The following is a 42,470-nucleotide window of genomic DNA, read 5'->3' as shown; positions in this document are numbered from 1 at the left end:
CCGGGCACGGCGAAATCTTCTCGGGAGCGCGCCTGACGGCAGATGCCGTCATGGCCTCGGCCTGCCTGCCGCTGGTGTTCAAGGCGGTGGAGATCGGCGGCGACGCTTACTGGGATGGCTGCTATTCAGGCAACCCGCCGCTATACCCGCTGATTTACGCCGCACAAAGCAGCGATATTTTGCTGGTGCAGATCAACCCGGTCGAGCACCTGCGGGTGCCTGCCACCGTTGCCGAAATCACCGACCGCGTCAACGAAATCACCTTCAACGCTGGCTTGCTGGCCGAGCTGCGCTCCATCGAGTTTGTGCGCCGCCTGCGCGATGAAGGCAAGATAGAAATGGACCACTACAAAGAGGTGCGCATGCACCGCATTGATGGTGGCGCAGCGCTGGCAGATTTTGGCGCTGCCAGCAAAACCCGTACCGACCTGGCTTTCATGCGACAGTTGTTTGCGCTGGGCCGTACGGTAGGCCAGCAATGGCTGCAAGCGCACCGCCAGGATGTGGGCGTGCGCTCCAGTTTTAACCTTGCGCACTGCGGTGCGTGAACTTGCGTTCTCACCATGCACGACCCCCACTGCCTTTTCTGCAAAATCATTGCCGGCCAGATTCCGTCCCGCAAAGTCTATGAAGACGACGAGATTTTTGCCTTCCATGACATCCACCCGTGGGCACCAGTCCACTTTCTGATGGTGCCGCGCCTGCACCTGCCATCGCTGGCCCATGCCCAGTCCGAGCATGCGGCCCTGCTGGGGCGCATGATGGCGCTGGCACCGCGCCTGGCGCTGGAGCAAGGCTGCAAGCCCTACCCTGAAGGGGGTTTCCGCGTCGTGGTAAACACCGGGCTTGAAGGTGGCCAGGAAATCCACCACCTGCATGTTCACGTCATGGGCGGGCCGCGCCCCTGGCTCAAGGGCTGACGCTGCGGCCAGCAAGGGGATATGCCCTTGGGGTTGTCATACCCCCCGTCTAAAATCCACCGTATTCCTTAGGAGATATTCATGGGCTCGTTTTCCATTTGGCACTGGCTGATTGTGCTGTTGATCGTTGTCATGGTGTTTGGCACCAAAAAGCTCAAGAACATGGGCTCTGACCTCGGTGGCGCCGTCAAAGGCTTCAAAGACGGCATGAAAGACGGCAGCACGTCCGACAGCGCGGCCACGCCGCCCAATGGCCAGGTGGCCAGCCCCGCCGTGGCCGACAAGACCACCATCGACGTCGAAGCCAAGCACAAAAGCTAAGGCAGCGTGAGCGCGTGCAGGCATGATTGACATTGGTTTTTCCAAACTGGCGCTGATCGGCGCGGTGGCGCTCATCGTCATCGGCCCCGAAAAGCTGCCGCGCGTGGCGCGCACCGTGGGCACTTTGTTGGGCAAGGCACAGCGCTATGTGGCCGATGTCAAATCGGAGGTCAACCGCTCCATGGAGCTCGACGAGCTCAAGAAAATGAAGGAGACCATGGAGGGCGCTGCCCGCGACGTGGAGCAGTCCATACAGACCAGCGCCAGCGAGTTCGAAAAAGACTGGGCGCAGGCCACCGATTTCAACACCACCCCGGCGCTGGACACACCGGCCAGCAGCACAGTGGTGCCTGCCTACCGCCATCCGGGCAAGAACTGGCGCCTCAAGCGCGGAGCCATGCCGCAGTGGTACAAGTCACGCAATGGCGTGCGCACCAAGGCCCAGTCGGGCGCTGCACGCATGGCGCGCCACCGGCCTCCCAAATTCCATTGATGCCGCAGCGCACTGCGCGGCATTGGCGGGCGTAAAACCCGCAGCACTTCACCATGTCCGACAAATCCTCCCAAGACGACGAGCTCGCCGGCACCGAGCAGCCCTTTGTGCAGCACCTGATGGAGCTGCGCGACCGCCTGGTCAAAGCGCTGATTGCCGTGGGCATTGCGGCGGCGTTGCTGTTCTTTTTTCCGGGGCCGGGCACGCTCTACGACTGGCTGGCCGCGCCGCTGGTGGCGCACCTGCCCAAGGGCGCCACGCTGATTGCCACTTCGGTGATCTCGCCCTTCATGGTGCCGCTGAAGATTTTGCTGATGTCCGCCTTTTTGCTGGCCCTGCCGTTTGTGCTCTGGCAGGTGTGGGCCTTTGTGGCGCCAGGCCTGTATTCGCACGAGAAAAAACTGGTGCTGCCGCTGGTGGTGTCCAGCACGCTGCTGTTTTTTGTCGGCGTGTGTTTTTGTTATTTCTTCGTGTTTGGCCAGGTGTTCAGCTTTATCCAGAGCTTTGCGCCCAAAAGCATCACGGCGGCACCTGACATCGAGGCTTACCTGGGCTTTGTGCTGACCATGTTCCTGGCGTTTGGCCTGGCCTTTGAGGTACCGATTGTGGTCATCGTGCTGGCGCGCATGGGCATCGTCAGCGTGGCCAAACTGCGCGAGTTTCGCGGCTATTTCATCGTGCTGGCGTTTGTGATTGCCGCCATCGTCACGCCGCCCGATGTGGTGTCGCAACTGGCGCTGGCCATTCCCATGTGCCTGCTGTATGAGCTGGGCATCTGGGCGGCGCAGATTTTCATCAAGCACACCCAGGCTCCGGAAGAGGCCGATCAGACCGCATCGTCTTCCTGATTTCCCATTATTTTGAGTAAAAACAGTCTCCAGCCCAATAGGGGTGCGCGCTGGTAGCTATTATTTTGATAGTATTCTTCGGCTGACCGGCTGACCGGCTGACCGGCTGACCGGCTGACCGGCTGACCGGCTGACCGGCTGACCGGCTGACCGGCTGACCGGCTGACCGGCTGATCGCTACCGCGCTCAGCGGCGCAGTGCCCGCCCGGGCCGGGGGCGCAGGCCCGGGGTCACGCCCAGCTCCAGCATCCGGTCGCCGCGCTGCACATGGAAGTTGGCCTGTACGCCGGGCTTGAGCGAGGCTACCGTGGCCAGCAGTGTGGGCACGCTGGCAATCGCTTTGTCGCCCACACGCACGATCACATCGCCGGGGCGCAGACCCGCCAGCGCACCGGGGCCGTCTTGCAGCACGCCGGTGATGATCACGCCCTCGGTGGCCTTGACGCCAAACGTCTCGGCCAGCTCGGGTGAGAGCTCGCTGGGCTCCACGCCAATCCAGCCGCGCGTGACCTGGCCTTCCTTGACTATCCCGTCCAGCACCATCTTGGCCGTGCTCACCGGAATGGCAAAGCCAATGCCCATGCTGCCGCCCGAGCGCGAGTAAATGGCGGTGTTGATGCCCAGCAGGTTGCCGTTGATATCCACCAGCGCGCCGCCCGAGTTGCCGGGGTTGATGGCCGCATCGGTCTGGATGAAGTTTTCAAAGGTGTTGATGCCCAGCTGGCTGCGCCCCAGTGCGCTGACGATGCCGCTGGTCACGGTCTGGCCCACGCCAAAGGGGTTGCCAATGGCCAGCACCTGGTCGCCCACGGCGAGTTGGTCGGAATTGCCCAACACAATCACCGGCAGCTTGTCGAGTTCGATTTTCAGGATGGCCAAGTCAGTTTCGGGGTCGGTGCCGATCACGCGGGCGCGGGCGCGGCGGCTGTCGGTCAGGGTCACGTCGATTTCATCGGCGCCTTCAACGACGTGGTTGTTGGTCAGGATGTAGCCGTCGGGGCTGATGATGACGCCGCTGCCCAGGCCGGTTTGCGGCTGGTTGCCCTGGTCGCCAAAGAAGAACTGGAACCAGGGGTCGCTGCTGCGCGGGTCGCGCACGGGCGCTTTGCTGGTGTTGATGCTCACCACCGCTGGCGCGGCCTTGCGCGCGGCCGGGCTGAAGCTGCCGGGGGCGGGCTGGGTGGGGTCGGCGGCAGGGGCTTCGATGAGCGCGATACCCGCGCCCGAGCGCGTGGCGCCGCGCTGCAACCAGTCGGGTTGCAGCGTAGCCACCACAAAGTACCCCGCGACGAAGACCGTCACGGCCTGGGAAAAAAGCAGCCAGATGCGTTTCATGGAAAGTGGGCAAAAAATGGGCCTGACGGCGGGCTGCCATTGTCCCTCAGGTGTTTGCGCCATGCCGGGCTGCGCGCCTGCCTGGCCATGCCGTCGGCACGACAATAGCGCGCATGAGCATTTCCAGAGACACCCTGCTGCAGTCGTTGGACGCACTGCTGCAACCCGAGCGCTTCAAGGATTACGGCCCCAACGGCTTGCAGGTGGAGGGCAAGGCGCAGATTGCGCGCATCGTCAGCGGCGTGACCGCCAGCCGGGCGCTGATCGATGCGGCCATTGCCCAGCAGGCCGATGCCATTTTTGTCCACCACGGCCTGTTCTGGCGCGGGCAGGACGGACGCATTACCGGCTGGATGAAGCAGCGCCTGCAACGCCTGTTGGCGCACGACATCAGCCTGTTTGCCTACCACCTGCCGCTGGATGCGCATCCCCAATGGGGCAACAACGCCTGCTTGGGACAAGCGCTGGGCTGGGCTGCTGATGCGCGTTTTGGCGAGCAGGAACTGGGCTGCGTGGCCAGTGTGGACTACCCCAGCGCCCAGGCCCTGGCAGCGCACATCGAGCGCGTACTGGGCCGCAGCGCCACGCTGGTGGTGCCACCCGGCGCAGCGCCCATCCGGCGCGTGGCCTGGTGCAGCGGCGGTGCGCAAGGCTACTTTGAGGCCGCCATCGCCGCCGGTGCCGATGCCTTTGTGACTGGCGAAATCTCCGAGCCCCAGGCGCACCTGGCGCGTGAAATGGGCGTGGCCTTCATCGCAGCAGGCCACCACGCCACCGAGCGCTACGGCGCCCCCGCCGTGGCTGCGCATGTGGCGGCCCTGCACGGCCTGGAGCATGTGTTCATCGATATCGACAACCCGGCCTGAACGCCCAGCCGATCCATGGCGCCATCAACAGCTAATTTGCTCCTTTTTGTATAGCTGTTAGCGCAATACTGGTGAGCCTTGGAGCCAAATTTTGCTTGAAATTAATCACCCATGACTGTCCCCTCCCTGCCGAAACTCTTGGCCATCACCCAAGGCGATCCTGCCGGTATCGGCCCCGAAACCATCGCCAAGGCCTTCCGCGATGCGCCCGATGATCTGCGCGGCTGCTTCGTGGTGGGTGACTTGGCCACGTTGCGCCGCGCTGCGCAGTGCGTGCAGCGGCCCGGAGAGCCATCGCTGCCCGTGGCCTTGCTGACCGAGCCTGCGCAGGCTTTGTCGGTGCCGCCGCGCTGCCTGCCGGTGTGGCAGCTGCCGGGTGTACCGGGGCCGCAGCCGTTTGGCCAGATCAGCGCAGAGGCGGGCCGCGCCGCCGCCGATTGTGTGGTGTGGGCGGCGCGTTCGGCGCTGCGCGGCGACATCGCCGGGCTGGTCACGGCGCCACTGCACAAAGAGGCGCTGCACGCCGCAGGCGTTGATTACCCTGGCCACACCGAGCTGCTACAGGCCGAGGCGGCAGCACATACCGGTGTGGCGCTGGCCGACATGCCCGTGCGCATGATGCTGGCCAGCGATGAGCTGCGCACCGTGCTGGTGAGCATCCACGTGTCGTTGCGCCAGGCGCTGGACGCGGTGACGTTCGATAACGTGCTGCAAACGCTACGCATCACCCATGCGGCGCTTTTGCGCAGCCTGGGCCGTGCGCCGCACATTGCTGTAGCGGGCCTCAATCCCCATGCAGGCGAGGGCGGGCTGTTCGGGCGCGAGGAGATTGAGTACATCGCCCCGGCCATTGCTGCGGCCCGTGCGCAGGGCTTGCAGGTCAGTGGCCCGCTGGCGCCCGATACGGTGTTCATGCGCGCGCGCCATGCGCCAGGGCACCCCGGCGAGTTCGATGTGGTGGTGGCCATGTACCACGACCAGGGGCTGATTCCGGTCAAGTACCTGGGCGTGGACAAAGGCGTGAACGTGACGCTGGGCCTGCCGCTGGTGCGCACCAGCCCCGACCACGGCACCGCATTTGACATCGCAGGCCAGGGCGTGGCCGATGCCTCCAGCCTGATCGAGGCTGTACGCATGGCCCAAAAATTGGCATAAAAAATGCCTGTAAGGCAGGTGTAGCAAGCGCGAATAGCTACCAAAAAAGTAGCATTCGTGCGCGCTTCAGTGCTTGAGGCTGTCGCGGATCTCGCGCAGCAGCACGATGTCTTCAGGGGTGGCCACCGGGGCGGGCGGCGCGACCGGGGTTTCGCGCTTGAGCCGGTTGATCTGCTTGATCATCAAAAAGATGATGAACGCCAGAATGAAAAAATTCACCGCCACCGTGATGAAGCTGCCGTAAGCAAACACCGGCACGCCCGCCTTTTTGAGTGCATCCAGCGTCATGGCCGTGCCCTCTGGGGCGCTGCCCAGCACCAGAAAGAGGTTGGAAAAATCGAGCTTGCCAAATACCAAGCCCACCACCGGCATGATGAGGTCGCTGACGACCGAGTCCACGATCTTGCCGAAGGCACCGCCAATGATCACGCCCACCGCCAGATCAATCACGTTGCCCTTGATAGCAAACTCTCTGAATTCCTGCACCATTCCCATAAAAAACTCCTTGCTGGGATCAAAGCGTGCAGTATCACCGGCCCCCAAGCGCTGTCAACGCAGGCAAACGGGTGTTGGGGCCCTTTTTCACTCCGCTACAATTTGAGGCTAACCCCCAATATAGCGATGTTCATCGAGGATTCCCATGAGTGACACTCCAATCGACTCCAGCAAGCGGACGTGGCTGATTGCGTCCGGCTGTGCGGGTGCGGTGGGCGGCGTGGCAACCGCCGTTCCTTTCGTGAGTACTTTCCAGCCCTCCGAAAAAGCCAAAGCTGCCGGCGCTGCCGTCGAGGTGGACATCTCCGCCCTCAAGCCCGGTGAAAAAATGACCGCCGAATGGCGTGGCAAGCCGGTCTGGATCGTCAGACGCACCCCCGAGCAGCTGGCCGACTTGTCCGGGCTCAATGACCAGCTGGCCGATCCCAAATCCGAGCGCAAGCCCGACGAGTTCACGCCCGCGTACGCCCGCAACGAGGGCCGTTCCATCAAGCCTGAAATTTTCGTCGCTGTGGGCATTTGCACCCACCTGGGTTGCTCGCCTTCCGACAAGTTCACGCCTGGCGCACAGCCTTCGTTGCCCGCTGACTGGAAGGGCGGCTTCTTGTGCCCCTGCCACGGTTCGACGTTCGATATGGCTGGCCGCGTTTTCAAGAACAAGCCTGCACCCGATAACCTCGAAGTGCCACCCCACATGTACCTCTCAGAGACCAAGCTCCTGATTGGTGACGACAAGAAGGCCTGAGGGAGAAAAAAATGGCTCACGAATTCAAGGAAATCTCTCCCAACGCCTCGGGCGGTGCCAAACTCACCAACTGGTTTGAGAACCGCTTCCCGACTGCGTTTGACGCCTACCGCGTCCACATGTCCGAATACTACGCGCCGAAGAACTTCAACTTCTGGTACATCTTCGGTTCGCTGTCCCTGCTGGTGCTGGTGATCCAGATCGTCACCGGTATCTTCCTGGTGATGCACTACAAGCCCGATGCGGCCAAGGCTTTCGAGTCGGTCGAGTACATCATGCGCGATGTGCCTTGGGGCTGGTTGATCCGCTACATGCACTCCACGGGAGCCTCGGCCTTCTTTGTCGTGGTGTACCTGCACATGTTCCGTGGTCTGATTTACGGCAGCTACCGCAAGCCCCGCGAGCTGGTCTGGATTTTTGGCTGCGCCATCTTCCTGGCACTCATGGCCGAGGCTTTCATGGGCTACCTGCTGCCCTGGGGCCAGATGTCGTATTGGGGCGCCCAGGTGATCGTGAACCTGTTTGCCGCTGTGCCTTTTGTCGGCCCTGACCTGGCGCTGTTGATCCGTGGTGACTATGTGGTGTCGGACGCCACGCTCAACCGCTTCTTCAGCTTCCACGTGATTGCTGTACCGCTGGTGCTGCTGGGCTTGGTGGTAGCGCACTTGCTGGCGTTGCACGATGTGGGCTCGAACAACCCCGACGGTATCGAAATCAAGGGCCCCAAGGCCCCCAAGGATGCCAAGGGCAATCCGCTGGATGGCATTCCCTTTCATCCTTTCTACACCGTCCATGACATTCTGGGTGTCTGCTTGTTCCTGATGGCTTTCACGGCGGTGATCTTCTTTGCCCCCGAGTTTGGTGGCTACTTCCTGGAATACAACAACTTCATCCCGGCGGATCCGCTGCAAACACCTCTGCACATTGCACCGGTGTGGTATTTCACGCCCTTCTATTCCATGCTGCGTGCCATTACCAGCGAGATGATGTACGTGCTGATTGCCTGCGTTTTGCTGGGTGCCGTGCTGGCGGTGGTCAAGATCAAGCTGCCCGCTTTCATCAAGGCTGGTGTGGTCGGTGCTGCGGTGGTGGTTTCGGTGTTGATGCTGTCGATTGACGCCAAGTTCTGGGGCGTTGTGGTGATGGGTGGCGCTGTGGTCATCCTGTTCGGCCTGCCTTGGTTTGACCAAAGCCCGGTCAAGTCGATCCGCTACCGTCCGAGCTGGCACAAGTATGTGTACGCCGTCTTCGTGGTCAACTTTGTGGTGCTGGCTTACCTGGGTGTGCAGCCACCATCGCCTGTTGGCGAGCGTGTGTCGCAGGTTGGTACGCTGTTTTATTTCGGATTTTTCCTGTTGATGCCATGGTGGAGTCGCCTGGGTGAGCCCAAGCCAGTGCCCGACCGTGTGACCTTTGCTGCGCATTGAGCTGGAGACGAACACCATGAAAAAAATCATTCTCTCGTTCATTGCTGCGCTCGGCCTGCTGGCGGGTACAGCGCACGCCGCAGGTGGCGGCATGCCCTTGGACAAGGCGCCCAATAAGGTCAATGACCTGGGTGCGTTGCAAAACGGGGCCAAGCTGTTCGTCAACTATTGCGTGGGTTGCCATTCGGCCGCTTTCATGCGCTACAACCGTTTGACCGATATTGGCCTGACCAATGAGCAGATCAAGGACAACCTCTTGTTCACCACCGACAAGATCGGTGAAACCATGAAGGCCACCATTGATCCCAAGCAGGCCAAAGAGTGGTTTGGGGCCAACCCACCCGACCTGACCGTGATTGCACGTTCGCGTGCAGGTGCTGGTGGTACCGGTGCAGACTACCTGTACACGTTCTTGCGCACCTTCTACCGCGATGAGGCCAAGGCTACCGGTTGGAACAACCTGGTCTTCCCGAACGTGGGTATGCCCCATGCACTGTGGCAGTTGCAAGGCCAGCGCCATGCTATTTTTGAAGAGCAGCAAAGCCACGGGCAAATCACCCATGTCTTCAAGGGCTGGGAAGCTATCAGTCCTGGCGCCATGACAGAGCAGCAGTACGACGAGGCCATTGGTGACTTGGTCGGCTACCTGCAATGGATGGGCGAGCCTGCACAAAATACCCGCGTGCGTTTGGGCATTTTTGTGCTGATCTTCCTGGCGTTTGCGACGGCGATTGCCTGGAAGCTCAATGCTGCGTACTGGAAAGACGTGAAGTAAGCTTTGATTCGCTCAGCCGCGCTGAATGCGCGGCCGAATCTTTTTTAGAGTGGGCGCTGCGTGCGTTCCACTCTTTTGGTTTTTAGGAGTCTCTTGCCATGATGGTGCTTTATTCGGGTACGACCTGCCCCTTTTCCCACCGCTGCCGTTTCGTGTTGTTCGAAAAGGGAATGGATTTTGAAATCCGCGATGTGGACTTGTACAACAAGCCTGAAGACATCAGCGTGATGAATCCTTATGGTCAAGTTCCCATTCTGGTTGAACGTGACCTGATTTTGTATGAGTCGAACATCATCAATGAATACATTGATGAACGTTTCCCGCACCCGCAACTCATGCCTGGCGATCCGGTAGATCGCGCGCGCGTGCGTCTGTTCTTGCTGAACTTCGAAAAAGAGTTGTTCGTGCATGTGAACATCCTGGAGTCGCGTGCTACCAAGGGCAACGAAAAGGCTCTGGAAAAAGCACGTGCACACATCCGTGATCGCCTCACGCAATTGGCCCCAGTGTTTCTCAAGAACAAATACATGCTGGGCGAGAGCTTCTCTATGCTGGACGTGGCCATTGCGCCGCTGCTGTGGCGCCTGGACTACTACGGCATTGATCTGAGCAAGAACGCTGCTCCGCTGCTGAAATATGCCGAGCGTATTTTTTCGCGCCCTGCTTACATCGAGGCGCTCACGCCCTCTGAGAAAGTCATGCGCAAGTAAGCTGCGCAACACTTGTCCATACTTCGCACACAGGCACCATGAACGCACAGGAATCCACCACTACGCGCCCCTACCTCATCCGGGCATTGCACGAATGGTGTACAGACAACGGGTTTACGCCGTACTTGGCGGTGCGTGTGGACGACTCCGTGCAGGTGCCGCGTGAATACGTGAAAGATGGTGAGATTGTCCTCAACGTTGGCCTGGATGCCACCAGTGGACTTTTGCTGGGCAATGATTTCATCGAATTCAAAGCGCGGTTCGGTGGCAAGGCGCGTGACATCATGGTTCCCGTGAGTCGCGTGTTGGCGATTTATGCGCGTGAAAATGGTCAAGGTATGGCCTTTCCTCCACCCGCAGATCTGCTCTCTCCTTTGGATGAGTCCAGTCGCGGGCGCGCACCGTCGGTGGTCGCAGACGCTTTGGGTACGACAGAGCGATCAGTGGATGAAGAGCGCATCGTGCAGTTGGTGCCCACCGATCCAGCGCCCGATGATGGTGGCGATACACCCCGCACGCCACCAACGGCCGGTGCTGTCAGACCAACATTGAAGCGGGTGAAGTAAATTTTGGCGTTGCTCGGCTGATTTTTACCCGCAGAATGCACTCAAATCTGATTTTTTGCTAGCGGCACGTATTTTCGGTATTATAATGCCAGCTTCGCCGGTTTAGCTCAGTTGGTAGAGCACCCGCCTTGTAAGCGGTAGGTCGTCAGTTCGATTCCGACAACCGGCACCATCAATGAAAGCCCGTCAACTGTTTGCAGTTGGCGGGCTTTTTCAATCTGGAAGCATCAGGCCTGCACTTTCAGGCGAATGGATGTGACGTCCCAGCCTTTGCTGCGCAAGTGGGATTGCAGTGCAGGTATTAGTTGCCGCATTTTGGCTGCAGCAGCGTTGCTTTTCACCAAAATGCACCATGTTTGTCCGTCGATCGGGCCAGCTTGTACGCTGGCACGCAGCGGTGCAGGAATCAGCGGTGCCACGCAGCGCAAACGGTCGCTGGAGTCACGGGTCAGCGCCGCCAGTTTGGCGAGCATGGGCGACTCTTCGGAGGCTTGCTGTAGTGATACGGCGTAGTGGCGGCGGTGCATTGGCGCGGTGCTGGTGCAATCCATGAAGTGTGTTGGATTATCGAGCAAGTCCGTGCAGGTGTTGTGCGACGGTGGTGTCCATGGATATCGATGGTAGCGGCCCCACTACGGTGTCCATCCATATCCGACCAAGTGGTCACCATGTGGGCGGGTAAAATTCGGCGTCCGGGGTCAGTGGGGCATCTGTTGCCATGACGGCAAGGGGTCTGCTGGTTCCATCTGAATTCATTTCTTCACAGGGATTTCGGACACTCTGCCAGTTTTGCGCTGGTAGCGTGTTTCTGCTCGCATGGCCACCAACTTCCTTACCAAACTTTTCGGCAGCCGCAATGATCGGCTTCTCAAGCAATACCGCAAGACGGTGGCGCGCATCAATGCGATGGAGCCCGAATTTGAAAAGCTGGATGATCAGGCGCTGCGTGCCAAGACGCAAGAATTCAAAGAGCGCGTAGCCAAGGGTGAAACCCTCGATGCCCTTTTGCCTGAGGCATTTTGCGTAGTGCGCGAAGGCTCCAAGCGCATCATGAAAATGCGGCATTTTGATGTGCAATTGCTCGGTGGCATGGCCCTGCACTACGGGAAAATTGCCGAAATGCGCACCGGTGAGGGCAAAACCCTGACGGCCACGCTGCCCGTGTACCTCAACGCACTTTCCGGCAAAGGGGTACATGTGGTCACGGTGAACGATTATTTGGCCAGTCGTGATGCCAAATGGATGGGGCGGCTCTACAACTTTCTGGGTCTGACGGTGGGCATCAATTTGCCCAACATGCCGCGCGAAGAAAAACAGGCCGCTTACGCCGCTGACATCACCTACGGCACCAACAACGAGTACGGCTTTGACTACCTGCGCGACAACATGGTCTATGAGGCCCGTGATCGCGTGCAAGGCCAGCTCAATTACGCCATCGTTGATGAGGTGGACTCCATCCTGATCGACGAAGCCCGCACCCCATTGATCATCAGTGGCCAGGCCGAAGACCACACCGCCATGTACATCGCGATGCACAAGGTGGTGCCCTTGCTGGTGCGCCAGGAAGGCGAGGCCGATCCGCGCACCGGCGAGGGCGTAACCAAGCCCGGGGACTTCACGCTGGACGAGAAAACGCACCAGATTTTCCTGACCGAGCAAGGCCACGAAACCGCTGAGCGCGTGCTGGCGGCCCAAGGCTTGATTGCCGAGGGCGCCTCCCTGTACGACCCCGCCAACATCACGCTGATGCACCACCTGTATGCAGCACTGCGGGCCAACCACCTCTATCACCGCGACCAGCACTACGTGGTGCAAAACGGCGAGATCGTTATCGTCGATGAGTTCACGGGGCGCTTGATGTCGGGCCGCCGCTGGAGCGAAGGTTTGCACCAGGCCGTCGAGGCCAAAGAAGGCGTGCAAATCCAGGCTGAAAACCAGACGCTGGCGTCCATCACCTTCCAGAACTATTTCCGCCTGTACGGCAAACTCTCGGGCATGACTGGCACCGCCGATACCGAAGCCTACGAGTTCCAGGAAATTTACGGCCTCGAAACCGTGGTCATTCCGCCCAACCGCCCCAGTAAGCGCGACGACCAGCTCGACCGCATCTACAAAACCACCAAAGAAAAATACGACGCGGCCATCCAGGATATCCGCGAGTGCCATGAACGCGGTCAGCCGGTGCTGGTGGGCACCACGTCGATCGAGAACTCCGAAATCATCGACCAGTTGCTCAACCAGGCAGGCCTGCCTCACCAGGTGCTCAATGCCAAGCAGCATGCCCGCGAAGCCGACATCGTTGCGCAGGCCGGGCGCACCGGCATGATCACCATTGCCACCAATATGGCCGGTCGTGGTACTGACATTGTGCTGGGCGGCAATATCGAAAAAGACATTGCCCAGATCGAGGCCGACGAGTCCCTGGATGACGCTACCCGCCAGGCCCGCATTGAGGCTTTGCGCGCGGCCTGGGCGCAGGAAAATGAAAAGATCAAAGCCCTGGGTGGCCTGCGCATCATCGCCACCGAGCGCCATGAGTCGCGCCGCATTGACAACCAGTTGCGGGGCCGCTCGGGCCGCCAGGGCGACCCGGGCTCGTCGCGCTTTTACCTCAGCCTGGACGACTCGCTGATGCGTATTTTTGCGGGCGACCGGGTGCGCGCCATCATGGATCGCCTGAAGATGCCCGAAGGCGAGGCCATTGAGGCCGGCATTGTTACGCGCAGCATTGAATCGGCGCAGCGCAAAGTGGAAGCGCGCAACTTCGATATCCGCAAGCAACTGCTCGAATACGACGATGTGGCCAACGACCAGCGCAAGGTGATCTACCAGCAGCGCAACGAAATCCTCGATGCACAAGCCCTACACGACGTGATCCATGCCATGCGCGAGGATTGCTTTACCGACCTGGTACGCCAGCATGTGCCCGTCGAGTCGGTGGAGGAGCAGTGGAACCTGCCTGCCCTGGAGAAAGCCCTGGCCGAAGAATGGCAGCTGCCCCTGGCACTGCGCGCCGAAGTGGAAGGCGCCCAGTCCATCACCGATGACGAGGTGCTGGAGAAAGTCCTTACCGCCGCCCACGCTGCCTTCCAGGCCAAGGTGGAGCTGGTGGGCGAGGAGAACTTCACGCAGTTCGAGCGTGTGGTATTGCTGCAAAGTTTCGACTCCAACTGGCGCGATCACCTGAGTGCGCTGGACTACCTGCGCCAGGGTATCCACCTGCGCGGTTATGCGCAGAAGCAGCCCAAGCAGGAGTACAAGCGCGAGGCTTTCGAGCTGTTCCGCCAGCTCATCGACATGGTGAAAAACGAAGTCACCAAAACGCTGATGACCGTGCAGGTGCAGTCGCCCACGCAGCTGGGCCAGGCCGCTGAGGACATGGAGCAGCGCGCCGAGAGCATTGCCAACGTGACCTACAGCGCGCCCACCGAAACCGGCGATGTCGAGGTCACGGTGGACGAGCGCACCCTGAGCGTGCAGCAAAAGGTGGCTGCCGGTGGCCGCGTGGGCCGCAACGACCCTTGCCCCTGCGGTAGTGGTCAAAAATACAAGCAGTGCCACGGCAAGCTGGCCTGAAAACCAGTCACGAAACCACTGCACAATCGCACGGGCTTCGGCCCGTGTTTGCATTGCCCTTCTTCTTTTCGATTTATTCAGGAAGCCTTTTATGCCCGTGAATCTGTCTGCCCCTGTGGCCTCTGAACTGCTGCCGGTGGCCGGTGTGCGCATTGGCGTCACCGAAGCCGGTGTGCGCAAGGCCAACCGCAAAGACCTGACCGTGTTTTTGCTGGATGAAGGCACCAGCGTGGCTGGCGTGTTCACGCAGAACCGCTTTTGCGCTGCGCCAGTGCAGGTCAGCCGCGAGCACCTGGCTGCGTGCCAGGGCGTGCGTGCCATGGTGATCAACACTGGCAACGCCAATGCGGGCACGGGTGCCGATGGCCTGGCGCGTGCGCGTGCCACCTGCGAGGCGTTGGCTGCGCAACTGGGCGTGGCAGCCGTGCAAATCCTGCCGTTTTCTACCGGCGTCATCATGGAGCCGCTGCCGGTGGAGCGCATTGCCGCTGGCCTGCCTGCCGCCATCGCCGACGCCCAGACGGCCCACTGGGGCCGTGCCGCCGAGGGCATCATGACCACCGACACCCTGCCCAAGGCTTTCAGCGCCCAGGTGCATATCGGTGGCGCCGTGGTCAACATCACCGGCATCAGCAAGGGCGCCGGCATGATCCGCCCCAACATGGCGACCATGCTGGGCTTTTTGGCCACCGACGCGGCCATTGCCCCCGAGTTGCTGCAAGGCTTGGTGCGCGAGCTGGCCGAGGGCTCTTTCAACCGCGTGACTATCGACGGTGATACCTCCACCAACGATTCCTTTGTGCTCATGGCCACGCACCGGGCGGGCAACGCGCCCATCACCGCGCTCGACAGCGACGATGGCCGCGCGCTCAAGGCCGCGCTGCTGGGCGTGGCACAAAAGCTCGCCCAGGCCATCGTGCGCGATGGCGAAGGCGCCACCAAATTCATCACCGTGCGTGTCGAAGGCGGCAAGACCAGCGAAGAATGCCGCCAGGTGGCCTACGCCATCGCCCACTCGCCGCTGGTCAAAACCGCTTTTTACGCCAGCGACCCGAACCTGGGCCGCATTCTGGCCGCCGTGGGTTACGCCGGTATCACCGACCTGGACCAGACCGGCATCGACCTGTACCTGGACGACGTGCATGTGGCCGTGCAAGGCGGGCGCAACCCCGCTTACCGTGAAGAGGACGGCCAGCGCGTGATGAAGCAAAGCGAAATCACCGTGCGCGTGCTGCTGGGCCGGGGGGATGCGCAAGACACCGTCTGGACGTGCGACTTCAGCCACGACTACGTCACCATCAACGCCGATTATCGCTCCTGATTTAATAGCTGCTTGCGCTTGTATAGCAAGCCTTTGAGGCCAAAATGAATCAAAACTTTGAACATTTACTGCTGCGGGCCGAGCAGCTCATCACGCGCATTGAATCGGTGCTGCCGCAGCCGCTGTCGGCGCCCGACTGGGCCGCTGCCATTGCCTGGCGCTACCGCAAGCGCAGCAGCGGCCATGGCACGCTGGAGCCGGTGCGCCACGTGGGTAGCATGGCGCTGCACGACCTGAAAGAGATCGACGCGCAAAAAGAAAAAATCCAGCGCAACACTGCGCAGTTTGTGGCCGGGCGCAGCGCCAACAACGTGCTGCTGACCGGCGCGCGCGGCACCGGCAAATCCTCCCTCATCAAAGCCTGCCTGAACGCTTTTGCGCCCCAGGGCCTGCGGCTGATTGAAGTGGACAAGGCCGATCTGGTCGATTTGCCCGACATCGTGGACGTGGTGGCCGGGCGGCCCGAGAAATTCATCGTCTTTTGCGATGACCTGAGTTTTGACGATGGCGAGCCCGGCTACAAGGCGCTCAAATCCATTCTGGACGGCTCGGTGGCGGCGGCCACGCCCAACGTGCTGGTCTACGCCACCAGCAACCGGCGCCACCTGCTGCCCGAATACATGTCAGAGAACCTCAGCTACCAGCACACGCCCGATGGCGAAGTGCATCCGGGTGAGGGCGTAGAAGAAAAAATCTCCCTCTCCGAGCGCTTTGGCCTGTGGGTGAGCTTTTACCCTTTCAGCCAGGAGGAATACCTGGCCATCGTGGCGCAGTGGCTGTCAGCGCTGGGCGTGGATGCCGCAGCCATCGCGGCGGCACGGCCCGAGGCGCTGGTCTGGGCGCTGGAGCGTGGCTCGCGCAGTGGCCGCGTAGCCTACCAGTTTGCCCGTGACTACGCCGGGCGCACCGAGCCTGCCCATGCCAGCCCGGCGCAGATTGCCGACGTGGCTGGACTGAACGACGAAACCAGCACCCTGTGATGGCCCCTGGCGCCGCCAGGGCGCCATTTTTTGGAGCTTTGCCATGAGCGATGCCACCCCCGTTACCACTGCCAGCGCTGCCCCTGCACGCACCCATACAGAAGTCGCTGTGGGCGTGCTGCTGCGCGCCGATGGCGCCATGCTGTTGTCCACCCGACCGCCGGGCAAGGCGTATGAAGGCTACTGGGAGTTTCCCGGCGGCAAGATCGAAACGGGTGAAACCGTGGAGCAGGCCCTGCGCCGTGAACTGATCGAAGAACTGGGCGTGACCATCGGCCCCGCCCAGGTCTGGAAAGTCACCGAGCACGACTACCCGCACGCGCTGGTGCGCCTGCACTGGTGCAAAGTCACCGAATGGAGTGGCGAGTTCGAGATGCGCGAAGGCCAAATCATGGCCTGGCAGCAGCTGCCGCTGCAAGTGCGTCCGGTGCTGCCCGGCGCCTACCCGGTGCTGCAATGGCTGGCCGAGGAGCGCGGCCAGACTTTTGACCCGGAATCGCTCCTGGAATGAGAGCTGCTGGCGCCCACGGGATGGGCGTTAGCAGCGTTTTTGATACTTAATTTTGCAGGCGCGGATCGCCATAAGGCGCATCGTCTGGTGGTGCCTCGGTGGGCACGGCAAAGTCTTCGCTGGCCCAGGCACCCAGGTCGATCTGTTTGCAGCGCTCGCTGCAAAAAGGCCGCCAAGGGTTTTGCGGGCTGTACAGACTGGGCCCGCCGCAGGTAGGGCAGGGCACCTGCCGGGCGGCAGGGCTATCAGGGCTTGCGGGGGGCGGGGTGGTGCTCATGGACGGCATCTTCAGGCACACAGGGTCAGTTCAAACGTGGCGTCATCCTGGCAGGCCAGCAGATGCCCGTCCTCTTGCAGGCGCATGAGGCGCACCGACACCAGCAAGCGGTTGCCGCTGATTTCCGGAATCAGGCCCAGTGACGGGTCAATGGCCAGGCGCAACAGCTGGAACGTGCGCCCTTGGGGCAGGTTCTGCTGGAAATGGCCATGCTCTGCCGCCACCTTTTGCGGTATGCCCGAGTCGCGCAGCAGCTTGAGCAGCACATAAATGGATTCGGCCAGCGGCGCCAGTGTGCTGGCCCAGCCTTCCAGGGCCTGCTGGCGCACTGCGGGCGCGTTGTGCTGCCAAGCAAAATAGCCCGGCAAATCAAAGCCACAGGTGCCACCGGGAATGCCGATGCGGCTGCGGATGCTCATGAGCCAGTCGTTCTCGGTCAGCGCCTGGCCCGCTTTGCCCGACTGGGCATTGATGGCCGCGAAGCAGCGGTCAAGCTGCGCCACCACACCATCGAGCACGGCCTCGGAAATCGACGGGTTGCCCCGGTAGCTGTCGAGCTGGTGCTTTTGCCGCTCAATGTCTTTGAGCACATCGGTTTTGAGGTCGGCGCGCGCGGCCACATCCATGATCTCAAAGATCGTGGTCAGGGCAAAGTGGTGGTCCAGCGGGTGCGAGCGGGGAATGAGTTCGCCCAGTCGGCGGAACAACTGCTCCAGTCGCAGGTAAGTGCGAATGCGTTCGTTGAAGGGGTATTCGTAAAGGATCACGCTGCCGGGTTCCTGATGGGAGAGAGCGGACGCCGTGGGCTTGTGGTGCTGGACGACTGCAGAAAAAGCGAATTTCATCATAGCCCGAACCGCTGGGCCACCAGGCGCACTTGCGCCTGTAGTGCGGGCAGGCTCAGACCATCGTTGTAGAGCACGATGTCGGCACCCGCACGGCGCTGCTGGCGGCTGGCCTGCGATGCCATGATGGCTTGCACGGCGGCTGGCGTGAGTGCGCTGCGCGCCACCACGCGGCTGATTTGCGTGGACTCACGGCAATCCACCACCAGCACGGCGCTGAGTTGGCGCGGCCAGTGTCCGGACTCGATCAGCAGCGGAATATCCTGCACCACCAGCTGGTGGCCTGCGGCCAGTGCCGCTTGCACGCGCTCTTCAGAGACGCGCCCGACCAGCGGATGCACGATGGCTTCGAGCTGCTGGCGCGCTGCCGGGTGCGCAAAAGCGTGCTCGCGCATGCGGGGGCGATCCAGGGCGCCAGTGGCATCGAGAAAATCGGCGCCAAAGGTGCGGGCAATGTCTGCCATGGCTGCACCGCCAGCACCGGTGAGTTCGCGGGCAATCTGGTCGGCATCGACCAGCGCAGCACCCAGCTCCACCAGCATGCGCGCCACGGTGCTTTTGCCGCTGCCAATGCCGCCGGTCAGTCCCAGGCGGGTGGCGTGGTGAATGCCTGCACTCACAGGCCCAGCGCGCCCAGAATGGTGTGCAGTACCGTCTGCGGCCCCCAGATGAGAGCGATCAGTCCGGCACCGACCAGAAATGGGCCAAACGGCACATAGCCACCTTCGCGCAGGCTGCTGGAGAGCTTCATGGCGATGCCTACGACCGCGCCCACCACGGAGGCCAGCAAAATCAGCGGAACCAGGGCCTGCCAGCCAAACCAGGCGCCCAGAGCGGCAAACAGTTTGAAGTCGCCGTAGCCCATGCCTTCCTTGCCAGTGGCGAGCTTGAAACCCCAGTACACCAGCCACAGCGACAGGTAGCCACTGGCAGCACCCACCACGGCCTGGGGCAGCGCCACATCCGTCCATTGCAGCGTTGACGCCAGCAGCCCGGCCCAGAGCAGGGGCAGGGTGATGTCATCGGGCAGCAGCGTGGTGTCCCAGTCGATGAAAGCCAGCACCACCAGCGCAGCACAAAAGCCGCACCAGGCCAGGCCGGTGGGCGTCAGGCCCCAGCGGTAAATGCAAAAGAAAAACAAGCCTGCGGTGATCAGCTCCACCAGCGGGTAGCGCAGGCTGATGGGTGCCTGGCAGGCCGAACAGCGCCCACGCAAGAAAACGTAACTCAGCACCGGAATGTTTTCGTACCAGCGCACCTGGTGCCCGCAAGACTGGCAGCGCGAGCGCGGCTGCGAGAGGTTGAAGACACCCTGCGGGGGCGCCGCCACGCCCGTGGCACCGGGCAGGGTAGCGGCATATTCAGCGCACTCGGCAGCCCACTGCCGCTCCAGCATTTTGGGCAGGCGGTAGATGACCACGTTCAGAAAACTGCCCACCAGCAGACCCAGCACACCCAACAGGGCGGCATCCAACCACAGTTCCATGCCCATCAGACCACCTGTCCCAGTTTGAAGATGGGCAGGTACATCGACACCACGATGCCGCCGATCAAACCGCCCAGAAACACGATGATGATGGGCTCCATCAGGCTGGACAGCCCGGCCACCATCTCATCGACTTCTTCTTCGTAAAAATCGGCCGCCTTGCCCAGCATGTGGTCAATGGAGCCCGATTCTTCCCCGATGGCGCACATCTGCAACACCATGGAGGGGAAGATATTGGCATTGGTCATGGCCGCCGTCAGGCTGGTGCCGGTGGACACCTCTTGCTGGATTTTGTCGGTGGCCATGGCATACACCGAGTTGCCTGCGGCACCGCCCACTGAGTCCAGCGCCTCCACCAGCGGCACGCCCGCAGCAAACATGGTCGAGAGCGTGCGCGTCCAGCGCGCCACTGCCGATTTCTCGATCAGGATGCCGAAGATCGGTATTTTCAGCATCAGCCTGTCCATGAACATCTGTACTTTTTCGCTGCGGCGCCATGCCTGCATGAAAAAGTAGAAGCCGCCGCCGAGCACACCAAAAATCAGCCACCACCACTGCACAAAGATTTCACTGATGCCCATGACCAGCAAGGTGGGTGCGGGTAGGTCGGCGCCGAACGAGGTAAAAACCTCCTTGAAGGCCGGGATCACGAAAATCATGATCACCGTCACCACCACAAAGGCCACGATGACCACGGAAATGGGGTACATCAGGGCCGATTTGATCTTGCCCTTGATGGCCTCGGTCTTTTCCATGTACATGGCCAGCCGGTCGAGCAGGGCTTCCAGAATACCGGCCGCCTCGCCGGCTTCGACCAGGTTGCAGTACAGGCTGTCGAAGTACAGCGGGTACTTGCGAAACGCTGCGTTCAGCGAGGTGCCCGTTTCCACATCGGCGCGGATGTCGTTGAGCAGCTTGCCCACGCTGGGGTTGGTGTTGCCCCGGCCCACGATGTCAAACGCCTGCAAAAGTGGCACACCGGCCTTCATCATGGTGGCCATCTGGCGGGTGAACAGGGCAATGTCTTTGGGCTTGATCTTTTTGCCCGAGCGCATGTTGCGCTTTTTGATTTTGGTCGGAAAAACGCCCTGGCGGCGCAACATGGCCTGCACCTGGTTTTCGCCAGAGGCACGGGTTTCGCCACGCACGATTTTGCCGTTGCGGTCTTTGCCCTCCCATTCAAAGACGTAGTCCTTGATGCCCTGTGATGCAGCGGTCGCCATGGCACTTCCTCGTTGGTATGGTTTTTATAGGTTGGTGACGGCCAGCACTTCTTCCAGGGACGTCATGCCCTGGCGCACCTTGTGCAAACCCGATTCGCGCAGTGATCTGACCCCTTCGCGTTTGGCTTGTTCGGCAATTTCGAGGGCACTGCCATCACGCAGGATGATCCGCTGGATCTCCTCTGAAATGGGCATGACCTGGTAGATACCGACGCGTCCCTTGTAGCCGTTGTTGCAGGCCGAGCAGCCCACGGGCCGGTAGGGCGCCCAGCTGCCATCGAGTTCCTCATCGGTAAAACCGGCTTCGAGCAGGGCTTCGTGGGGAATGTCGGCAGGTGCTTTGCACTGCGGACACAGGCGCCGGGCCAGGCGCTGGGCTGTGATCAGGATCACGCTGGAGGCGATGTTGAACGGTGCAATGCCCATGTTGCGCATGCGCGTCAGCGTGGTCGGTGCATCGTTGGTGTGCAGCGTCGAGAGCACCAAGTGGCCAGTTTGCGCTGCCTTGATGGAGATGTCGGCGGTTTCCAGGTCGCGAATTTCACCCACCATGATGATGTCCGGGTCCTGGCGCAGGAAGGACTTGAGCGCTGCCGCAAAGGTCAGCCCGGCTTTTTCATTGACGTTAACCTGGTTGACGCCGGGGAGGTTGATTTCCGAGGGGTCTTCGGCGGTGGCGATGTTCACCCCCGGCTTGTTGAGCAGGTTCAGGCACGAGTACAGCGACACCGTTTTGCCCGATCCGGTAGGCCCTGTCACCAAAATCATGCCGTAGGGGCGGCCAATGGCGTGCAGCAGGCGCTCTTTTTCCTCGGGGTCGTAACCCAGCGCTTCAATGCCCATTTTGGCGCTGCTGGGGTCAAGGATACGGATCACGATTTTTTCGCCAAACAGCGTGGGCAGGGTGCTGACACGAAAGTCAATGACCCGGTTGGGGCCCACCTTGAGCTTCATGCGCCCGTCCTGGGGCACGCGCTTTTCGGAGATGTCCAGCCGCGAGATCACCTTGATGCGCGAAGCCAGCTTGTCCTTGATGGCAATGGGTGGCGAGGCAATCTCGCGCAGTTCGCCGTCGATGCGAAAGCGCACGCGGTAATGGTGTTCGTAGGGCTCGAAGTGCAAGTCCGAGGCGCGCATGTTGAACGCGTCCAGCAGCATCTTGTGCAAAAATTTGACGATGGGCGCATCTTCAACCTCGTTGGCGCCCGCGTCCTGGGTCTCGGCGGCTTCTTCGACCGGGACATCATCGAACTCGAAATCACTGCTGGCGCTGATGGCGTCCAGGGTTTCGCTGGCGCTTTTGCCGTTGGCCTCCACCATGGCGCTGAGCTTGTCGTATTCGGCAATGACCCAGTCCACGCCCATTTGGGTGCTGAACTTGATTTTTTCGGCGGCTTCCTGGTCGGTGGGGTCGGCCGAGGCCACGATCAGGCGGTTGTTGCGCTTGCTCAGCACCACGACGCGGTAGGCGGTGCAGATTTTGGCGTCGAGCAGTTCGCGTGGCAGGCGTTGCGGGTCGATGGCGTTCAGATCGAGCAGCGGGGCACCAAAAATGGACGATACCGTGTGCGCCAGATCCGCCGCAGACACCGCCCCCGAGCCAATCAGCTCGTTGATGAAACGCGAGCGGCTGGCCAATGATTTGCGGTAAATCTCTTCAGCCGACTTTTCTGTCAGCTTGCCAGCAGAAATGAGCGCCCTGCCCAGACCTGGGAGCGCGACTGTTGCTGAGTCTTTGGTGGGGGTGTCAACAGCGGCCATGTAACCGGAAGGGATAAAAATCAATGGGCCATCGTATCACCGCCCATGCGCCCCGGTCTGCCAATCAGCGGGGGCTATCCTGGGCTTGGGCGCCTGTTGGCATGGGCCAGGTCTGCTGTGCAGGGCCATCAACCGATGGTCCCCTCGACAGGAATCGAACCTGTATCTAGCGCTTAGGAGGCACTCGTTCTATCCATTGAACTACGAGGAGGCTAAGGCGGCGATTGTACGTGTTCTTTTGCTTCTTTATTGATAGCTGCTTGCGCCCATCTGGCGGGCGTTACAGGCCAATTTGATTCAGAAAGTTACAGCGTTTCAGTCGTGGCGCACGGTGTAGATGATGTCCAGCGCGCTTTTGGCGCCGGTCTGGCCGCGCAGGGTCAGGCGGCGCGAGAGGTCGTAGAAGATGTAGAGCGTGCCCAGCGCGCCCGAGAGGCTGCGCTCGTAGGTCACGTACAGGTCTTGCGACAGGCGCTTGCCGAAGGTGAGCGCCGCGCCACTGGCGTCCTGGCCCGCGCCGGGGCCTTTGAAGCCGATTTCATCCAGCCCCAGGCGGCTGGCGACCCCAGCGGTGGGGCTGTGGCCACCGCGCCCGAGCAGGCCCAAGGCGGCCTGTTGCAGCAGGGCCGACTCGGCACCGCCGCTGGCGGCGTCGCGCCCCAGCACCACCCAGGAGAGCTTTTCGGCATCGGGCAGATCGGGGCTGGAGTAGAGCCGCACGCGCGGCGCCTGCGCCGTGCCGCTGACTTGCACGCCCGCGCGCACGCTGATGTTGGGGCGCAGCGCCAGGATGTCGAGCGCGGGGTTGTCATAAGGGCCGTTGAAGCGCAGCAGGCCGGTTTCCACGTCCAGCATCTGGCCCCAGGCGCGGTAGCGGCCTTGCACGGTGGTGATCTCGCCGGTGACGCGTGGCGCTGCCCCGGCCACGGCGCCGCTGCGGATGTCCAGCTCGCCAGTCAGGCGCGTGGTGATGCCGTGGCCTTGCAGGGCAAAGTCCTGGCCCAGGTTCACGGTGAGGGCGATGTCGGGCGGCTTGGCCGTTTGCGCGCGGGCGGCGGTCTGGCTGGCACGCCGGGCTTGCTCAGCCTTGGCCTGGTCGATGGCGGCGGAGCGCACCACCACGTCGCTGCCCAGCCGGGGCGCTGACGCTTCGGGCAGCAAGATGGTGGCGCGGTCGGTGGTGAGCTGGCCGCGCAGGGTGACCTGGCCCTGGCGCAGGCTGGCGCGCACGTTACCCGAGAGGCTGACTTGGCGGTCGGCGCGCACCAGCACTTGCAGCGCACGGGCCTCGGCGCGCAAATCCATGGCGATGCCGGAGCCTGTGCCCAGCTCTTGCGCTGCACCTGTGCTGGCGCTGCCCCAGGTGATGCTGCCGCTGCCGTGCAGGCTACCGCCATCTTGCGGTGCGCTCGTGCGGTTGCCGCTGTAGCCGGCGATGCGGGCACGACTGCCCTGGCCGCCGTGCAATATGAACTCGGTGATGTCCAGGCGATCGCCGCGCAGCGCAGCGCGCAGGCGGCCACCTTGCAAGTCCACCCCATCAAGGAGCGAGCGCAGCGCCAGTTGGTCGGCGCCCAGCGTGCCCTGCCAGCGCGGTGCGCTGCGATCGCCCGAGAGCATGGCATCGGCATCCAGCGTGCCGCCGATGCGCCAGCCCGGCGGCGCCAGCACCGACCACACGCCCAGATCGGGCAGGCGGGCGCGGATGCGCGCGGCCAGCGGCGCCTGCGTGGGCCACACCCAGGCCCCGTTCTCACGCGCCAGGCGGGTGCTGGCATCGGCCTCGATATGGCCAGCGCGTTCGCTGTCCCACAGCAGGCGGGCACGCAGTTGTTCGCCTTCGGCGCTCAGTTGCAGCGTGGCCTGGCGCACGCCCGCAGCGGTGCCGGGTGCGTTGCTGCTGGCGCGCGCCAGTGGCTGGGCGCCGCTGCTGCGTACGGTGGTGACGCTGGCGGCTTCGCCCGTGAGCACGTGCAGATCGCCGCTGCTGCGTTGCACGCTGGCACTGGCGCGCAGGGTGTCGGTGGCAGCCACGTCCCAGCGGCCTTCCAGAACCAGGTCGCCAGCCAGTCCGCGTTCGGCCAGTGTGGCCTTGCCTGCGGGGGGCAGGGCGTCGGCCCATGCCAAGGGCAGGCCGGTGAATTCGCCGCGTGTTTGCAGTTGCAGCGCGCCTTGGGCGGGCACCTCCAGCCGCAGCGGCTGCCAGCGCAGCACGGTGGTGCCGGGTACGGGGGCAGTGATCTGGGCCTGGCCTGCGGCGGTTTCCAGACTGTGGCGTGCTTTGCCACCGGGCTGGCCATTGCGCATTTGCCACAGCGTGAGCGCCAGCGGCTGGGCCAGTTGCAGCGCCCAGGGGCCAGACTGTTGCGCGGGGTGTAGCTGCAATTGCAGGGCGTTGATGCTGGCGCGCCATTGGGTGGCTTGGGCGCTGGTGGTGCCCAGGCTGGCGCTGATCTGCGTTTGCAGCGTGGCGCGCTGATCGTCCACATGGGCTTGGCCGTTCACGCTGAGCGTGGCCTGGGCCAGATTGCCTGCCAGCACGGCGCGCACGCCATGCAATTGCACGTGGGTGGCGGCGTCTGTGCGATCACTGGCTGCACCTGTAGTGCCGGGTGCAGCAGGTGGCAGGATCAGGGCCAGCTGTGGTGCCTCCAGCGTGGCTTGCACGGTAAAGGGCTGCAGCGGGGCGGTGTTGGCGGTGTCGGTCGTGGGTGCAATGCCTGAGGTGGCCGCCTGCCATTGCCGTTGCAGGCTCTGCCAGCCCCCCTGCCAGCGGGCCTCCAGCCGGGTCTGGCCTTGCAGTGCGCTGCCTTGCAGCACGGCAGACAGGCCGGGCAGGCGCTGCAACCAGGCTAGCACCTGCTCTGCCGCTGCCACGTTCACTTGCAAGCTGCCGCCACCGCTGCGTTCGGCCAGTTGGCCGCTGGCTTGCACGCTGGCACCGGGCACGGTCAGCGACAGTGTGCCGCGCCCGCCGGGGGCGCTGCCCAGCGTGGCCTCGATGGCTTGGCCGCGCAATTGGGCCTGCAAGGCATCTATCTCCAGGCGTTGCAGACTGAGCCGGGGTGCATCCCACTGACCTTGCACTTGCACTTGCCCAATGCGCAGCGGCACGGCCTTGCCGCTGGCAGGTCGACCGGTGCTGCGCGCGGCCTGCAACTGGGCCGCAAAGCGCACGGCGGTGCCGTGGCTTTGGGCACTGAGATGGCCATTCAGGGCTGCGGCATCCAACTGGCGGTGCAGCGCAGCAGGGGCCAGTTGTTGCACCTGGGCGCTGGCCTGCACAGCACCATTGGCGGGGGTGTAGCTGCCTTGCAGCACGATCTGGCCCGTGCCTACCTGCAATGTGGCCTGGGGGATGCGCCACTGGCTGCCATCAAAGTCGGCACGGGCGTCCAGCGCGCTCAGGGGCAGGCGCTGTGCGTCCCAGGGGCCAGGCAGGTCGTTGCGCAACTGGGCGCTTAGCTGCCAGCCGCTGGCCTGTGGCCCTGCTTGCACGCTGCCGTGCAAAGCGGTGGCCGGGGCCTGCGGCCACAGCGCTGCCAGATTGAGTGCCCGCAGGTCGGCGCTGGCCTGTTGCAGCGGTTGCGCCGCCCAGGGTTGGAGCGTGGCGCTGATGTCGGCCTGCATGGCGTTGGTATCGGTGTGTACCGCAGCGTCGGCCTCCGGTGCGCGGCTTATCTGTGCTTGCAGTTGCAACTGTGCTGCTGCCGTGGCCAGGGTGCCGTGCAGCGTGGCCTGGGCCGACAGGTGCAGTGCCTGCCCCCCCGGGCCGGGCGTGGTAGCCCGCACCTGGCCATTGGCGGTGGCTTGCAGGGCCATGGGCGCTTGTGCTTGCAGTGTGGCCTGGGCGCGGTACTGGCCTTGGGCCAGTTCCATACGGTGGATGTCCAACTGGTGCTGGGCCAGGTCATGGCGGTAGTGGCCGCTCAGGGCATGTACCTGCACCGGCGCGGGGCCAGCCCATTCGATGTGCGCGATCTCGAAGGGCAAGTCCACGCGCACTGGCAGCACCCATTGCGCGGGAGGCTCTGTGGGCGGCGCATCGGGTTGCGGTGTGGGGGTGATGCGCACGCTGGCCACTTGCACCAGACCCAGCGCCACAGTGCGTTGCCACAGCGCTGCCAGGTTCCAGCCGATGCGGGCATCGCGCACTTCTACCGTCAGGCCGGGGCTGCTCCAGCGCAGCCAGTCCAGCTGGCCGCCGCTGCGCAGGGAGCCGCTCACGCCGCTGCTTTGCAAACTTTGCCCGGCGGGCAACCAGCGCGCGGCCTGGGCCAACGTGGTGGCCAGAGAGCTGTGCTGGCCTGCCCACCACCAGCCGAATGCGCCCAGGGCGCACAACAACAGCACCAGCCCCACTACCCCCAGCAAGGCTGCCGCACCAGCGTGCCGCAACCGGCGCAGCCACGTGGGCGGGGGGGGGCTGGCGCTGCTGGCCTGCGCTGCTGCGGCCGCAAACGGATTGGGCGCCGCCGGGGTGCCAGCGGCGGCGGCAAAGGTGTCGGCGCCTGCGTCGGGGGGGATGGGGGTGCGCTGGGCCATGGCTAGAAGGTAAAGCCCAGGCGCAGGTGCAGGCGCACGCGTTTGGCCTGCACGCCGTAGGCCAGGTCTGCCTGTAGCGGCCCCACCGGGCTGCGCCAGCGCAGGCCTGCGCCCACGCCCACGCGCGGGTGCAGGGCACCCAGTTGGTCGCTGACGGCGCCCACGTCGGTGAACAGGGTGCTCTCCCAGTCGGTGAAGTTGCCGCGCAAGGCGATGGGGCGTTGCCATTCAGCGCTGGCTACGGCCAGGTAGCGGCCACCGTAGAGCAGGTTGTTATCGGTGCGGGCGCCAATCTCGCGGTAGGCGTAGCCGCGCACCGTGGTGTCGCCGCCGGTCAGGAAAAGCTGGGTCACAGGTACCTGGGCTGCATCGCGGGCCAGCACCACGCCGCCTTCGGCGCGCAGCGCCAGGCGGCTGCCACGCGGCAGGCCGCCATCCAGCGCCACCTTGCCCAGCGGCACAAAACCCAGCCAGCGCACCATGGCGCGCACAAACGGGTCGCGCTGCGGCCGCAGCGTGGTGCCTGCGCCCAGCTCCCAGGCCAGGCCGTGGCCCGTGCTGGGGGCATTGGGGTGGTCAAAGTAGCGGCCCGTCCAGCTGTAGTTCATGCTCAGGGCGGTGCTCGACGGGGGCGCTTGCAGGCCCTGCGAGTTGGCGTAGTCGTATTGCAGGTAGTAGTTGCGGTCGATGCGCTCGGTGCTTTGGCCACGCCCGGCGCGCAGGCGGGCGCTGTTGACCTGGTAGCTGCCGGTGGTTTCACGCTGCGCCTGTGCGCCGCCAAACCAGCGCCAGCCGCCGTCGTCGGGCAAATCCGTCCATTCGGTGCCGATGAGCTTGGTCTTGCGGTCCAGCGCCAGTTTGCTCACGGCGCGCCAGCCAACCAGGGGCAGGCGGTTGTGGATGTGGTCGGTGCCCCAACGCACGCCGCTGTCGGTGGACAGGCCCAGGCCGAACACCCACTTTTGCAGCGGTGCCTCGCGCACCTGCGCCAGCACCGCAGCGGCTTGCGGGTCGCTGGCCTCGGTGTCGAGCGTGAGGAACACCGCGTCGTAATAGCCGCTGCTGGCCAGGCGCTGCTGGGCGTCCAGCAGCTGGGCTTCGCTGTAGTCGGCGCCGGTGGGCAGGCGGGCCAGGCGGCGGGCGCCGTCGCTGTCGTAGCGCTGGCTGCCCTGTACGCGCAAGGGGCCAAAGCGGTAGGCCGGGCCAGAGTCGTACGTGACCGACAGGTCGGCCAGGTGTGTGTCGGCATCCACCTCGGCGCGGCTGTACGCGATCTGTGCAGCGGGGTAGCGCTGGCTTTGCAGCGTGCGCAGGCCCTGCGCCTTGGCGCCATCCCAGGCCGACTGGCTGAAGGGCTGGCCCGGCGGCAGTGACCAGACGCGGCGCACCTGGTCGGCCTGCTGGTCGGTGTCGGCGCCTTGGGTGGTCTCGGCCACCGGCCCGCTGAACGTGATGTGCGCCTGGCGAATCTGCGTTTGCGGCCCCGGCTCCACGGTGACAGCGATGGCGCGCGGGGCATGGCTGCTGCCCGGCGTCTCGGTCATTTCCACGGTCAGCGTGGGACTGAAGTAGCCCAGCGTGGCCAGCAGCTCGCGGGCGTTCGCGTCGGCAGCGCCCAGCAGGCGTGACAGCTCGTTGGCCGTCAGCCCCGGCAGGGATTGAAAGCGCTGCAATTCCAGGTGGCGCGCCAGGTAGTCGGCGATGTCCTGGGGCGCGCGCACCTCCAGAGTGAAAGCGGCTTGCGTGTCCGATGTGGCGCTGGCGCCTTCCTCGGAGCCCGCCTGCGTGTTGTTGGCGGGCGCCGCAGGCAGCAGACCACAACCGGGCAGCGCCAGGAGTGCCAGCAGGCTGATAAGCAACAACGCCGACCCACGGGCCGGCGCTGCGGTGTGCAAAAGACAGGGCATGCAGTTATTTTGACAACATGCGCATGGCCTCTTCCAGGCCCTTCAAGGTGAGGGGGTACATGCGGTCGCTCATCAGCTGCTGAATGATGCTGATGCTCTGGCGGTATTGCCACACGCCCTGCGGCTCGGGGTTGATCCAGGCGAACTTGGGGTAGGTGTGCGTCAGGCGTTGCAGCCACTCGGCGCCGGCCTCTTCGTTGTTGTATTCGACGCTGCCGCCGGGTTGCAGGATTTCGTAGGGGCTCATGGTGGCGTCGCCCACAAAAATCAGCTTGTAGTCTTTGTTGTACTTGCGCAGGATGTCCCAGGTGGCAAACTTTTCGGCAAAGCGGCGCCGGTTGTTCTTCCAGACAAAGTCGTACACGCAGTTGTGGAAGTAATAAAACTCCAGGTGCTTGAACTCGGTCTTGACGGCGCTGAACAATTCCTCCACCCGCTGGATGTGCTCATCCATGGTGCCGCCCACGTCCATCAGCAGCAGCAATTTGACGTTGTTGTGCCGCTCCGGAATCATCTTGATGTCCAGCCAGCCCGCGTTGGCGGCGGTGCTGCGGATGGTGTCGGGCAAATCCAGCTCCAGCTCGTGGCCTTCGCGGGCAAACTTGCGCAGGCGGCGCAGCGCCACCTTGATGTTGCGCGTGCCCAGCTCCTGGCTGTCGTCGTAGTCGCGGTAGGCGCGCTGCTCCCACACCTTGACGGCACTTTTGTTCTTGCCCGCGCCGCCAATGCGGATGCCCTGCGGGTTGTAGCCGCCGTGGCCAAATGGGCTGGTGCCGCCGGTGCCAATCCATTTGTTGCCACCCTCGTGGCGCTCTTTTTGCTCTTCGAGGCGCTTTTTGAGCGTCTCCATCAGCTCGTCCCAGTCCATTTTTTCGATGGCCGCTTTTTGCTCGGGCGTGAGCTCGCGCTCCAGCACCTTGCGCAGCCAATCGGCGGGCACTTCCTGGCGGAAATCGGCCACCAGCTCCACGCCCTTGAAGTAGGCGGCAAAAGCGCGGTCGAACTTGTCGTAGTGCTTCTCGTCCTTGACCAGCGTCAGGCGCGCCAGGTGGTAGAAGTCGTCAATGCTCCAGGCATCTTCCGAGTGCGGGCCCACGATGCCCGCCTGCAAAGCCTCCAGCAGCGTGAGCAGCTCTTTGACCGACACCGGCAGTTTGGCGGCGCGCAGGGTGTAGAAAAAATCAATCAACATGTTTTTGGCCTCCAGGGCTTATGCAGCCTGCGCATGCAGCTCCAATTTTGAGAGCAAATGTGCGCGCGACTCGGGCCACTCGCCCGCGCGCAGGCTGTACATCACGGTGTCGCGGATGGTGCCGTCGCGGCGCAGGGCGTGGCCACGGATCACGCCGTCCTTCTTGGCCCCCAGGCGCTCGATGGCGCGCTGGCTGGCAAAGTTGAAGTTGTCGGTGCGCCAGCCCACGACGTGGCAGCCCAGCTGGTCAAAAGCGTGGCCCAGCATCAGCAGCTTGCAGGTGGTGTTGACGTGGCTGCGCTGCACGCTGCGCGCGTACCAGGTGTAGCCAATCTCCACCCGGCGCACGGCGGCAATGATGTCGTGAAAGCTGGTGCTGCCCAGCACGCGGCCCGTGGCCTCGTCGATCACGGCAAACGCAAAGCGGCTGCCCTGTTCGCGCATTTGCAGCGCCGTCTCGATGTACGCGCGCGTCTCTTGCGGCTCGGGCACCGAGGTCACGCGCAGGCGCCACAGCTGGCCATCGGCAGCGGCGGCGGCCAGGCCGTCTTCATGGGCCAGGGCCAGTGGTTCAAGGCGCAGGCCGTTGCTGCGCAGGGTGACGGGTTGCACAAAAGCCATGTGGGTTACTCCTGGCGCAGGCCCTGGGCGTGGCCCAGTGCGGTGGGGCGAAGTGGCATGGGCAGGCGTCAGCGGTTGCGCTGGTTCATGAACACCAGCTTTTCAAACAGGCTCACGTCCTGCTCGTTCTTCAGCAGCGCGCCCACCAGCGGCGGCACGGCCACTTTGTTGTCCTGGCTTTGCAGGGCCTCCAGAGGGATGTCTTCGGCCACCAGCAATTTCAGCCAGTCGATCAGCTCGGAGGTGGAGGGTTTTTTCTTCAGGCCGGGCAGGTTGCGCACGTCGTAAAACGTCTTCATCGCCGCCGTGAGCAGCTCGCTCTTGAGCGTGGGAAAGTGCACGTTGACGATTTGCCGCATGGTGTCGGCCTCGGGGAACTTGATGTAGTGGAAGAAGCAGCGGCGCAAAAAGGCGTCGGGCAGCTCTTTCTCGTTGTTCGAGGTGATGAACACCAGCGGGCGGTGTTTGGCGCGGATGAGTTCACGCGTTTCGTAGCAGTAAAACTCCATGCGGTCGATTTCGCGCAACAGGTCGTTGGGAAACTCGATGTCGGCCTTGTCGATTTCGTCGATCAGCAGGGCCACGGGCTGCTCGGCGGTGAAGGCCTGCCACAGCACGCCCTGCACGATGTAGTTGCGGATGTCTTTGACGCGCTCGCTGCTGTGCTCATCATTGAGCTGGCTGTCACGCAGGCGGCTGACGGCGTCGTATTCATACAGCCCTTGCTGCGCCTTGGTGGTGGACTTGATGTGCCACTGCAAGAGCGGCATGTTCAGCGCCTGGGCCACTTCTTCGGCCAGCATGGTCTTGCCGGTGCCCGGTTCGCCCTTGACCAGCAAAGGGCGTTGCAAGGTGCTGGCAGCGTTCACGGCCAGCATCAGGTCTTGGGTCGCGACGTAGTTGGAGGAGCCTTGGAATTTCATGGGTAATGGTCGAATCGGGTCGAATCGTTGAAAAAACGGCGGATCGCATGCCGGGTTGCCACTGCGTGCGGCGGCCCAGCCCTGGAGAAAACGGCCCCGGAATTGTGCGCGCAAAACCTGGCCTGGGTTGTCGCCTCAGTGCCCCAGCAGCTCACCGAGGGGTTGCAGCCCGGTCACGCGGTCGCACACGGCCTTGACCGCCATCATGATAGGGATGCCCAGCAGCAGCCCCCACAGGCCCCACAGCCAGCCCCAGGCCAGCACGCTGACAAACACCACCACCGGACTCAAGCTGCTGGTGCGGCTGGTGAGCCAGGGGGTGAGCAGGTTGCCCACCAGCGTGTGGATCAAAAGCGAGGCGCCGCCCACGCTCAGTGCCATATCGAGCGTGCCAAACTGCAAAAACGCCACCAGCGCCGAGCCCGCCGTGACCACCAGAGAGCCCGCATAGGGCACCAGGTTGAGCACGGCAGCGGCCACGCCCCACACCGCCGCCTGTTCTAGCCCCAGCGCCCAGTAGGCCAGCCCCGTGGCCACGCCCACGATCACGCTGGTAAAGCATTGCACCAGCAGATAGCTGCGCACCTGGCGGTTGATGTCGTCCAGCATGGACAGGGTGATTTGCCGCTGCTCCAGGCTGGCGCCGGCAATGCGCAGCAGTTTGCGCCGCAGCAGCCCGCCCGAGGCCAGCGAGAAAAAGCTCAGAAACACCACCACCGCCAGCTGCGTCAGCCCCGAGGCCAGGCCCATGGTGCCGGGCAGCACATAGTCGCGCACGTTAAAGGGCGCACGCTCAATCACCACCCGCTGCACGCCCCGGCGCGCTGGTGGGGCGGCGTTGTTGTTTTCACTGGCGGCCTGTTCGATTTGCGTGGCCGCCTTCTGCACCGTCTCCAGCGGGCTGGCGCTGCTGCTGGAGCGGCTGTGCGCGCGCAACTGGTCGCGCACCTTCTTGGCCGCCACAGGCAGCGAGTCCACCAGCTGCGCCGCCCCATCGCTGAGCGACCAGCTGCTGGCGCCCAGCGCCGCCACCAGCACCAGCAGCAGGGCGCCTGCACCCAGCGCGCGCGGTACATGCCAGCGCTGCAACCAACCCACGGCGGGCCCTAGGGCACAGGTCAGCAGCAAGCTCAGCACGATGGGAATGAACACCGCGCTGGCCCAGTGCAGCATGGCCAGGCTGGCACACACCGCCAGCCACACCAGCGACAGCGTGCCCAGGTTCAGGGGCGGCGGTGCCAGCACGTCCGCTGGCAGCGGTGCAGGCCCCGGCGGTGCGCAGGGGCGCGCTGGCGCAGCGGTGGGCGCTGGCGGTGCTGTGTCAGCGGGGGTGTCCTCGGGGCGTGGTATAGGGTGTGGCGCAGAGGGTAGTGCGTGTTCTGGTATGGCGGTGTCGCTGGTGCCAGGCGGTGCTGGCGGGGCGGGGCGTTCGGGCTCGGTCATGGGCAAATTGTGCAGCGCGGCGCCAAAGAGTGCGGCGAATGGGCGGCTGATTGGCCAATTGCCCGTGGCCTTGGCCGCTACCATGGTGGCCTATGCAAGCCAAGCCACTTGAACCAAGGCGCACCATGCACCGAACCCTTTTGCCGCTGCTGGCCGTTGCCGCACTGGCAGGCGGTTGCAGCACGCTGGACGTGCCGCGCGCCGACAACTACCCTGCCACCGGCCAGAAAAAAGCCCGCGCCGTCCACCACTGGGAGGTGCTGGCCGCCGATGTGGCCGTGCGCGTTGCACAAAAAATTGGCGAGTGGCCCCCCGGCGAGCACCCCATCTACATCCCGCCCGCAGGCGACTCGGGCTTCAACCAGGGCTTTCGCAAGCTGCTCATCACCCACCTGGTCGAGCGCGGCGTCACCCTCTCGACCGTGCCCACACCAATAGAGCTGAGCTTTGATACGCAAGTGGTGCAGCACTACGCCCCGGTGAGCAACCGCGCACAAATGCCGCTGACGCGCCTGGCCGCTGGCGTGGCGGTGGTGCGCGACTGGCACCTGTATGCGCAGACCAACCCCTCCCTGATTGCAGGCGGTCTGGCGGCCACGGCGCTGATCGACGCCACCATGCTGGCCACCGATGGCGCCGCTGCGGGCGGCCCCACGCGCACCGAGGTGCTCATCACCACCTCGCTGGAGAGCAACCAGCGCTACCTGGCACGCACCGCCGATGTCTATTACATCGAGCCCGACGACGCGCTGCTCTACATCCCGCCGCCGCCACCGCCGCCGCCACCCGCGCCCACCCCCCTCAAAACCTGGCGTGTGGTGGTGCCATGAAGCGCCGCACCGCTGCCCTGGGCCTGTGGGCCGCTGCCAGCCTGGCGCTGCTGCCCGGCTGTGCCCAGTATTACTACGGCGAACACGCCACCGCCACCTCGACCGATCTGGTCGAAGCCAACCGCATCGCCGCCGACCGGCTGTTGCAAGACGCCCTGATCGACCCCGACCGCCCCGTGCTGGTGGCCACGCTGGTAAGCGTGGACCAGTTGGGTGAGTCCTCGCGCCTGGGCCGCACCATCACCGAGCAAATTTCCGGGCGGCTGGTGCAGCGCGGCGTGCTGGTGATTGAGCCGCGCATGCGCGCCAGCCTGGCCATGTCGCCCGCGCAGGGCGAACTGCTGCTGTCGCGCGAGGTGCGCGAAGTCAGCCGCTCGCACGATGCGCAAGCCGTGCTGGTGGGCACCTATGCGGTGTCGGTGCGCAGCGTGTACGTGAGCCTCAAACTGGTACACCCGGTGGGCAACGTGGTGGTGGCCGCCGTGGACTACACCCTGCCCATGAGCGACAACGTGCGCGGCCTGCTGATGGCGCGCTGACACGGCGCTCCTGTTCAGTATCTTTTTGATAGCTGCTCGCGCTTATCCAGTAAGGGCGAGAGTCGGTTTTTATTGAAAATAGAGACTTGACGCCCGTGCCCGCCACGGGCCCAACAAAAAAACCCGGTCTGCGCCATGCAAACCGGGTTTTTTCAATCTCTTTTTGATAGCTGCTTGCGCTTTGCTACCAAGGGTTGGAGCCAGTTTTGGCTCCAAATTTCAGCATCCGATCAGTGCAGCATCAGTGCGCCGGCGGTCTTGCTCTTGCCAGCGCGGGCGGGCGGGTTGCACAGGCCACAGGTGTAGTGGCGGTTTTCGTACAGCTCGGTGACGAACTGACCACCGCACTGGCTGCACTTGGTGCGCGTAAGCATGCCCGCATCGACAAACTTCACCAGGCGCCAGGCGCGCGTGAACGACAGCAGGGGCTCCACCTGGGCCATCTCGATCTGCTCGGTGTAGAGCCGGTAGGCTTTGGTCAGCTGATCGACCGCGTCCAGATCCATGCCCTTGGACAGGTATTCGTAAATGTTCAGGAACAGCGAGCTGTGGATGTTTTCTTGCCAGGTCAGGAACCAGTCGGTAGAAAACGGCAGTTGGCCTTTGGACGGAGATTTGCCAGCGACTTCCTTGTAGAGGCGGATCAAGCGCTCATAGGACAGCGTGGTTTCAGACTCCAGCACCTGCATGCGGGCGCCCATGCCGATGAGCATGGCAGCGCGTTCAATTTGCCGCGATTCGTTGAGTACGCTCTTGACGGGGGCCTTGGGGGCGGGGGCTGCGCTTTTGTCGGTGGCGGTCATGGCATGTTCTCCTGGTCAGTCTGTGGGGGGCAGCGGGTGCTCAGAGCACTTCCGATACGCGGCTGGCCATCAGGATGTTGGCGTGCAGCGTGTTGGTGGCTTCGTTGCCCACCTTGCTGGGGGTGTTGTGGTTGGTCAGCAAGCTCCACACCAGGTTGTCATCGACGCGGAAGTTGCACAGCAAGGTATTGCGCGATGCCAGCTTCATGACCTGCGCTGCCGACAGGGAGCCCAGGATGTCGGCCGCCTCTTCGTTGATGCCCAGGCGGAACACCGCTTCAGCCTTGTCCTGGCGAATCAGGGTCTGCGCCAGCATCAGGTAAGTCAGGTTGGCTTCGCGGATTTCGGCGAGAAGTTGTTCGTTGGTCATGGTGCAATCCTTTTCAGTTCGGGCCTGGTTTCATGCTGCTGCATGTGTGCTTGATCCGTTGAAATGGATTGTGAAGTGACCCCAATCAAAAATTAAGTCGGGGTTTGGCTATGTCGCGTGTCTGGGTTTGCGGTGGGCTTGTAGGTGTTTGCCTTACAGGCGGCGCCGTGAGGGCGCCTTTTGTCAGGGTGCGGGCCGTGCTGCATGGCACGGCCCGCAGGCCGTGTGGGCGGCTCAGGCGCGGGCCATGGGGCGGGTGCGGTCGCTGCACCACTCGCTCCAGCTGCCCGCAAAAAGCGTTGTTTTTTCGAAACCGGCCAATTCCATGGCCAGCACATTGGGCAGCGCGGTGACGCCGCTGCCGCAGTGGTGGACCACGCTGGCCGGATCGCACCCGGCCAGCAGTGCCTCGAACTCGGCGCGCAGCGCGGCAGCGCTCTTGAAGCGGCCATCGGGCCCGAAGTTGTCGGTAAAGGGCCGGTTCAGCGCCCCGGGGATGTGGCCAGCCACCGGGTCCAGGGGTTCGACCTCGCCACGGTAGCGCGGCGCGGCGCGGGCGTCGATGAGGGTCTGGCCCGGCTGATCCAGTGCGGCCAGCACATCCTGGGCTGTGGCCAGGCGCCGCAGGGAGGGGCGCAACGCGAAGTCGGAGGCAAAGTGCGAGGTCTCGGTGCCCTGCGCCACGGCGCCGCCATCGGCCACCCAGGCCTGCCAGCCGCCATCGAGCACGGCCACCTGCGCGTGGCCCAGCCATTGCAGCATCCACCACAGGCGGCCACAGAATGCGCTGCCGTTGCGGTCGTACACCACGGCCTGCATGGCGTTGGTAAAACCCACGCTGCGCAGCCAGGTGGCGAATTTCTCGCGGCTGGGCAGGGGGTGGCGGCCCCCCGAGGCGGGGGTATCTGCCTGGGTGGCGGTGATGGTGCCGTGTGCGCCGGGGGCGCCATGCAGGGCGCTCAGGGTGCGGTCGAGGTCGGCATATACGGCGCCTGGGATGTGCGCTTGCAGGTAGTGCTGGGCGCCCGCGCCGGGCTGGGCCAGGTCAAAGCTGCAATCAAAAACCATCAGCGGTGCGCCGCTGGCGGCCAGGGCACGCAGCTCGGGGGCAGAAATCAGGGTGGTGTAGGTGGTCATGGGCTGCTCTCCAAAAACAGCCTGCATTGTGGCGCTGGCCGTGCAGCGCGAGAGCGGGCCTCAGTGCTCTTCTGCGGGCGTGCTGGGCGCAGCCTGGCTGCGCAGCACGGTGGCCAGGATGCCGCTGGCCACAATCAGCACCATGCCTATCCAGCCAATGGCTGGAATCTGGTCGCCAAACAGCACCACGCTGTAAATGGCCGCAAACACAATGCCCGAATACTGCAAGTTGGCCACCACCAGTGTGCCGCGCTGGGTTTTGGCGCTGGCGTAGGCGCGCGTCATGCACAACTGCCCGCCTGCGGCCAGAAAACCCATGGGCAGCAGCCACAGGCTGGGCCAACCCGGCCAGGGTGAGGTGCCCGCGATCAGTGTGGCCGCGCCGCCCGCCACCGCCGAACCCACGGCAAAGAAAAACACGGTGCGCGTTTCAGGCTCGCCCAGGCGCGATAGCGCCACCACCTGCATATACGCAAAGGCCGACGCAATGCCCGAGAGCAGGCCGATCAGGCCCGCAAACATCTGGTTCTGGTCGAGGCTGGGGCGCAGCATCATGATCACCCCGGCAAACCCGGCCAGCACCGTCAGCACCAGCGGGCCTTGCAGGGCAGGGCGCGGCGTGGCAGCCGAGGGGCGCCAGGTCAAGAGCGCGCCGCCCACCAGAAAAGCGGCAATCCAGACGCTGCTCATGTAGTTCAGCGTCATGGCCGTGGCCAGGGGCAAGTGGGCGATGGCGTAAAACCAGGCGCCCAGCGCCGTGACCCCGATCAGGCTGCGCCAGGCGTGCATGCCCGGGTAGCGCGTGGCCAGCGACACGCGCTGCGAGCGCGCCAGCAGCCACAAGATGGCGATGCCGATGATGCCGCGGTAAAACACCAGCTCGGCAGAGTTGAAATGCGCTGACGCGAGCTTGATGCACACGCCCATGCTGGCAAACAAAAAGGCGCCCAGCACCATCCAGAGGGCTTGCATGTGGTAGGTAATGTTGGAAGTGAAAATAGCTGCCAGCGCTTGTGGCACAAGCGCTGGCAGCTATTGTAATGAGAGCAGCGCGGGTCTGCTCAGCGCTGCGGCACAGCGGCGCCCATGGCGGCGCGGTACCACTCGTGAAAGTGCTGCATGCCGTCTTCCATGGGGCTTTGGTAGGGGCCGACCTCATTGACGCCGCGCGCCAGCAGCGCTTTGCGGCCAGCGTCCATGCGCTCGCCGATCTCGTCGTCTTCGATGCAGGTCTCCATGTAGGCCGCTTGCTGCGCCTCGACGAATTCGCGCTCGAAGGCGACGATTTCTTCGGGGTAGTAGAACTCGACCATGTTCATGGTCTTGGTCGGGCTGATGGGGTGCAGCGTGGATACGGTAAGCACATGCGGATACCACTCGACCATGATGTGCGGGTAGTAGGTGAGCCAGATGGCGCCGCGCTCGGGCAGCTGGCCGCTGCGGTATTGCAGCAGTACCTCGTGCCACTTTTTGTACACGTCAGAGCCGGGGCGGCCAAAAGTGCTGGCCACGCCCACGGTTTGCACCGAATACTCTTTGGCAAATTCCCACTTCAGGTCGTCGCAGGTGACAAAGTTGCCCAGGCCGGGGTGGAAGGGGCCGACGTGGTAGTCCTCCAGATAGACCTCGATGAAGGTCTTCCAGTTGTAGTTGCACTCGTGCAGTTCCACGCGGTCCAGGGCAAAGCCCTCGAACGAGAGTTCAGCGCGCGGGCCCATGCCGGCCAGGTCGGCGGCGATGTCGCGGCCGTTGTCCTCGAACATGAGGCCGTTCCATTCGCGCAGCGGGAAGTTTTGCAGATCAAGGCCGGGGTCGTGCGGGAAGTGGGGGGCGCCCAGCAACTCGCCGCGCGGGCTGTACGTCCAGCGGTGCACGGGGCAGACGATGTTGCCGCCTGCGCTGCCTTTTTGCTGCACCTGCAGCGAGCCCCGGCCCTGGAGCATGACGGCCTGGCGGTGGCGGCAGACGTTGGAGACCAGCTCCACCTCCCCTTGGGCGTTGCGCACCAGTGCGCGGCCCTCGCCTTCCTGCGCCAGTGCGTGGTAGTCGCCCACGTTGGGTACGCAAAGCTGGTGCCCCACATAGCGGGGCCCACGCTGGAAGATGAGTTCTAACTCGCGCTGGAACAGCGCCTCATCGAAGTAGCTTGAAACTGGTAGTTGGCTTGCGGCCTGCTGCAGTCGAAGACTTAAATCAGACATGGGTGACCTGACCTAAAGACTCCCCACAGGGAGATGCGCACGGTGCGCGGGAGAAAAAATAAACCGGCAGACTGCCGGCTTGTAGGGAATGGGATTATAGGTGGTGGGGTTATTGCCGGGGTGATTCCCGCAGGGGCCATGCGTGTATTGCGGGTGGCCCCGCGCTGGCCGGGGCGCGCGGCGGCATCGGCCTAAAATCGCGCGTTTCAGACTCTCGCCTACCTGCCCCATGCCCAAAACCAAGACCGCCGATCCGGCCAGCTACGAGGCTGCGCTGGAAGAACTGGAGCAGCTGGTCGGCCGCATCGAGTCGGGCCAATTGCCCCTGGACCAGTTGCTGGCCGGTTACCAGCGCGGCGCTGCCTTGCTGGCGTTTTGCCGGGATCGCCTGGAGGCCGTAGAGGGCCAGATCCAGGTGTTGGACGCAGGGGCCTTGCAACCATGGACATCCGAATGAACCACCCCGCGCCCGCCGCCACCCCCACCGACTTTGCCGCCTGGATGCAGGTTCAGCTGGCGCGCGTAGAGCAGGCCCTGTCCGACTGGGTGGGTGCGGACGCCCCCGCCGGGCTGGGTGAGGCCATGCGCTACGCCGTGCTCGATGGCGGCAAGCGCCTGCGCCCGCTGCTGGTGCTGGCTGCGCGCCAGGCCGTGGCCGCTGCCGACGCGCACGACGCCACCGCGCGCGCCGGGCACGACGAAGCCGCACTGCGCGCCGCGTGCGCCGTAGAGCTGATCCACGCCTATTCGCTGGTGCATGACGACATGCCCTGCATGGACAACGACGTGCTGCGCCGGGGCAAGCCCACCGTGCATGTGCAGTTTGGCCAGGCCCGCGCTCTGCTGGCGGGGGATGCCCTGCAAGCGCTGGCCTTTGAGCTGCTGGCGCCCGACGAAGCCGGGGTGCCCGAGCCCGTGCAGGCCCGGCTGTGCCGCTTGCTGGCGCGGGCGGCGGGCTCCTCGGGCATGGCGGGCGGCCAGGCCATTGACCTGGCCAGCGTTGGCGTGGCCCTGGACGAGGCCCAGCTGCGCCACATGCACCGCCTGAAAACCGGCGCCCTGCTGCAAGGCAGCGTGATGATGGGCGCCGCCTGCGGCCAGGCCGACGCTGCGGCGCTGGCCGGGTTGTCGGCCTATGGCGCGGCTTTGGGTCTGGCGTTCCAGGTGGTGGACGACATCCTGGACGTGACGCAGGACGCAGCCACACTGGGCAAAACCGCAGGCAAAGACGCCGCGCACGACAAGCCCACGTATGTCTCGCTGCTGGGGTTGGAGCGCGCCCAGGCCCATGCCCAGGCGCTGCGCCACGACGCCCTGGCCGCCCTGGCCGCTACGGGGCTGCCCGATACGCGGGCGCTGGCGGCCTTGGCCGACCTGGTGGTTCACCGCGCGCACTGATCCCGACCGGGCTCGCACTGAAAATTACAAGCCAAAAATGCTTCCAGCGCTTACTTGACGAGCGCCTACAGCTATCAAAAACATAGTAGCCAATGCCCACGAACTCCTATCCCTTGCTCACCAGCGTGAACGACCCGGCCGACTTGCGCCGCCTGCCGCGCGCCGATCTCAAGGCGCTGGCAGCCGAGCTGCGCGCCTTCGTCATCGACAGCGTGGCCCAAACGGGCGGCCACCTCAGCTCCAACCTGGGCACCGTGGAGCTGACCGTGGCGCTGCACCGCGTCTTCAACACGCCGCACGACCGCCTGGTCTGGGACGTGGGCCACCAGACCTACCCGCACAAAATCCTGACCGGGCGGCGCGACCGCATGGGTTCGCTGCGCCAGCTGGGCGGGCTCTCGGGTTTTCCGCAGCGTGTGGAGAGCGAATACGACACCTTCGGCACCGCGCACTCCAGCACCAGCATTTCGGCGGCGCTGGGCATGGCACTGGCGGCCAAGCGCAAGGGCGAAGAGCGCCACGCCGTGGCCATCATCGGCGATGGCGCCATGACGGCGGGCATGGCCTTCGAGGCCCTGAACAACGCGGGCGTGGCCGACTGCAACCTGCTGGTCATCCTCAACGACAACGACATGAGCATCAGCCCGCCCGTGGGCGCGCTCAACCGCTACCTGGCGCAGCTCATGAGCGGGCAGTTCTATGCCAAGGCCAAGAACGTCGGCAAAAACGTGCTCAAAAACGCGCCGCCGCTGCTCGAATTGGCCAAGCGCCTGGAGCAGCAGGCCAAGGGCATGGTGGTGCCCGCCACGCTGTTCGAGAAGTTCGGCTTCAACTACATCGGCCCCATTGACGGCCACGACCTCGATTCGCTGATCCCGACGCTGGAGAACATCAAGGGCCTGCCCGGGCCACAGTTTCTGCACGTCGTCACGAAAAAAGGCCAGGGCTACAAGCTGGCCGAGCAGGATCCCATCGCTTACCACGGCCCCGGCAAGTTCGACCCCCGCGTGGGCCTGACGCCGCCGGCCACGCCCCCGAAGCAGACCTTCACCCAGGTGTTTGGCCAGTGGCTGTGCGACATGGCCGCGCACGACAGCCGCTTGGTGGGCATCACGCCCGCCATGCGCGAGGGCTCGGGCATGGTCGAATTCCACCGGCGCTTTCCCGATCGCTACTACGACGTGGGCATTGCCGAGCAGCACGCTGTGACCTTTGCGGCGGGCATGGCCTGCGAGGGCGCCAAGCCCGTGGTGGCGATTTACTCCACCTTTTTGCAGCGTGGCTACGACCAGCTCATCCACGATGTGGCGCTGCAAAACCTGCCGGTGGTGTTTGCGCTGGACCGTGCTGGTCTGGTGGGCGCCGACGGTGCGACGCACGCCGGTGCCTACGACATCCCGTTCATCCGCTGCATCCCCAACATGGCCCTGGCCTGCCCGGCGGATGAGCGCGAATGCCGCCAGCTGCTCTCCACCGCTTTTGCCCAGAACCAGCCCGTGGCCGTGCGCTACCCGCGCGGCGCCGGCGTGGGCACAGCGCCCCTGGCCAGCCTGGAGGGCTTGCCCTTTGGCAAGGGCGAGGTGCGCCGCACCCGCCAGGCCAGTGCCGATGCCGACGCTGCACCGGGCAGCGCCCCGCGCATCGCCATCCTGGCGTTTGGCACGCTGCTGTACCCCGCGCTGCAAGCGGCCGAGGCGATCGACGCCACGGTGGTCAACATGCGCTGGGCCAAGCCGCTGGATGTGGAGCTGCTGCTGGAAGTGGCCGCCAGCCACGACGCGCTGGTCACGCTGGAAGAGGGCGCCATCATGGGCGGTGCGGGCAGCGCCGTGCTCGAAGCCCTGAGCCAAGCCGGTGTGCTGCGCCCCGTGCTGCAACTGGGCCTGCCAGACGTGTTCATCGAGCATGGCGACCCGGCCAAGCTG

General features: G+C 64.0%; 41 protein-coding genes and 2 tRNA genes. 22 read left to right on the top strand and 21 right to left on the bottom strand.

Annotation, left to right across the window (positions count from 1 at the left end; all coding sequences use genetic code 11):
• The 5 genes from PHX69_RS02740 to tatC form a co-directional block, all read left to right on the top strand.
• Positions 1 to 548: patatin-like phospholipase family protein (locus tag PHX69_RS02740; RefSeq protein WP_353852398.1), on the top strand; the 548-nt coding region annotated here is incomplete at its 5' end.
• A 15-nt stretch (positions 549 to 563) separates the two neighbouring features.
• Positions 564 to 920: a histidine triad nucleotide-binding protein gene (locus PHX69_RS02735; protein WP_288042277.1), complete on the top strand. Its 357-nt coding sequence runs from the start codon at positions 564 to 566 to the stop codon at positions 918 to 920.
• Positions 921 to 1,001: 81 nt separating this feature from the next.
• Complete coding sequence (gene tatA / locus PHX69_RS02730) at positions 1,002 to 1,241, top strand: Sec-independent protein translocase subunit TatA (RefSeq protein ID WP_288042276.1); 240 nt, start codon at positions 1,002 to 1,004, stop codon at positions 1,239 to 1,241.
• A 22-nt stretch (positions 1,242 to 1,263) separates the two neighbouring features.
• On the top strand, positions 1,264 to 1,734 hold the full coding sequence (gene tatB, locus PHX69_RS02725; protein ID WP_288042274.1) for a Sec-independent protein translocase protein TatB: 471 nt from the start codon (positions 1,264 to 1,266) through the stop codon (positions 1,732 to 1,734).
• 53 nt (positions 1,735 to 1,787) lie between these two features.
• Positions 1,788 to 2,582 (top strand): twin-arginine translocase subunit TatC, encoded by a 795-nt coding sequence (gene tatC, locus PHX69_RS02720; RefSeq protein ID WP_288042273.1) that lies wholly within the window; start codon positions 1,788 to 1,790, stop codon positions 2,580 to 2,582.
• A 186-nt stretch (positions 2,583 to 2,768) separates the two neighbouring features.
• Here the strand turns inward: tatC and PHX69_RS02715 are convergent, their stop codons facing one another.
• The gene (locus tag PHX69_RS02715; RefSeq protein WP_288042272.1) at positions 2,769 to 3,917 is read right to left on the bottom strand and encodes a trypsin-like peptidase domain-containing protein; all 1,149 of its coding nucleotides are present in this window, start codon (positions 3,915 to 3,917) and stop codon (positions 2,769 to 2,771) included.
• Positions 3,918 to 4,030: 113 nt separating this feature from the next.
• Here PHX69_RS02715 and PHX69_RS02710 point away from each other — a divergent pair, with 113 nt between their 5' ends.
• Together PHX69_RS02710 and pdxA are read left to right on the top strand one after the other, a co-directional pair.
• A complete protein-coding gene (locus PHX69_RS02710; RefSeq protein WP_288042270.1) occupies positions 4,031 to 4,783 on the top strand; it encodes a Nif3-like dinuclear metal center hexameric protein in 753 nt (250 codons plus the stop codon).
• 111 nt (positions 4,784 to 4,894) lie between these two features.
• Entirely contained in the window at positions 4,895 to 5,938 is a 1,044-nt protein-coding gene (gene pdxA, locus PHX69_RS02705; protein WP_288042269.1) for a 4-hydroxythreonine-4-phosphate dehydrogenase PdxA, read from the top strand.
• Between the two features lie 66 nt (positions 5,939 to 6,004).
• On the opposite strand, the gene mscL is transcribed toward pdxA, so the two are convergent.
• Complete coding sequence (gene mscL, locus PHX69_RS02700) at positions 6,005 to 6,433, bottom strand: large conductance mechanosensitive channel protein MscL (RefSeq protein ID WP_288042268.1); 429 nt, start codon at positions 6,431 to 6,433, stop codon at positions 6,005 to 6,007.
• A gap of 145 nt (positions 6,434 to 6,578) precedes the next feature.
• Here mscL and petA point away from each other — a divergent pair, with 145 nt between their 5' ends.
• The 6 genes from petA (at position 6,579) to PHX69_RS02670 (ending at position 10,828) form a co-directional block, all read left to right on the top strand.
• Positions 6,579 to 7,178, top strand: coding sequence for a ubiquinol-cytochrome c reductase iron-sulfur subunit (gene petA, locus PHX69_RS02695; protein WP_119013997.1), 600 nt, complete (start codon positions 6,579 to 6,581; stop codon positions 7,176 to 7,178).
• Positions 7,179 to 7,189: 11 nt separating this feature from the next.
• Positions 7,190 to 8,605 carry a cytochrome b gene (locus PHX69_RS02690; protein ID WP_119013996.1) on the top strand — a complete coding sequence of 472 codons (1,416 nt, stop codon included), beginning with the start codon at positions 7,190 to 7,192 and terminating at the stop codon, positions 8,603 to 8,605.
• Between the two features lie 16 nt (positions 8,606 to 8,621).
• Positions 8,622 to 9,380, top strand: a complete 759-nt coding sequence (locus PHX69_RS02685) for a cytochrome c1 (protein WP_288042266.1) — start codon at positions 8,622 to 8,624, stop codon at positions 9,378 to 9,380.
• Between the two features lie 98 nt (positions 9,381 to 9,478).
• Positions 9,479 to 10,090 (top strand): glutathione S-transferase N-terminal domain-containing protein, encoded by a 612-nt coding sequence (locus PHX69_RS02680; protein WP_119013995.1) that lies wholly within the window; start codon positions 9,479 to 9,481, stop codon positions 10,088 to 10,090.
• A gap of 38 nt (positions 10,091 to 10,128) precedes the next feature.
• Entirely contained in the window at positions 10,129 to 10,656 is a 528-nt protein-coding gene (locus PHX69_RS02675; protein WP_288042264.1) for a ClpXP protease specificity-enhancing factor, read from the top strand.
• 96 nt (positions 10,657 to 10,752) lie between these two features.
• Positions 10,753 to 10,828: transfer RNA gene (locus tag PHX69_RS02670), tRNA-Thr, on the top strand.
• Positions 10,829 to 10,883: 55 nt separating this feature from the next.
• Here the strand turns inward: PHX69_RS02670 and PHX69_RS02665 are convergent.
• A complete protein-coding gene (locus tag PHX69_RS02665) occupies positions 10,884 to 11,183 on the bottom strand; it encodes a hypothetical protein (protein WP_119013880.1) in 300 nt (99 codons plus the stop codon).
• Positions 11,184 to 11,472: 289 nt separating this feature from the next.
• Here PHX69_RS02665 and secA point away from each other — a divergent pair, with 289 nt between their 5' ends.
• The 4 genes from secA (at position 11,473) to PHX69_RS02645 (ending at position 17,044) form a co-directional block, all read left to right on the top strand.
• Positions 11,473 to 14,232: a preprotein translocase subunit SecA gene (secA, locus tag PHX69_RS02660; protein WP_119013869.1), complete on the top strand. Its 2,760-nt coding sequence runs from the start codon at positions 11,473 to 11,475 to the stop codon at positions 14,230 to 14,232.
• 91 nt (positions 14,233 to 14,323) lie between these two features.
• Positions 14,324 to 15,553: a bifunctional glutamate N-acetyltransferase/amino-acid acetyltransferase ArgJ gene (argJ, locus tag PHX69_RS02655; protein WP_288042263.1), complete on the top strand. Its 1,230-nt coding sequence runs from the start codon at positions 14,324 to 14,326 to the stop codon at positions 15,551 to 15,553.
• Positions 15,554 to 15,597: 44 nt separating this feature from the next.
• Positions 15,598 to 16,533, top strand: coding sequence for an ATP-binding protein (locus tag PHX69_RS02650; protein WP_288042262.1), 936 nt, complete (start codon positions 15,598 to 15,600; stop codon positions 16,531 to 16,533).
• 43 nt (positions 16,534 to 16,576) lie between these two features.
• The gene (locus PHX69_RS02645) at positions 16,577 to 17,044 is read left to right on the top strand and encodes an NUDIX domain-containing protein (RefSeq protein WP_288042260.1); all 468 of its coding nucleotides are present in this window, start codon (positions 16,577 to 16,579) and stop codon (positions 17,042 to 17,044) included.
• A 46-nt stretch (positions 17,045 to 17,090) separates the two neighbouring features.
• Here the strand turns inward: PHX69_RS02645 and PHX69_RS02640 are convergent, their stop codons facing one another.
• The 13 genes from PHX69_RS02640 to PHX69_RS02580 all read right to left on the bottom strand — a co-directional run bounded on the left by PHX69_RS02640 (position 17,091) and on the right by PHX69_RS02580 (position 33,267).
• Positions 17,091 to 17,321, bottom strand: coding sequence for a DNA gyrase inhibitor YacG (locus PHX69_RS02640; protein ID WP_119013879.1), 231 nt, complete (start codon positions 17,319 to 17,321; stop codon positions 17,091 to 17,093).
• An 11-nt stretch (positions 17,322 to 17,332) separates the two neighbouring features.
• The gene (gene zapD / locus PHX69_RS02635) at positions 17,333 to 18,088 is read right to left on the bottom strand and encodes a cell division protein ZapD (RefSeq protein WP_119013878.1); all 756 of its coding nucleotides are present in this window, start codon (positions 18,086 to 18,088) and stop codon (positions 17,333 to 17,335) included.
• 77 nt (positions 18,089 to 18,165) lie between these two features.
• Positions 18,166 to 18,786, bottom strand: coding sequence for a dephospho-CoA kinase (gene coaE, locus PHX69_RS02630; RefSeq protein ID WP_288042258.1), 621 nt, complete (start codon positions 18,784 to 18,786; stop codon positions 18,166 to 18,168).
• The gene (locus tag PHX69_RS02625; RefSeq protein WP_288042256.1) at positions 18,783 to 19,658 is read right to left on the bottom strand and encodes a prepilin peptidase; all 876 of its coding nucleotides are present in this window, start codon (positions 19,656 to 19,658) and stop codon (positions 18,783 to 18,785) included. The genes coaE and PHX69_RS02625 overlap by 4 nt, the downstream gene beginning before the upstream one ends.
• The gene (locus PHX69_RS02620; RefSeq protein WP_119013863.1) at positions 19,658 to 20,875 is read right to left on the bottom strand and encodes a type II secretion system F family protein; all 1,218 of its coding nucleotides are present in this window, start codon (positions 20,873 to 20,875) and stop codon (positions 19,658 to 19,660) included. The genes PHX69_RS02625 and PHX69_RS02620 overlap by 1 nt, the downstream gene beginning before the upstream one ends.
• Positions 20,876 to 20,899: 24 nt before the next feature.
• A complete protein-coding gene (gene pilB, locus PHX69_RS02615; protein ID WP_288042255.1) occupies positions 20,900 to 22,636 on the bottom strand; it encodes a type IV-A pilus assembly ATPase PilB in 1,737 nt (578 codons plus the stop codon).
• A 136-nt stretch (positions 22,637 to 22,772) separates the two neighbouring features.
• Positions 22,773 to 22,847: transfer RNA gene (locus PHX69_RS02610), tRNA-Arg, on the bottom strand.
• A 104-nt stretch (positions 22,848 to 22,951) separates the two neighbouring features.
• On the bottom strand, positions 22,952 to 27,181 hold the full coding sequence (locus tag PHX69_RS02605; RefSeq protein ID WP_288042254.1) for a translocation/assembly module TamB domain-containing protein: 4,230 nt from the start codon (positions 27,179 to 27,181) through the stop codon (positions 22,952 to 22,954).
• A gap of 2 nt (positions 27,182 to 27,183) precedes the next feature.
• Positions 27,184 to 29,088 carry an autotransporter assembly complex protein TamA gene (locus tag PHX69_RS02600; protein ID WP_288042252.1) on the bottom strand — a complete coding sequence of 635 codons (1,905 nt, stop codon included), beginning with the start codon at positions 29,086 to 29,088 and terminating at the stop codon, positions 27,184 to 27,186.
• Positions 29,089 to 29,092: 4 nt separating this feature from the next.
• Complete coding sequence (locus tag PHX69_RS02595; protein ID WP_119013859.1) at positions 29,093 to 30,280, bottom strand: vWA domain-containing protein; 1,188 nt, start codon at positions 30,278 to 30,280, stop codon at positions 29,093 to 29,095.
• 18 nt (positions 30,281 to 30,298) lie between these two features.
• Complete coding sequence (locus PHX69_RS02590; RefSeq protein WP_288042251.1) at positions 30,299 to 30,901, bottom strand: GNAT family N-acetyltransferase; 603 nt, start codon at positions 30,899 to 30,901, stop codon at positions 30,299 to 30,301.
• Positions 30,902 to 30,969: 68 nt separating this feature from the next.
• Positions 30,970 to 31,824, bottom strand: coding sequence for an AAA family ATPase (locus PHX69_RS02585; RefSeq protein WP_119013857.1), 855 nt, complete (start codon positions 31,822 to 31,824; stop codon positions 30,970 to 30,972).
• Positions 31,825 to 31,959: 135 nt separating this feature from the next.
• Positions 31,960 to 33,267 (bottom strand): AI-2E family transporter, encoded by a 1,308-nt coding sequence (locus PHX69_RS02580; protein WP_288042249.1) that lies wholly within the window; start codon positions 33,265 to 33,267, stop codon positions 31,960 to 31,962.
• A gap of 125 nt (positions 33,268 to 33,392) precedes the next feature.
• On the opposite strand from PHX69_RS02580, the gene PHX69_RS02575 reads away from it, so the two are divergent.
• Both PHX69_RS02575 and PHX69_RS02570 read left to right on the top strand, forming a co-directional pair.
• On the top strand, positions 33,393 to 34,097 hold the full coding sequence (locus PHX69_RS02575) for a hypothetical protein (protein WP_119013856.1): 705 nt from the start codon (positions 33,393 to 33,395) through the stop codon (positions 34,095 to 34,097).
• Entirely contained in the window at positions 34,094 to 34,636 is a 543-nt protein-coding gene (locus tag PHX69_RS02570) for a FlgO family outer membrane protein (RefSeq protein ID WP_119013855.1), read from the top strand. Before PHX69_RS02575 ends, PHX69_RS02570 begins: the two co-directional genes overlap by 4 nt.
• Positions 34,637 to 34,866: 230 nt before the next feature.
• On the opposite strand, the gene flhC is transcribed toward PHX69_RS02570, so the two are convergent.
• The 5 genes from flhC to PHX69_RS02545 form a co-directional block, all read right to left on the bottom strand.
• Positions 34,867 to 35,439 carry a flagellar transcriptional regulator FlhC gene (gene flhC, locus PHX69_RS02565; RefSeq protein WP_119013854.1) on the bottom strand — a complete coding sequence of 191 codons (573 nt, stop codon included), beginning with the start codon at positions 35,437 to 35,439 and terminating at the stop codon, positions 34,867 to 34,869.
• 40 nt (positions 35,440 to 35,479) lie between these two features.
• Entirely contained in the window at positions 35,480 to 35,809 is a 330-nt protein-coding gene (flhD, locus tag PHX69_RS02560) for a flagellar transcriptional regulator FlhD (protein ID WP_119013853.1), read from the bottom strand.
• A gap of 234 nt (positions 35,810 to 36,043) precedes the next feature.
• Entirely contained in the window at positions 36,044 to 36,946 is a 903-nt protein-coding gene (locus tag PHX69_RS02555; RefSeq protein WP_288042248.1) for a sulfurtransferase, read from the bottom strand.
• A 60-nt stretch (positions 36,947 to 37,006) separates the two neighbouring features.
• Positions 37,007 to 37,918: a DMT family transporter gene (locus PHX69_RS02550; RefSeq protein ID WP_119013851.1), complete on the bottom strand. Its 912-nt coding sequence runs from the start codon at positions 37,916 to 37,918 to the stop codon at positions 37,007 to 37,009.
• 89 nt (positions 37,919 to 38,007) lie between these two features.
• Entirely contained in the window at positions 38,008 to 39,147 is a 1,140-nt protein-coding gene (locus PHX69_RS02545; RefSeq protein WP_119013850.1) for an aromatic ring-hydroxylating oxygenase subunit alpha, read from the bottom strand.
• A 229-nt stretch (positions 39,148 to 39,376) separates the two neighbouring features.
• Between PHX69_RS02545 and xseB the strand changes: the two genes are divergently transcribed.
• The 3 genes from xseB to dxs form a co-directional block, all read left to right on the top strand.
• Complete coding sequence (gene xseB, locus PHX69_RS02540) at positions 39,377 to 39,604, top strand: exodeoxyribonuclease VII small subunit (protein ID WP_119013849.1); 228 nt, start codon at positions 39,377 to 39,379, stop codon at positions 39,602 to 39,604.
• Positions 39,601 to 40,545, top strand: coding sequence for a polyprenyl synthetase family protein (locus tag PHX69_RS02535; RefSeq protein ID WP_241524971.1), 945 nt, complete (start codon positions 39,601 to 39,603; stop codon positions 40,543 to 40,545). Before xseB ends, PHX69_RS02535 begins: the two co-directional genes overlap by 4 nt.
• Before the next feature lie 92 nt (positions 40,546 to 40,637).
• On the top strand, positions 40,638 to 42,470 hold a 1,833-nt coding region (dxs, locus tag PHX69_RS02530; RefSeq protein WP_288042247.1), incomplete at its 3' end, for a 1-deoxy-D-xylulose-5-phosphate synthase.

The sequence above is a fragment of the Simplicispira sp. genome, from assembly GCF_028687295.1.
GTDB classification, from domain to species: domain Bacteria; phylum Pseudomonadota; class Gammaproteobacteria; order Burkholderiales; family Burkholderiaceae_C; genus Simplicispira; species Simplicispira metamorpha.
This window is presented reverse-complemented; position numbering and strand designations above follow the sequence as displayed.

Bases quoted from the DNA above. Each gene is read 5' to 3' on its own strand.
- PHX69_RS02580 (WP_288042249.1), bottom strand. From the start codon at position 33,267: ATGACCGAGCCCGAACGCCCCGCCCCGCCAGCACCGCCTGGCACCAGC.
- PHX69_RS02675 (WP_288042264.1), top strand. From the start codon at position 10,129: ATGAACGCACAGGAATCCACCACTACGCGCCCCTACCTCATCCGGGCA.
- mscL (WP_288042268.1), bottom strand. From the start codon at position 6,433: ATGGGAATGGTGCAGGAATTCAGAGAGTTTGCTATCAAGGGCAACGTG.
- PHX69_RS02570 (WP_119013855.1), top strand. From the start codon at position 34,094: ATGAAGCGCCGCACCGCTGCCCTGGGCCTGTGGGCCGCTGCCAGCCTG.
- PHX69_RS02555 (WP_288042248.1), bottom strand. From the start codon at position 36,946: ATGACCACCTACACCACCCTGATTTCTGCCCCCGAGCTGCGTGCCCTG.
- PHX69_RS02710 (WP_288042270.1), top strand. From the start codon at position 4,031: ATGAGCATTTCCAGAGACACCCTGCTGCAGTCGTTGGACGCACTGCTG.
- flhD (WP_119013853.1), bottom strand. From the start codon at position 35,809: ATGACCAACGAACAACTTCTCGCCGAAATCCGCGAAGCCAACCTGACT.
- PHX69_RS02600 (WP_288042252.1), bottom strand. From the start codon at position 29,088: ATGCCCTGTCTTTTGCACACCGCAGCGCCGGCCCGTGGGTCGGCGTTG.
- PHX69_RS02545 (WP_119013850.1), bottom strand. From the start codon at position 39,147: ATGTCTGATTTAAGTCTTCGACTGCAGCAGGCCGCAAGCCAACTACCA.
- tatC (WP_288042273.1), top strand. From the start codon at position 1,788: ATGTCCGACAAATCCTCCCAAGACGACGAGCTCGCCGGCACCGAGCAG.
- PHX69_RS02650 (WP_288042262.1), top strand. From the start codon at position 15,598: ATGAATCAAAACTTTGAACATTTACTGCTGCGGGCCGAGCAGCTCATC.
- tatB (WP_288042274.1), top strand. From the start codon at position 1,264: ATGATTGACATTGGTTTTTCCAAACTGGCGCTGATCGGCGCGGTGGCG.
- PHX69_RS02585 (WP_119013857.1), bottom strand. From the start codon at position 31,824: ATGAAATTCCAAGGCTCCTCCAACTACGTCGCGACCCAAGACCTGATG.
- PHX69_RS02620 (WP_119013863.1), bottom strand. From the start codon at position 20,875: ATGGCGACCGCTGCATCACAGGGCATCAAGGACTACGTCTTTGAATGG.
- PHX69_RS02575 (WP_119013856.1), top strand. From the start codon at position 33,393: ATGCACCGAACCCTTTTGCCGCTGCTGGCCGTTGCCGCACTGGCAGGC.
- PHX69_RS02605 (WP_288042254.1), bottom strand. From the start codon at position 27,181: ATGGCCCAGCGCACCCCCATCCCCCCCGACGCAGGCGCCGACACCTTT.
- PHX69_RS02595 (WP_119013859.1), bottom strand. From the start codon at position 30,280: ATGTTGATTGATTTTTTCTACACCCTGCGCGCCGCCAAACTGCCGGTG.
- PHX69_RS02535 (WP_241524971.1), top strand. From the start codon at position 39,601: ATGAACCACCCCGCGCCCGCCGCCACCCCCACCGACTTTGCCGCCTGG.
- secA (WP_119013869.1), top strand. From the start codon at position 11,473: ATGGCCACCAACTTCCTTACCAAACTTTTCGGCAGCCGCAATGATCGG.
- petA (WP_119013997.1), top strand. From the start codon at position 6,579: ATGAGTGACACTCCAATCGACTCCAGCAAGCGGACGTGGCTGATTGCG.
- PHX69_RS02680 (WP_119013995.1), top strand. From the start codon at position 9,479: ATGATGGTGCTTTATTCGGGTACGACCTGCCCCTTTTCCCACCGCTGC.
- pdxA (WP_288042269.1), top strand. From the start codon at position 4,895: ATGACTGTCCCCTCCCTGCCGAAACTCTTGGCCATCACCCAAGGCGAT.
- PHX69_RS02665 (WP_119013880.1), bottom strand. From the start codon at position 11,183: ATGCACCGCCGCCACTACGCCGTATCACTACAGCAAGCCTCCGAAGAG.
- PHX69_RS02715 (WP_288042272.1), bottom strand. From the start codon at position 3,917: ATGAAACGCATCTGGCTGCTTTTTTCCCAGGCCGTGACGGTCTTCGTC.
- tatA (WP_288042276.1), top strand. From the start codon at position 1,002: ATGGGCTCGTTTTCCATTTGGCACTGGCTGATTGTGCTGTTGATCGTT.
- PHX69_RS02640 (WP_119013879.1), bottom strand. From the start codon at position 17,321: ATGAGCACCACCCCGCCCCCCGCAAGCCCTGATAGCCCTGCCGCCCGG.
- PHX69_RS02590 (WP_288042251.1), bottom strand. From the start codon at position 30,901: ATGGCTTTTGTGCAACCCGTCACCCTGCGCAGCAACGGCCTGCGCCTT.
- PHX69_RS02625 (WP_288042256.1), bottom strand. From the start codon at position 19,658: ATGGGCATGGAACTGTGGTTGGATGCCGCCCTGTTGGGTGTGCTGGGT.
- xseB (WP_119013849.1), top strand. From the start codon at position 39,377: ATGCCCAAAACCAAGACCGCCGATCCGGCCAGCTACGAGGCTGCGCTG.
- argJ (WP_288042263.1), top strand. From the start codon at position 14,324: ATGCCCGTGAATCTGTCTGCCCCTGTGGCCTCTGAACTGCTGCCGGTG.
- PHX69_RS02690 (WP_119013996.1), top strand. From the start codon at position 7,190: ATGGCTCACGAATTCAAGGAAATCTCTCCCAACGCCTCGGGCGGTGCC.
- flhC (WP_119013854.1), bottom strand. From the start codon at position 35,439: ATGACCGCCACCGACAAAAGCGCAGCCCCCGCCCCCAAGGCCCCCGTC.
- PHX69_RS02550 (WP_119013851.1), bottom strand. From the start codon at position 37,918: ATGCAAGCCCTCTGGATGGTGCTGGGCGCCTTTTTGTTTGCCAGCATG.
- pilB (WP_288042255.1), bottom strand. From the start codon at position 22,636: ATGGCCGCTGTTGACACCCCCACCAAAGACTCAGCAACAGTCGCGCTC.
- PHX69_RS02735 (WP_288042277.1), top strand. From the start codon at position 564: ATGCACGACCCCCACTGCCTTTTCTGCAAAATCATTGCCGGCCAGATT.
- PHX69_RS02685 (WP_288042266.1), top strand. From the start codon at position 8,622: ATGAAAAAAATCATTCTCTCGTTCATTGCTGCGCTCGGCCTGCTGGCG.
- PHX69_RS02645 (WP_288042260.1), top strand. From the start codon at position 16,577: ATGAGCGATGCCACCCCCGTTACCACTGCCAGCGCTGCCCCTGCACGC.